Source organism: Kitasatospora sp. NPDC127111, from assembly GCF_042677465.1.
Taxonomy (GTDB): Bacteria; Actinomycetota; Actinomycetes; order Streptomycetales; family Streptomycetaceae; genus Kitasatospora.
On record NZ_JBHXTG010000050.1, the window covers coordinates 1 to 56,303 of the forward strand.

46 protein-coding genes are annotated in these 56,303 nt (G+C 75.0%); 26 read left to right on the forward strand and 20 right to left on the reverse strand.

Going from position 1 to position 56,303, the window contains the following annotated elements; genetic code table 11:
- Positions 1–118: 118 nt before the first annotated feature.
- The 4 genes from ACFVHB_RS26335 to galT all read right to left on the reverse strand — a co-directional run bounded on the left by ACFVHB_RS26335 (position 119) and on the right by galT (position 6,019).
- Complete coding sequence (locus ACFVHB_RS26335) at positions 119–1,927, reverse strand: glycoside hydrolase family 6 protein (protein ID WP_380327125.1); 1,809 nt, start codon at positions 1,925–1,927, stop codon at positions 119–121.
- Between the two features lie 20 nt (positions 1,928–1,947).
- Positions 1,948–3,483, reverse strand: coding sequence for a cellulase family glycosylhydrolase (locus ACFVHB_RS26340; RefSeq protein ID WP_380327128.1), 1,536 nt, complete (start codon positions 3,481–3,483; stop codon positions 1,948–1,950).
- 299 nt (positions 3,484–3,782) lie between these two features.
- Positions 3,783–4,934 (reverse strand): galactokinase, encoded by a 1,152-nt coding sequence (gene galK / locus ACFVHB_RS26345; RefSeq protein ID WP_380327131.1) that lies wholly within the window; start codon positions 4,932–4,934, stop codon positions 3,783–3,785.
- Complete coding sequence (gene galT / locus ACFVHB_RS26350) at positions 4,931–6,019, reverse strand: galactose-1-phosphate uridylyltransferase (protein ID WP_380327134.1); 1,089 nt, start codon at positions 6,017–6,019, stop codon at positions 4,931–4,933. The genes galK and galT overlap by 4 nt, the downstream gene beginning before the upstream one ends.
- Positions 6,020–6,504: 485 nt before the next feature.
- Between galT and ACFVHB_RS26355 the strand changes: the two genes are divergently transcribed.
- From ACFVHB_RS26355 to ACFVHB_RS26370, 4 genes are all read left to right on the forward strand, one after another.
- Complete coding sequence (locus tag ACFVHB_RS26355) at positions 6,505–6,636, forward strand: hypothetical protein (RefSeq protein WP_380327137.1); 132 nt, start codon at positions 6,505–6,507, stop codon at positions 6,634–6,636.
- A gap of 317 nt (positions 6,637–6,953) precedes the next feature.
- The gene (lanKC, locus tag ACFVHB_RS26360; protein ID WP_380327140.1) at positions 6,954–9,569 is read left to right on the forward strand and encodes a class III lanthionine synthetase LanKC; all 2,616 of its coding nucleotides are present in this window, start codon (positions 6,954–6,956) and stop codon (positions 9,567–9,569) included.
- Positions 9,562–10,167, forward strand: a complete 606-nt coding sequence (locus tag ACFVHB_RS26365; protein ID WP_380327143.1) for a flavoprotein — start codon at positions 9,562–9,564, stop codon at positions 10,165–10,167. The genes lanKC and ACFVHB_RS26365 overlap by 8 nt, the downstream gene beginning before the upstream one ends.
- Positions 10,157–11,428, forward strand: a complete 1,272-nt coding sequence (locus tag ACFVHB_RS26370) for an MFS transporter (RefSeq protein WP_380327146.1) — start codon at positions 10,157–10,159, stop codon at positions 11,426–11,428. The genes ACFVHB_RS26365 and ACFVHB_RS26370 overlap by 11 nt, the downstream gene beginning before the upstream one ends.
- A gap of 193 nt (positions 11,429–11,621) precedes the next feature.
- On the opposite strand, the gene ACFVHB_RS26375 is transcribed toward ACFVHB_RS26370, so the two are convergent.
- Positions 11,622–12,056, reverse strand: coding sequence for a hypothetical protein (locus ACFVHB_RS26375; RefSeq protein WP_380327149.1), 435 nt, complete (start codon positions 12,054–12,056; stop codon positions 11,622–11,624).
- On the opposite strand from ACFVHB_RS26375, the gene ACFVHB_RS26380 reads away from it, so the two are divergent.
- Positions 12,034–12,456 carry a VOC family protein gene (locus tag ACFVHB_RS26380; RefSeq protein WP_380327152.1) on the forward strand — a complete coding sequence of 141 codons (423 nt, stop codon included), beginning with the start codon at positions 12,034–12,036 and terminating at the stop codon, positions 12,454–12,456. The two genes, ACFVHB_RS26375 and ACFVHB_RS26380, sit on opposite strands and share 23 nt — an antisense overlap.
- A 467-nt stretch (positions 12,457–12,923) precedes the next feature.
- Here ACFVHB_RS26380 and ACFVHB_RS26385 read toward each other — a convergent pair whose 3' ends face one another.
- Positions 12,924–14,201 carry an MFS transporter gene (locus tag ACFVHB_RS26385; protein ID WP_380327155.1) on the reverse strand — a complete coding sequence of 426 codons (1,278 nt, stop codon included), beginning with the start codon at positions 14,199–14,201 and terminating at the stop codon, positions 12,924–12,926.
- Positions 14,202–14,338: 137 nt separating this feature from the next.
- Between ACFVHB_RS26385 and ACFVHB_RS26390 the strand changes: the two genes are divergently transcribed.
- Positions 14,339–15,322 (forward strand): DUF5937 family protein, encoded by a 984-nt coding sequence (locus ACFVHB_RS26390; RefSeq protein ID WP_380327157.1) that lies wholly within the window; start codon positions 14,339–14,341, stop codon positions 15,320–15,322.
- A 245-nt stretch (positions 15,323–15,567) separates the two neighbouring features.
- Positions 15,568–15,819 (forward strand): hypothetical protein, encoded by a 252-nt coding sequence (locus ACFVHB_RS26395; protein WP_380327160.1) that lies wholly within the window; start codon positions 15,568–15,570, stop codon positions 15,817–15,819.
- A 107-nt stretch (positions 15,820–15,926) separates the two neighbouring features.
- On the opposite strand, the gene ACFVHB_RS26400 is transcribed toward ACFVHB_RS26395, so the two are convergent.
- Positions 15,927–19,688: a hydantoinase B/oxoprolinase family protein gene (locus tag ACFVHB_RS26400; protein ID WP_380327163.1), complete on the reverse strand. Its 3,762-nt coding sequence runs from the start codon at positions 19,686–19,688 to the stop codon at positions 15,927–15,929.
- 163 nt (positions 19,689–19,851) lie between these two features.
- Between ACFVHB_RS26400 and ACFVHB_RS26405 the strand changes: the two genes are divergently transcribed.
- Entirely contained in the window at positions 19,852–21,030 is a 1,179-nt protein-coding gene (locus ACFVHB_RS26405; protein ID WP_380327166.1) for an FAD-binding protein, read from the forward strand.
- Between the two features lie 25 nt (positions 21,031–21,055).
- On the opposite strand, the gene ACFVHB_RS26410 is transcribed toward ACFVHB_RS26405, so the two are convergent.
- The 4 genes from ACFVHB_RS26410 to ACFVHB_RS26425 all read right to left on the reverse strand — a co-directional run bounded on the left by ACFVHB_RS26410 (position 21,056) and on the right by ACFVHB_RS26425 (position 24,549).
- Positions 21,056–21,715, reverse strand: coding sequence for a hypothetical protein (locus ACFVHB_RS26410; protein WP_380327169.1), 660 nt, complete (start codon positions 21,713–21,715; stop codon positions 21,056–21,058).
- A 39-nt stretch (positions 21,716–21,754) separates the two neighbouring features.
- On the reverse strand, positions 21,755–23,053 hold the full coding sequence (locus ACFVHB_RS26415) for an NAD(P)-binding domain-containing protein (RefSeq protein ID WP_380327172.1): 1,299 nt from the start codon (positions 23,051–23,053) through the stop codon (positions 21,755–21,757).
- A gap of 250 nt (positions 23,054–23,303) precedes the next feature.
- A complete protein-coding gene (locus ACFVHB_RS26420) occupies positions 23,304–24,113 on the reverse strand; it encodes an alpha/beta hydrolase (RefSeq protein WP_380327175.1) in 810 nt (269 codons plus the stop codon).
- An 82-nt stretch (positions 24,114–24,195) separates the two neighbouring features.
- Positions 24,196–24,549 carry a DUF6401 family natural product biosynthesis protein gene (locus tag ACFVHB_RS26425; protein WP_380327178.1) on the reverse strand — a complete coding sequence of 118 codons (354 nt, stop codon included), beginning with the start codon at positions 24,547–24,549 and terminating at the stop codon, positions 24,196–24,198.
- 170 nt (positions 24,550–24,719) lie between these two features.
- Here ACFVHB_RS26425 and ACFVHB_RS26430 point away from each other — a divergent pair, with 170 nt between their 5' ends.
- The 5 genes from ACFVHB_RS26430 to ACFVHB_RS26450 all read left to right on the forward strand — a co-directional run bounded on the left by ACFVHB_RS26430 (position 24,720) and on the right by ACFVHB_RS26450 (position 29,552).
- On the forward strand, positions 24,720–25,646 hold the full coding sequence (locus tag ACFVHB_RS26430) for an LLM class F420-dependent oxidoreductase (protein ID WP_380327180.1): 927 nt from the start codon (positions 24,720–24,722) through the stop codon (positions 25,644–25,646).
- A gap of 349 nt (positions 25,647–25,995) precedes the next feature.
- Entirely contained in the window at positions 25,996–26,601 is a 606-nt protein-coding gene (locus ACFVHB_RS26435; RefSeq protein WP_380327183.1) for an AAA family ATPase, read from the forward strand.
- Between the two features lie 301 nt (positions 26,602–26,902).
- Positions 26,903–27,919: a zinc metalloprotease gene (locus ACFVHB_RS26440; RefSeq protein ID WP_380327186.1), complete on the forward strand. Its 1,017-nt coding sequence runs from the start codon at positions 26,903–26,905 to the stop codon at positions 27,917–27,919.
- A 280-nt stretch (positions 27,920–28,199) separates the two neighbouring features.
- Positions 28,200–28,667, forward strand: coding sequence for a universal stress protein (locus tag ACFVHB_RS26445; RefSeq protein ID WP_380327189.1), 468 nt, complete (start codon positions 28,200–28,202; stop codon positions 28,665–28,667).
- A gap of 45 nt (positions 28,668–28,712) precedes the next feature.
- Positions 28,713–29,552 (forward strand): Fpg/Nei family DNA glycosylase, encoded by an 840-nt coding sequence (locus ACFVHB_RS26450; RefSeq protein ID WP_380327192.1) that lies wholly within the window; start codon positions 28,713–28,715, stop codon positions 29,550–29,552.
- Between the two features lie 64 nt (positions 29,553–29,616).
- Here the strand turns inward: ACFVHB_RS26450 and ACFVHB_RS26455 are convergent, their stop codons facing one another.
- Together ACFVHB_RS26455 and ACFVHB_RS26460 are read right to left on the reverse strand one after the other, a co-directional pair.
- Positions 29,617–30,249 (reverse strand): uridine kinase, encoded by a 633-nt coding sequence (locus ACFVHB_RS26455; RefSeq protein WP_380327195.1) that lies wholly within the window; start codon positions 30,247–30,249, stop codon positions 29,617–29,619.
- Positions 30,250–30,378: 129 nt separating this feature from the next.
- Complete coding sequence (locus ACFVHB_RS26460) at positions 30,379–31,680, reverse strand: PQQ-binding-like beta-propeller repeat protein (RefSeq protein ID WP_380327197.1); 1,302 nt, start codon at positions 31,678–31,680, stop codon at positions 30,379–30,381.
- 209 nt (positions 31,681–31,889) lie between these two features.
- Between ACFVHB_RS26460 and ACFVHB_RS26465 the strand changes: the two genes are divergently transcribed.
- From ACFVHB_RS26465 to ACFVHB_RS26480, 4 genes are all read left to right on the forward strand, one after another.
- Entirely contained in the window at positions 31,890–32,351 is a 462-nt protein-coding gene (locus tag ACFVHB_RS26465; protein ID WP_380327200.1) for a hypothetical protein, read from the forward strand.
- 9 nt (positions 32,352–32,360) lie between these two features.
- Positions 32,361–34,886, forward strand: coding sequence for a SpoIIE family protein phosphatase (locus ACFVHB_RS26470; RefSeq protein ID WP_380327203.1), 2,526 nt, complete (start codon positions 32,361–32,363; stop codon positions 34,884–34,886).
- A gap of 184 nt (positions 34,887–35,070) precedes the next feature.
- Positions 35,071–36,729, forward strand: coding sequence for a sensor histidine kinase (locus tag ACFVHB_RS26475; protein ID WP_380327206.1), 1,659 nt, complete (start codon positions 35,071–35,073; stop codon positions 36,727–36,729).
- Positions 36,730–36,988: 259 nt separating this feature from the next.
- A complete protein-coding gene (locus tag ACFVHB_RS26480; RefSeq protein ID WP_380327208.1) occupies positions 36,989–37,660 on the forward strand; it encodes a response regulator in 672 nt (223 codons plus the stop codon).
- A gap of 54 nt (positions 37,661–37,714) precedes the next feature.
- Here ACFVHB_RS26480 and ACFVHB_RS26485 read toward each other — a convergent pair whose 3' ends face one another.
- A complete protein-coding gene (locus ACFVHB_RS26485; RefSeq protein WP_380327210.1) occupies positions 37,715–38,146 on the reverse strand; it encodes an Lrp/AsnC family transcriptional regulator in 432 nt (143 codons plus the stop codon).
- Positions 38,147–38,216: 70 nt separating this feature from the next.
- Here ACFVHB_RS26485 and ACFVHB_RS26490 point away from each other — a divergent pair, with 70 nt between their 5' ends.
- The 5 genes from ACFVHB_RS26490 (at position 38,217) to ACFVHB_RS26510 (ending at position 43,149) form a co-directional block, all read left to right on the forward strand.
- Positions 38,217–38,885 (forward strand): LysE family transporter, encoded by a 669-nt coding sequence (locus ACFVHB_RS26490; protein ID WP_380327212.1) that lies wholly within the window; start codon positions 38,217–38,219, stop codon positions 38,883–38,885.
- Positions 38,886–39,413: 528 nt separating this feature from the next.
- Positions 39,414–40,208 (forward strand): transglycosylase family protein, encoded by a 795-nt coding sequence (locus tag ACFVHB_RS26495; RefSeq protein WP_380327214.1) that lies wholly within the window; start codon positions 39,414–39,416, stop codon positions 40,206–40,208.
- A gap of 395 nt (positions 40,209–40,603) precedes the next feature.
- Positions 40,604–41,368: an SDR family NAD(P)-dependent oxidoreductase gene (locus tag ACFVHB_RS26500; RefSeq protein ID WP_380327215.1), complete on the forward strand. Its 765-nt coding sequence runs from the start codon at positions 40,604–40,606 to the stop codon at positions 41,366–41,368.
- Positions 41,369–41,581: 213 nt separating this feature from the next.
- Positions 41,582–42,178 carry a TIGR03086 family metal-binding protein gene (locus ACFVHB_RS26505; RefSeq protein ID WP_380327217.1) on the forward strand — a complete coding sequence of 199 codons (597 nt, stop codon included), beginning with the start codon at positions 41,582–41,584 and terminating at the stop codon, positions 42,176–42,178.
- 116 nt (positions 42,179–42,294) lie between these two features.
- Complete coding sequence (locus ACFVHB_RS26510) at positions 42,295–43,149, forward strand: hypothetical protein (protein ID WP_380327218.1); 855 nt, start codon at positions 42,295–42,297, stop codon at positions 43,147–43,149.
- A gap of 212 nt (positions 43,150–43,361) precedes the next feature.
- Here ACFVHB_RS26510 and ACFVHB_RS26515 read toward each other — a convergent pair whose 3' ends face one another.
- The 5 genes from ACFVHB_RS26515 to ACFVHB_RS26535 all read right to left on the reverse strand — a co-directional run bounded on the left by ACFVHB_RS26515 (position 43,362) and on the right by ACFVHB_RS26535 (position 49,762).
- A complete protein-coding gene (locus ACFVHB_RS26515; RefSeq protein WP_380327220.1) occupies positions 43,362–44,129 on the reverse strand; it encodes a MerR family transcriptional regulator in 768 nt (255 codons plus the stop codon).
- A gap of 118 nt (positions 44,130–44,247) precedes the next feature.
- Positions 44,248–44,535, reverse strand: a complete 288-nt coding sequence (locus tag ACFVHB_RS26520) for an antibiotic biosynthesis monooxygenase family protein (RefSeq protein ID WP_380327222.1) — start codon at positions 44,533–44,535, stop codon at positions 44,248–44,250.
- 165 nt (positions 44,536–44,700) lie between these two features.
- Complete coding sequence (locus ACFVHB_RS26525) at positions 44,701–45,183, reverse strand: (2Fe-2S)-binding protein (RefSeq protein WP_380327224.1); 483 nt, start codon at positions 45,181–45,183, stop codon at positions 44,701–44,703.
- Positions 45,184–45,209: 26 nt separating this feature from the next.
- Entirely contained in the window at positions 45,210–47,609 is a 2,400-nt protein-coding gene (locus tag ACFVHB_RS26530) for a molybdopterin cofactor-binding domain-containing protein (RefSeq protein ID WP_380327226.1), read from the reverse strand.
- A gap of 260 nt (positions 47,610–47,869) precedes the next feature.
- Positions 47,870–49,762, reverse strand: a complete 1,893-nt coding sequence (locus ACFVHB_RS26535; RefSeq protein WP_380327228.1) for a DNA/RNA non-specific endonuclease — start codon at positions 49,760–49,762, stop codon at positions 47,870–47,872.
- Positions 49,763–49,985: 223 nt separating this feature from the next.
- Between ACFVHB_RS26535 and ACFVHB_RS26540 the strand changes: the two genes are divergently transcribed.
- Positions 49,986–50,648, forward strand: a complete 663-nt coding sequence (locus ACFVHB_RS26540) for a LuxR C-terminal-related transcriptional regulator (RefSeq protein ID WP_380327230.1) — start codon at positions 49,986–49,988, stop codon at positions 50,646–50,648.
- A 178-nt stretch (positions 50,649–50,826) separates the two neighbouring features.
- On the opposite strand, the gene ACFVHB_RS26545 is transcribed toward ACFVHB_RS26540, so the two are convergent.
- Entirely contained in the window at positions 50,827–51,564 is a 738-nt protein-coding gene (locus ACFVHB_RS26545) for a VOC family protein (protein ID WP_380327232.1), read from the reverse strand.
- 185 nt (positions 51,565–51,749) lie between these two features.
- On the opposite strand from ACFVHB_RS26545, the gene ACFVHB_RS26550 reads away from it, so the two are divergent.
- From ACFVHB_RS26550 to ACFVHB_RS26560, 3 genes are all read left to right on the forward strand, one after another.
- Positions 51,750–53,096, forward strand: coding sequence for an MFS transporter (locus ACFVHB_RS26550; protein WP_380327234.1), 1,347 nt, complete (start codon positions 51,750–51,752; stop codon positions 53,094–53,096).
- Between the two features lie 175 nt (positions 53,097–53,271).
- Positions 53,272–54,891: an alpha/beta fold hydrolase gene (locus ACFVHB_RS26555; RefSeq protein WP_380327236.1), complete on the forward strand. Its 1,620-nt coding sequence runs from the start codon at positions 53,272–53,274 to the stop codon at positions 54,889–54,891.
- Between the two features lie 217 nt (positions 54,892–55,108).
- Positions 55,109–56,284 (forward strand): alpha-hydroxy-acid oxidizing protein, encoded by a 1,176-nt coding sequence (locus ACFVHB_RS26560; RefSeq protein WP_380327238.1) that lies wholly within the window; start codon positions 55,109–55,111, stop codon positions 56,282–56,284.
- The last annotated feature ends 19 nt before the right edge of the window (positions 56,285–56,303 follow it).

Genomic DNA, 56,303 nt, shown 5'->3' on the forward strand with positions numbered 1-56,303 from the left:
GGCCGGCTGGGTGCCGGCCGGCCACGGGGCTCAGCCACCGGGGCTCAGCCACCGGGGTTCAGCCACCGGGGTTCAGCCACCGGGGCTTAGGCACCGGGGCTCAGCCACCGGGGCCCGGTCAGAGCGCCGGGTAGGCGTTCTTCAGCAGCTCCTGGAACTGCGCGGAGAACCACTGCCCGGAGAGCGGCGCGTCCGGCAGGGCGCCGGACATGCTGTAGTTGTTCCTCGGGTTGCCGGTGTAGGTCGGGTCGCACATCCGGTCGAAGCCCTTGCCCTCGTCGTTCGGGATCGGCTTGCTGTTCCCGTCCGACTCGCCCGGCGGCTTCATCCAGACGTAGGCGTCGATGCCCGGCGCCGGGGCCGCCTGCGGTCGCTCGCCGAGGCCGGCTCCCGCCTGGTTGCACCAGTTGCCGGTCTGGAACCGCCGGTCGTAACGGCCGCCGTCCACGTAGGCGTCGACGCCGGTCCGCGGCCCGGGGCCGGCGGGTCGGGCGGCGCCGCCCCAGCCGTTGCGGGAGGTGTCGATGAGCATGCCGAGGTTCGGGTCGAAGCCCAGCGAGACCAGCTTGGCCCGCATCGCCTGCGCGTAGGACAGCTCGTCCACGTACCGGTTCCAGTCCACCCACTTGGACTGGCGGACCGAGGTGCCGTTGACGCTGTCGTCGACGGTGAAGTTGTTCTCCTTGAGCACGCTGTAGTTCGCCGTGTTGACGATGAGGCCGTGCACGTTGGCGAGGGTGGAACCCTCGGCGGTGGCCGCCTGCTTGATGATCTCCGCGGTGGCCCCGAAGTTGTCGTCCCAGCCGAGCCAGCCGTGGTGGCCGGCGTCCACGTAGTTGTAGACGTTGGCGACGGCGCCGAGCTTCTTCAGCGCGTAGCCGACGCCCGTGATGTAGTTGCCGTTGGCCTTCATCACGTCGCAGTTGGCGGTCGCGGTGGCGCGCGGGGTGGTGTTGGTGACGAGGTTCGGCAGCGAGTCGAGCTCGATGGCGGTGACGATCCGCAGACCGGCGTACTTCGGGTCGGCGAGGATGGCCGCGATCGGATCGATGTACTGCGTGCGGTACTTGTCGATCTCGGTCGGGCCGAGCTCGCCGTTGGAGGAGAGGGCGGAGCAGTCCCGGCCGGGCAGGTCGTAGATCACCAGCTGGACGACCAGCTCGCCGCCGCCCTTCTGGCGCAGGGCCTCGTCCAGGTGGGCGCGCAGGCCCATGCCGCCGTTGGCACCGGCGATGGTGGCGATCCGGTCCAGCCAGACGCCGGTGGGCTGCTGGGCGACCTTGCTGCCGCCGGGCTCGGCGGCGGCCTTGGCGGACCACTCGGGGTTGACGTAGACCTTCGCGCCCGCGTACGGGTTGTCCGCGCGGGTACCGGCAGGCGGGGTGGTCGGCGGCGTCGTCGGTGGCGTGGTCGGCGGGGTGGTGGGGGGCGTGCTCGGGGGAGTGGTCGGCGTGGTGGTGCCGTTGCAGGCGACGCCGTTGAGCTTGAAGGCGGTGGGGACGGCGTTGGTCCCGCTGTACGAGCCGTTGAAGCCGAAGGAGGTCGAACCGCCGGTCGCCAGGCTGCCGTTGTAGGAGACGTTCCGCGCGGTGACGGCGGCCCCGGACTGGGCGATGGTGGCGTTCCAGCCCTGGGTGACCTGCTGGTTCCCGGCGTAGGACCACTCCACCGTCCAGGAGCTCACCGGGTCGCCGAGGTTGGTGACGGTGACGTCGGCACCGAAGCCGGTGTTCCACTGGTTGCTGATGCGGTAGTCGACCCGGCACCCGGCGGCGGCCGCGCCGGCGGTGCTGGTCAGCACGGTGGCGGTGGCGCCGGTGGCGGTGAGCAGGCCGAGCGCGGCCACTACGGCGGTCCGGCTGGTGAAGCGGCCGGTGCCGCGCGGGGCGTGGTGGGGTGCGGGGGTGTGGGAGGTGGTGCGGCTCATGGTGCTGGTTCCCTTTCGGTTCAGTGGAGGGCGCGCAGGTGGTCGCGCAGCCCGAGGCCGAAGGCGGTGGGGGTGCCGTCGTACCCGCTGATCAGGGCCGGGCCGGAGGAGCAGTCCCAGGTGTTCCAGGTCCAGCCGAGGTAGGAGAGCCCGCGGTCGTCGGACCACTTCATGACGCGGTCGACGAACGCGTGGTCGCAGGTGTTCTCGCCGATCTCCCCCGCCACGAGCGGGACCCGGCCGGCGACGGGGGCCAGGATGCTGTTCCAGCACGCCTCACTGGCACAGGAGTTGAAGTTGTACACGTGCCAGGCGGCGGCCAGGCCGCCGGCCGGGTCGGTGGGCGCGTGGCTGAGCCACCCGCTCAGGTCGTTGGCGTAGGCGAGGCCGGGGACGAGGACGACGTTGCGCGCGCCGGTGGCCCGGACGGCGTCCACCAGGCGTTGCATGCCGGCCACCTCGTAGCCGATGCCCGGGCAGGTGCCGCCGTCGCGCCAACAGGCCCAGGCTTGTTCGGCGTTGTCGGTGGCGCGGTCCGGGTAGGGCTCGTTGAACAGGTCGAAGACCACCCGGCGGTCGTTCTTGAAGGTGTCCGCGACCGAGCTCCAGAAGGCCGGGGTGTAGCGGGCGTCGGGCATCGGCTTCTGGCAGGAGGCATGGACGTCCGTGCAGTTGGCCGAGTTGCCGGTGTACTGGCCGTACGTCCAGTGGAGTTCGACCACCGGGGTCATCCCGTGGTCGAGCACGCGGGCCACCAGGTCCTTGACGGCGTTGACGTAGTTCGCGCCGCGGTACTCGGGCCGGATGTTGTCCAGGCCGAGCCAGCACTCCTCGTTGAGCGGGATCCGGACGGTGTTGGCCTTCCAGTCCGCGATGGCCTGCACGGACGCGTCGTCGACCGGTCCGTCGAAGATGCCGTGGCCCTGGACGCACATGAACTCGCCGCCGGAGCGGTTGACGCCGAGCAGCCGGCGGGTGGTGCCGGCCCGGTCGGTCAACCGGTTGCCGGTGACGCCCAGTTCGGGGGCGCCGGACGCGGGGGCCGTCGGGGTGCCGGTCGGGCTTGTGGTCGGCGTCGGCGTCGGTGTCGTGGTCGGCGTCGGACCGGGTGTTCCCGAACCCCCTTCGCAGGCCTGCCCGTTGAGCGTGAAGGCGGTCGGCGCCGGGTTGCCGCCCGACCAGGAGGCGATGAAGCCGGCCGTGACGCTCGCACCGGTGGCGAGCGAGCCGTTCCAGCTCTCGTTGCCGGCGGTGACGCTCCGCCCGGACTGGGACCAGGTGGCGCCCCAGCCCTGGCTGAGCCGCTGGCCGCCGGGGAAGTCGAAGCCGAGGGTCCAACTACTCAGTGCGGCACCGTTGTTGGTGATGGTGACGGAGCCCTGGAAGCCGCCGGACCACGAGTTGACCGTGCTGTACGCGACGGAACAGCCCGGTGCGGCCGCGGCGCCGGAGCCGGCACCGGCCACGGCGAGCGCGGTACTCGCGAAGGTGAGCAGCGCCCCGGCGGACAGTGCGCCGAGACGTGGGCGTGGGGGATGGCGCGGGGGGTGTCGCATGAGCGACTCCTTACAGCGAGGACGCGCCGTTGGCGGCGCGCCGACTGATGGAACCGCTCCCACTGGTGACCCGAAGGTAGCGTCAACTGACGCCAAGGAAAAGAGGAGTTGCGGACTTCGTCCGGCAGAACCCTTCGACTCTTCAAGCCTCTTGACCGCGTTCGCACGGATACCGCACAGTGGGAGCGCTCCCACTGGCCCTTGCCCGTCGTACCGGCTCCCACTGGTTCAGAGCTTGTTCTTCTCCCCACGCACTGCCCGTGTCGGGGCCCCTCGGGGTAGGGGCCCCGACACGGGTCTCAGCCCAGCCGGCGGGCGCCGGCCGCCGGCGTCGCGGTGAACACCCGGGGCGCACCGTGACCGGCCGCCGCGAACGCGGCGCGCACCTCGGCGGCGACGGTCCCACCGCGCCCGGCGGCGACGAGGGCGATCACCGATCCGCCGAAGCCACCGCCGGTCATCCGGGCGCCCAGCGCCCCGGCCGCGACGGCGGTCTCGACGGCCAGGTCGGTCTCCGGGCAGGAGACGCCGAAGTCGTCCCGCAGCGAGGCGTGGCCCGCGGTGAGGACCGGGCCGACGGCGGCGAGCTCACCCGCGTCGAGCAGCTCGACGGTCTGCCGGACCCGGTCGTTCTCGGTGACCACGTGCCGTACCAGCGGCCGGAGTTCGACGGGCAGCCGGTCGAGCGCGGCGGTCAGGCCGTCCGCCGGCAGATCGCGCAGGGCGGGCAGGCCGAGGAGGGCGGCGGCGCGCTCGCAACCGGCCCGCAGCCCGGCGTACGCGCCGTCCGCGAGGTCGTGTTTGACCCGGGTGTCGATCACCAATAGCTCCAGCCCCGCGGCCGCGAGATCGAAGGGCACCTGGCGCCGTGAGAGGTCCCGGGTGTCCAGCAGCAGGGCGCTGCCCTCCTCGCAGCCGAGCGACGCCATCTGGTCCATGATGCCGCACGGCACGCCGACGAAGTCGTTCTCGGCCTGCTGGGCGAGCAGGGCCGACTCCGCCACGCCCAGCCCGAGTCCGTGCAGGTCCCGGTAGGCGAGGGCGACCGCGCACTCCAGCGCGGCGGAGGAGGAGAGGCCCGCGCCGGTGGGCACGTCGCTCTCGAAGGACAGGTCGGCGCCGCCCACCCGGTGACCGGCCCGGCGCAGCGTCCAGACGACCGCGGCCGGGTACTTGGCCCAGCCCGGCACGCCGCCCGGCGTCAGTCCGTCGACCGGCAGCTCGACCACGCCGCCCTCCGCCTGGGCGCTGTGCAGGCGCAGCAGGCCGTCGTCCCGGCGGCGGGCCGCCACGCGGGTGCGGTGGGGCAGGGCGATCGGCAGGACGAAGCCGTCGTTGTAGTCGGTGTGCTCGCCGATCAGGTTCACCCGGCCGGGGGCGGCCCACTCGCCCTCGGGGGCGTGGCCGAAGAGCCGGGTGAAGGCGGCCGCGGTGCTGGTCGTCGTGCTCACCGGGCCACCTCGCGCAGCCGGCGGGCGGCGTCCTCGGGGGCGATGTCGTTCATGAAGGCCTCCATGCCGGACTCGGTGCCGGCCAGGTACTTGAGCTTGTCGGTGGTGCGGCGGACGGTGAACAGTTCGAGGTGGAGCGCGAGTTCGGCGCCACCGGTGGCGGGCGCCTGGTGCCAGGCGGAGATGTACGGGGTCCGGACCGGCGCCTGGGGGGTGCCGAACAGGCGGTCGAAGCGGCGGAGCAGGTCGAGGTAGAGGCCGGGGAGTTCGGCGCGTTCGTCCTCGGACAGACGGGTGAGGTCGGGGACGCGGCGGTGCGGGTGGAGGTGGACCTCGTACGGCCAGCGGGCGGCGAACGGGACGAAGGCGGTCCAGTGCGTGCCGGCCAGCACGACGCGGGCCGGGTCGGCGCGTTCGGCGGCGAGCAGGTCCTCGAAGAGGTTGCGGCCGGTGGCGGCGCGGTGGCGCTCGGCCTGCTCGGCCATCCGGGCGGTGCGGGGCGTGGTGAAGGGGAGGGCGTAGATCTGGCCGTGCGGGTGGGCGAGGGTGACGCCGATCTCGGTGCCGCGGTTCTCGAAGCAGTAGACCTGCTGGACGCCGGGCAGGGCGGAGAGTTCGGCGGTGCGGTCGGTCCAGGCGTCCAGGACCAGCCGGGCGCGGTCCTCGTCCAGGTCGGCGAAGGAGGCGTCGTGGTCGGCGGTGAAGCAGACCACCTCGCAGCGGCCGTTGCCGGCCCGGGCGTCGTGCGGCGGGTGGGGTGCGGCCGGTTCCGGGCTGCCGAGGGCCAGGGAGGGGAACCGGTTCTCGAACACGGCCACCTGGTAGTCGGCGTCCGGGATCTCGCTCAGCCGGCCGTGCCGGGAGGGGCAGAGCGGGCACTCGTCGGCGGGCGGGTGGTAGATCCGGCCCTGGCGGTGGGCGGCGATCGTCACCCAGGCGCCGGTCGCCGGGTCGCGGCGGATCTCGGACCGGCTGGCCACCGGCTCCAACGGGCGCAGGTCGCGGGAGCCCCGGTCGGCGACGGCGTCGCTGTCGAAGTAGATCAACTCGCGCCCGTCGGCGAGCTTGGCGGTGGTTCGGATCACGGCGACCTCGTTGCAACATAAGCCAACAGAAAGAATCAGAAAACAACATACGTGCTGGGCGGGGGAACAGGCCAGAGCGGGCGGGGTGCCGGTGTGCGGCGTGGCGTGGAGGGAAGGCGGGCCGTGCTCGGGGGGACAGGCCGGCGTGGGCGGGGTGCCGGTGTGCGGCGTGGCGCTGGGCGTGGGGTGGAGGGGGAGGGCTGGTCGTGCTGGGTGGGGGACAGGCCGGCGTGGGCGGGGTGCCGGTGTGCGGCGTGGCGCCGGGCGCCGGTGTCCCGGGCGGCGCCGGGGCGGGGGACGGGCGGGCGCGGGCCGGTCTGCCGGGCGGGGGTGGAGGGGGAGGGCGGGGCCCGCCCGGTGACGGCCCGTGTCCCGGGCGCGGCCCGGGACCGGAGCGGGGCCGGTGCCTCAACCGGTCGGGACGGCGGGCGGGCCACAGTGAGGCAGGGCCAGGTCACCCGGCCCGTCATCGCGTTACGAAGGAGGTGAACTCCCAGATGCAGAACGTGCTCTCCCTGATCAGCCTCGCGCTCGACGAGAACGACGAGGAGCGGGGCCTGTTCGGACCCGTCGCCCAGTCGTGCTCGGTCTCCAGCGGCGTCAGCAACGCCTGCTGACCGTCCTGCGCGTCCGGGCCGGTCCGCCGCGGGCCGGCCCGGGCCCGGGAGCGGCCGCCGAGGGGCCCGCAGCGGCCCCGGGACCAGGGGAGGAGGTGAACTCCCGGATGCAGAACGTGCTCTCCCTGATCAGCCTCGCGCTCGACGAGGACGAGACCGAGCGGGGCCTGTTCGGACCAGCCGCCTACGTGTGCTCGGTCTCCAGCGGCGTCAGCAACGCCTGCTGACCGCCACCCGGCCCCGGGCCGGACCGGTGCGGTCCGGCCGGGGGCCTCTCTCCCCCCGCTTCCTGTTCTGCCGTCAGCGAGGAGTACGTCATGCGCAGACTGGACGAGTACCAGGCCTTCTCGGTCGCCGATCCCCTGTTCTTCGAGACCCTGGGGCGGGCCCCGTTCACCGCCGACCTCCAGCAGGAGCTGTCCGAACTCGTCGGCGACGACGGGGAGGTGACCGCCTCGGGGGTGTGGGCCGGCTGCCGGGCGGCGGCCGCGCCCCCGCTGCCCGCGCACGGCTGGAAGATCCACGTCTCGGCGGTGCCCGAGGACGCGTCGGCGGCGCTGCGCGCGGTGGCCGCGGAGTTCCACCGGACCCCGTTCCACTTCAAGTGCCTCCGCTCCACCCGGCTGGTCCGCCTGGGGGCGACCAGGTGGTGGCCGCCCGGCCAGATCGGCAAGGTCGTCGTCATCTACACGCAGTCCGCCGAGCAGTGCCGCGAGCTGCTGGCCCGCCTGGCCGGTCCGCTCGCGGACGTCCGGGGGCCGTACGTGCTGACCGACCGCCGCTACGGCGAATCGGGCTGCCTGTACTACCGGTACGGGGAGTTCACCCCGTCCGGCGCGGTCGGCGCCGACGGCACGCCGCTGCCCGTGCTGCACGGGCCGGACGGGCGGCAGTGGCTCGACGACCGCGCGCCGGTCTACCGGCGGCCGTCGTGGGTCCCGGAGCTGTTCGAGGAGGAGGAGCAGCCGGCCGCCGCCGGCTCGCCCGTCCTGCACGGGTACCGGGTCGAACGCGCGCTGCACTACGGCGGGGCGGGCGGGGTCTACCAAGCCCGGCGCCTCTCGGACGACCGCCGGGTCGTGCTGAAGGAGGCCCGCCCGCACACGGCGTACGCCGAGGACGGCTCCGACGCCCAGGCCCGGCTGCGCCGCGAGTTCGAGGCCCTGAAACTGCTGCAGGGCACCGGGGTGGCGCCCGAGCCGCTGGAGCTGTTCGAGGAGTGGGAGCACCTCTTCCTCGCCGAGGAGTACGTGGAGGGGCTGGCCCTCGTCAGCTTCATCGGGATGAAGAACCCGGTGGCCGCCAACGCCCTGACCGCGCGGGCGGCCGCCGACTACGCGAAGGTCGCCGACACCGTGCTGGACGGCCTGCGCGCCGCCCTCGCCGCCTGCCACGAGCGCGACCTCGTCCACGGCGACGTGTCGCTGACCAACGTCCTCGTCGACCCGGAGACGCTGCGGGTCCGGCTGATCGACTTCGAGTCGGTGCGGCCGCTGAACGCCCGTCAGGACCAGCACCCGCGCACGCCCGGCTTCGCGCCCGCCGAGCCGGCCGGTGCCGTCGACGGCCGGGCGTTCGACGCCTACGCCCTGGCCGCGGTCGAACTGGCGATGCTGCTGCCGCGCAACACCCTGCTCGCGCTCGACCCGCCGGCGCTGGCCCGGTCCACGCGGCACGTCGCCGGTCTGCTGCGACGGCCGGTGGACGGGCTGTTCCGCACCCTCGGACTGCCCCTCGACGAGACCCCCGACGACCGGCTCGACCTGCCCGCCGCCGTGGCCGACGCCCTCGCCTTCATCGAGAAGGTGATGACGCCCGAGCGCGACGACCGGCCGTTCCCGGCCGACCCCGCCGTGTTCCGCACCAACCCGTGGTCGGTGGCCCACGGCGCGGCCGGCGTCCTGCGGGCCCTGCACGGCATCACCGGGCGCTTCCCGGAGCCGGTCCGCGCCTGGATGACCCGCTCCGAACCCGCCCTCGACCGCCTCCCGCCCGGGCTCTGCTTCGGCCTGGCCGGCGTCGCCTGGACGCTCTGCGACGCGGGCGAACGCGACTGGGGCGCCGCCGTCCTCGACCGGGCCCTGCGCACGGCCCCGGCCGGCGCGCCGACGGCCGACCTCGCCACCGGCGCCGCCGGGCTCGGCCTGGCCTGCCTCGCCGTCTGGCGCCGCACCCGCGAGGGCCGCCACCTCCACGAGGCCACCCGGATCGGCGACCAGCTGATCGCCGCCGCCCAGGACGCCGGTCAGGGCCTCTACTGGGCCGACGGCAGCGGACGGGCGCCGCAGGTCGGCTACGCCCACGGCTCCTCGGGCATCGCCGCGTTCCTGCTGTACCTGCACTGCGCCACCGGCGACGACGCCTACCTGCGCATCGGCCGGCGGGCGCTCGAACACGACCTCGCCCAGGGCGTGGTCCAGGACGACGGGATGCTCTCCATGCCCGGTCGCGTGGGCAGTGCGGTCTACTCCCCGTACTGGCTGCGCGGCTCGGCGGGCGTCGGCACCGCCCTGGCCCGCTACTGCCGTCTGCTGCCCGACGAGGCGCCGCTTCACCGGGCCCTGGACGGGATCCTGCGCCGCGGGGTCGGCGGGGTCACCATCACCACCGGCCTGTACCGCGGCATGGCCGGCCCGACGAACCTCGCGCTCGACTGCGCCCAGCTGCTCGGCCGGCCCGAACTCCGGGAGCCGGCCGAGCGCAGCGCCCGGGCGATCCTCTCGCTGGCCGGCCGCCGCCCGGAGGGCCTGGCCTTCCCGGGCGAGAGCCTGCTGCGCTACAGCACCGACTTCGCGACCGGCAGCGCGGGCATCGCGCTCGTGCTCGACCGGCTGCACCGGGGTTCGGCGGACTTCAACTACACCCTGGACGACCTCCTCCCGGAGGCCGCTCCGGCACCCGCGCGGGCGTCCGCCGGCGGCCGCCATGCGTGACGACGCGCTGTCCGTCATCGTCTGCGGGGCGAGCGCCGCGCTCGACCTGCCCGGCTACCTGGTCCGCCTGCGGCAGAGCGTGGCGGCGCCGCTGCGGCTGCTGCTCACCCACGGCGCCGAACGGTTCCTGCGGGCGGAGGCGCTCGCCTGGCACGCCGACGAGGCCTATGGACCGGGCGACCTCGTCAACCCCACGGAGCTCGCGCTGCGCTCGCGGGGCCTCGCCGTGCTGCCGGCGACGGCGAACATGCTGGCCGGCGCGGCCCTCGGGCTGGCGGGCTCGCCCGCGCAGACCGCTCTGCTGGCCCACCCCCGTCCGGCGCTGTTCTTCCCGAGCATGAACGCCGTCATGTGGGACAAGCCCGCCGTCCGGCGCCACGTCACCACCCTGCGGGCGGAGGGGCACGTCGTCGTCGATCCGCAGCCGGGCGAGGTGTACGAGCTGTGGAGCGGGCGGGTGGTCGAAGGCCGCGGACTGGTGCCGCCGGACCGGGCGGCGCAGGTGCTCGCCTCCTGGTGGGAGACGCTCCCCGCGCCCGGGACTCCGGTGGCGGAGCGCTCCGGCGAGCCGTTCGGGGAGCGGTCCGATGTCGGTTGACCTCACCAAAGGGGACTCGCGGGGTCCGGCCCGGGCGGGCGATCCGGCCCGCCGCCGGGCGGGCCGGGCCGGGCCGCTGCGGTACCGGGACTTCCGGCGGCTGTGGCTCGGCGCGGGCCTCTCCGGCATCGGCTCGCAACTCACCATGCTGGCCCTGCCGTTGTGGATCCTCGACCGCAGCGGGTCGCCGGCCCTGGCCGGCCTGGTCGGTACCGTGCGGCTCCTCGCGGTGTTCGCGAGCCAGCTGCCGGCCGGCGTCCTCGCGGACCGCCGGCACCGCCGGACCATCCTGATCGCCGCCGACGCCGGCCGGGCGGCCGCCGTCGGGGCGCTGGGCCTGCTGGTCCTCGACGGCGGCGGCCCGGTCCTGCTCGCCGGCGCACTCGCCACGGTGGAGGGCCTGCTGACCGCGGTCGCGCTGCCGGCCGGCTCGGCCGCCCTCCCACGGCTGGTGCCCCGCCGGGAGCTGAACGCCGCCGTCGCCTTCGGCCAGGGCCAGTCCTACGTCGTGCAGTTCGTCGGACCGCTGCTCGGCGCGGCCCTGTACCGGCTGCAGCCCGCCTCGCCGTTCCTGCTCGACGCGCTGTCCTACCTGGTGTCGCTGGGGCTGCTGCTGATGGTGCGTCGCCCGCTGGGCGGCGGCGACGGAAAGGCCGGGCCGCGGTTGCGGACCGCCGTCGCCGAGGGCTTCCGGTACGTGGCCGGCTCCCGGTACCTGAGGGCGCTGCTGGCCTGGTCGGCCCTGGTGAACTTCGCCACCGCCGGAATCGCCTTCGTCCTTGTCCTCGCCGCCGGCCGCGACCGCCCGCAGTCGCTCGGCCTGGCGCTGGCCGTCACGGCGCTGGCCGGCGTGGTCGGCGCCCTGCTCGCCCCCCGCTTCCCGAGGGTGCCGGACGCCCGGCTGCTACGCCTCGTCACGGCGTTGATCGCCGCCGCCGCGGGTGGCGCCGCCCTGCACCCCTCGCCCGTCGTGATGACCGGCTGCACCGCGGCGATCGCGCTGGTCAGCCCCGCCGTGGTGGTCCGCACCAACGCCCGCGTCCTGGGCATGGTCCCGGACGCGCTGATGGGCCGGGTGCAGAGCTCCATGTTCGTCGTCGGCGGCTCGCTCTACCCGTTCGCCGCCGCGGCCACCGGCTGGCTCGGCGAACGCGTCTCGCTCCGCGGCGCCATGGCGGTCCACACCCTCGTCCTCGCCGTCGTCCTCGCCCTGGCCTTCCTCCCCGGCCTCCGTCACCCCCCACCACCGGCCGGCGGGTAGGGCCGGGCTCGTCCGGCGGATCTCGCGGGGCCCGCGACGCTCCCCCAGCCGCCGGCTCGCGACGCACGCACCCGGACGCCGCGGTCTGATCCGACGAGATCCGCCGGACAGGCCTCGGCGATGCGGCTCGGCCGGCCGCCGCCCGTTGGCGTGCGGGCCTGCCCGGGCGTCGGGCGCTGGCTCCGCGGCGGGGTCAGGCGGTCGCGGCGGCGTGGAGGAGGGCGAAGACGTGGTCCGCCTCCGCGGTGAGCGTGGCCTCGATCTCGTCGTCGGTGCGGCCGGCCAGGGTGAGTTCCTGGATGCGGCGGAAGAGCAGGCGGTCGCCCGCGGCGATCAGGGCGGCCGCGGCTCGCGGCGCGATCGCCGGGGCGGTCCCTGGGGCCGGGTCGGCCAGCGCCGCGGCCAGCGCCTCCTCGCGCAGGTCGTGCAGCTCGCGCAGCCGGGCGGTGAGCGTGGGACTGTCGGCGACCATGCGGGCGAACTGCGCGCCGGTGAAGCCGACCACCGGGCTGTGCTCCGCCAGTGTGGCGCGGAACGCCGCCTCCAGCGCGGTGAGCGGGGTCTCGTCGGGGGGGCGTTCGGCGACGGTGCGGGCCAGGCCCCGGGTGAACACCTCGTTCTTCCGCACGCACCTCGGCTACCAGCTGGCGATGGCCGCCGACGGCTTCGCCTCTCTCACCCGCTCCGACGCCGCCGCCGACATCGTGCTCCTCCGCCGCGGCAACGACGTCCTGCCACCCGAGCAGCGTGACCAGCGGGTCGCGGGCCTGATCCTCGCGCTCACCGTCACCGGCATCGAGGCGGAGGAGCGGCGCCTGCGCGAGGCCGGGGCCCCGATCACCATGCCGCTGCGCGAGGAGCCCTGGGGCGAGCGGCTGTTCCAGCTGACCGACCCCCACGGCGTCGTCGTCCAGTTCGTCGAATGGGCCACCCCCGACGAGACCGGGCAGGACGAGGCGGCCCCGACCGAGAAGGCCGTGACCGAGACGACCGGGACCACTCGGACCGAGGAGCCGCCGCGATCATGATCACCCCCGCCGCCGGGACGTCACCGAGTCGCCGAACGCCCGCATGACGGGTCTGGCCGCGCCCAGCCTGGGCAGCACGGAACTCAGCACCGGAACCGTCGAGATGGCGGCCGGCCAGACCGGCTCCGAGCACGTCATCAGCCGCGAGCAGGTCTGGACGGCGACCGCCGGCGCGCCGGGGTCACCTGCGACGGCCGCACCGAGAAGGCCGCCGCCGGCAGACCTCACCATCCCGCCGGGCGTGGTCCGCCGGGTCCACGCCCCGCGGGCGGCCGAGGCGCCGGTCGTCATGCGCTCGGACGGCGTGGCTCCGTCCCCGGCACCGGGAGCACCCGGGTCCTCCCGTGGGCCCGATGACCGCCGGCGCCCGGGGCGGGCCCACGGGCCGGACGCCGGTACCGCGGCACCCGGCAGACCCGCGGCACCGGCGGCCCGACCGTCCCGCACCGCCCGGGGCCGGTGGTCGGTCAGGTGCCGGGCAGGGCGCGGGCCGTGCGGAGGGGGGAGCGGTAGATCGGCAGCCAGACCAGGGCCAGGCCGGCCGCGCCCACCCAGAGGGCGGCCCGCTCCGAGAGCAGGGAGCCCAACAGGCCGGCCAGCACGCCGCCGACGGTGAGCGCGCCGGTGAGGAGGACGCGCAGGGTGGCGTTCATCCGGCCGAGCAGGTGATCGGGGGTGACGTGCTGGCGGAAGCTGACCTTGATCACGTTGTCGATGCCCACCTTCAGCGTGGTCACCAGCCACCCGCCGGCCGCCCACCAGAGTGCCGGTCCCCGGTCGACCAAGGCGACCAGGACCCCGGTCGGGGCCACCGCCAGGCCCATCAGCCAGAGCAGCCGGCCCGCGCCCAGCCGGCGTGCGAGCGGGCGGGCGAGCAGGGAGCCGAGGAAGACGCCGACGCCGCCGACGGCGAGGAAGAGCCCGGTCACCACGTCCGGCAGCGCCAGCGTGCGGGCGAACAGCACCGGCAGCATGGTCTGGCACAGCTGGATGGAGAGGTTGGTGCAGGCGCCGGCGAGTGCGATCGGGCGCAGCACCGGGTGGCCGAGGACGAAGCGCAGCCCGTCCCGGATCTCGCTCGCCAGCCGCCGGCCGCCGGGCGGCGCGGGCGCGGGTGCCGGCTCCGGGCGGCGGATGCACCGCAGCAACCAGGCCGAGCCGAGGTAGCTCATCGCGTCCACCAGGACCGCCGCCGGGGCGGTGAGCAGGGACATCAGGAGGCCGCCGGCGCTGCGTCCGCCGGTCTGGGCCACGGCGTCCACGGTGACCAGGTGGGCGTTGGCCCGGGTGAGGCCCGGGCGCCCGACCAGGGCCGGCAGGTGGCTCAGCGCCGCGAGGTCGAAGAACACGGTGGCGGCTCCGGTCAGCAGCGTCACCGCGCAGAGCTGGGCGAAGGTCAGGCATTGGAGTGCCCAGGCGACCGGGACGGAGCCGAGCAGCGCCGCCCGGGCCAGGTCGGCCGCGATCATGACGGGCCGCTTGCGGAGCCGGTCCACCCAGGCTCCGGCCGGCAGGCCGATCAGCAGGAAGGCGGCGGTGCTCAGCGCGGCCAGCAGCCCGATCTGCCACGCGGGGCTGTGCAGGGCGAGGACGGCGGTCAGCGGCAGGGCGAGGGTGCCGACGGCGGTGCCGGCCTTGCTGACGGCGGTCGATGCGAGCAGCAGCCGGTAGGCGGGGTCGGGGCTGCGGTCGGAGTCGCGGTCGGGGGCGGGCGCGGCGTTCGCGGGAACGGCGGTGGTCGTCATGGGGGTAGACCCTGGCCCGCCCGCCCGGCGGCGGCCACGGATTCAGCGTGGGCTAAATTCACGGCAGCGCCGAGCGCGGCAACGCCGAGCACGGCGACGCCGAGTCCCACCCGTCGATCCCGGAGCGTGAGATCCCGATGCTGGACCTGGAGTTCACCACCCGGGACCTGGCCCGCACCCGGTTCGCGATCTCCCCGCTCTGGGAGGCGGTCGCCGCCGTCCGCGTCCTCACACGGCCCGCCGAGCACCCGCTGCACCTGCCCTGGAGCGGGCCCGTGCGGGAGCGGCTGGCCGCCGCCAAGCTCGACTGGGCTCTGCTCGCCGACCTCGTACCGGCGCCGCCCCGGACCATCCCGGTCTTCATCGCGCCGCCGCCGACCACCTCGGTGCCCGACCTCGCGCTGGAGCTCGACGGGCTCCGCGCCACCGCGCCGGAACTGGTCCGTGCCGGGCTGAGCGGCCCCCGCGCGCCGTCGTCCGCCCTGATCGCCGCCCTGCGGGCGGATCCGGTCCGCGGGCTGGCCGAACTCGCCGACACCCTCGCGGCGTTCTGGGAGCTCGCGCTCGCGCCGTACTGGCCCCGGCTGCGGGCGCTGCTGGAGGGCGACGTGCTGCACCGGGCCCGGCTGCTGGCCCGAGGGGGCGCTCAGGAACTCCTCAACGACCTATCTTCACAGGTCAGTTGGGAGGAGGAGAAGCTCCGCATCGGGCACTGGTACGCCCGCGGCGGGCGGCGCCTGGGCGGGCGGGGGCTGCTGCTGGTGCCCTCGGTGTTCGTCTGGCCCCGGGTGTTCTCGGTGACCGGCCCCGGCTGGCAGCCGACCCTGCGGTACCCGCCGCGCGGGATCGCCACGCTGTGGGAGCGCCGCGAACGCGAACCGTCCCGCGCGCTGGCGGCGGTCCTCGGCCGGACCCGCGCGCTGCTGCTGACCGAGCTGGACACCCCGGCGTCCACCGGCGAGCTCGCCCGGCGCACCGGCATCACGGCCGGCGGCGTCTCCCAGCACCTCGGCGCGCTGCGCGCGGCGGGCCTGCTCGACGCGCACCGCGCCGGCCGGTACGTCCTCTACGCCCGCACCGAGGCCGCCGAGGTGCTGCTCGACGCGGCGGCCGTGAGCTAAGGGCAGTCCGGCGACTGCTCGGGCACGCCGCATCGCCGTGTGCCGACGGAAGGGCCTCCACCCACGGTCATCGTCGCCGGCCGGTCGGTGGCGGGGCCGCGGCAGCCGTCGGACAATGGAGTTGCGCTCCTACGGCTGGGCCGGTTCGCCCACCGCGCGGGTCCGTGGTTCACCCGCGACGGCGGGCGCAGTCCGCATCTTCCGTTCGGCCCGGTACCCGGGGGTGGCGTGGAGGTGTTTCCGTGATGACGAAACCCAGCGACCAACCAGGCCTTGCGGGGTCGTTCGAACTCATCTGGGACGTGTGGTGCCCGCAGGACGAGTCCGTCCTCATCTCGGGGTTCGACAACAAACCCGACGCCAAGCGGGCAGCTGAGGAACACAACGCCCAGTTCACTCCGCCGCACAAGGCTCGGGCGGTGGTGGGGCACCATGAGTTCGACGATCCGCCGCACCACCCGCCGCACCACCCCCATGCGGCTCAGCCCGAAGCGTAGCCGGCTCGGGCAACGCTCCGGGGGTGCAGCGAGGGCAGTGAGGGACGTCGCGGAGAAGGTGGCCGTCCGGACCGCCACCGGATCGTGTTCCTCGGGGATCCGGAGTGCTACGGGTGTTCACCGGCCGGGTCGGAACGCTGTTGCGGGTTGCCGTACCCGCCGCCGCCGGGCGTGCGGATCTCCAGGGCGTCGCCGGCCCCGACCTCGGCGTTGGCGCAGCCGGGCAGCGGTTCGACGGTGCCGTCGCGGCGGACGATCCGGTTGCTGCCGAGCCCGCCGGGTGAGCCGCCGGCCAGGCCGTACGGCGGCACCCGGCGGTGGGCGGTGAGCAGGCTGAGCGTCATCGGCTCGCGGAAGCGGAGCCGCCGCACTGCGCCGTCGCCGCCGTGCCAGCGGCCCGCGCCGCCGCTGCCGGGGCGGACGGCGAACTCCTCGACCAGGACGGGCAGGCGCCATTCGAGGACTTCCGGGTCGGTGAGCCGGGAGTTGGTCATGTGGGTCTGGACCACGTCGGCGCCGTGGAAGCCCGGGCCCGCGCCCGAGCCGGAGGCGATGGTCTCGTAGTACTGGTGCTGCTCGTTGCCGAAGCTGAGGTTGTTCATCGTGCCGGAGCCCTCGGCCTGGACGCCCAGGGCGGCGTAGAGGGCGCCGGTGATGGCCTGTGAGGTCTCGACGTTGCCGGCGGCCACGGCGGCGGGGTACCGGGGGGCCAGCATCGACCCGGGCGGGACGACGATCTCCAGCGGGCGCAGGCAGCCGTCGTTGAGCGGGATGTCGTCGGCCACCAGGGTGCGGAAGACGTACAGCACCGCGGCGGTGACGACGGCGGAGGGTGCGTTGAGGTTGCTGTCGAGCTGGGGCGAGGTGCCGGTGAAGTCGATGGTGGCGGTGCGGTGTTCGCGGTCGACGCGGACCTCGACGGCGATCACGGCCCCGGAGTCGGTCTCGTAGCGGTACGCGCCGTCGGACAGTCCGTCGATCGCCCGGCGCACCGCCTGCTCGGCGTTGTCCTGGACGTGGCGCATGTACGCCTGGACGACGTCGAGGCCGAAGTGGTCGATCATCGCGTTGACCTCGGCCACGCCCTTGCGGTTGGCGGCGATCTGGGCGCGCAGGTCGGCGAGGTTGGTGGCCGGGTCGCGGGACGGGTGGGGGGCCTCGGCGAGCAGCCGCAGCGTTTCGGCCTCGCGGAGCCTGCCGTCCGTGACCAGCGGCCAGGCGTCGAAGAGCACGCCCTCCTCGTGGATCTCGCGGCTGGCGGCCGGCATGGAGCCGGGTGTGATGCCGCCGATCTCGGCGTGGTGGCCGCGGGAGGCGACGTAGAACAGGACGCTCCGGCCCTCCGGGTCGAAGACCGGGGTCACCACGGTGAGGTCGGGCAGGTGGGTGCCGCCGTGGAACGGGTCGTTGACGGCGTAGGTGTCCCCGGGGCGCATGGCGGGGCCGCGGCGGCGGATCACCTCCTTGACGGTGGTGCCCATCGAGCCGAGGTGGACCGGGATGTGCGGGGCGTTGGCGACCAGGTTGCCGTCCGGGTCGAAGAGCGCGCAGGAGAAGTCCAGCCGCTCCTTGATGTTGACCGACTGGGCGGTGGACTCCAGCCGGGCGCCCATCTGTTGGGCGATCGCCATGAAGAGGTTGTTGAAGACCTCCAGCAGGACGGGGTCGGCCCGGGTCGGGACGGCGGCCTCGGCGCGGGTCCTGACCTGCTCGACCAGCAGGTGGCCGGCCGGCGTCAGGGTGGCCCGCCACCCGTCGTCCACCACCGTGGTGGCGTTGGCCTCGGCGATGACGGCCGGCCCGGGCACGGTGTCGTCCGGTCGCATCGACTCCCGCTCCAGCAAGGGCACTTGGTGCCAGGAACCGCCCGTGTACAGCGGCACGGTGGGTGGGGTGGCCGGACCGGCTTCCGCCTCGGCCCGCCCGCCCGCCCAGGACCGCGCTTCCGCCCCGGCCCGCCCGTCCGCCCCGACCGCCCCGCCGGTGCCGGTGCCGGACGGCGGGAGGGTGCCGAGCTCGGGCTGCTCGGTGAGGCCGGTGGCCTCCACGACGAGGGCCTCGACCACGACCGGGCGGTCCAGCAGGAAGGAGTAGGTGGTCCGGTGCTGCTCCTCGAACGCGGCGGCCATGTCGGCCGGTTCGCCGAGCGCGACCTCAAGCGTGGTGTCGGTGCCCTCGTACCGCAGCCGGGCCCGGTGCGCCACCCGGATCCGGTCGGACGGGGTGCCCTGGTCGAGCAGTTCGTCGGTGGCCTCCGCGGCCAGCCGGTCGGCGAGCGCGTGCACGTCCGCCATGGATCCGGTCGCCAGGGGGAGTTCGGCGGCGTGCTCGCGCAGCACGGTGGTGTCGGCCAGGCCGATGCCGAGGGCGGACAGCACCCCGGCCATCGGCGGGACGAGCACGGTGCGGATGCCCAGGGCCTCGGCCACCGCGCAGGCGTGCTGGCCGCCCGCGCCGCCGAAGGTGGTGAGCGCGTACCGGGTGACGTCGTGGCCCCTCTGGACCGAGATCCGCTTGACGGCGTTGGCGATGTTGCCCACCGCGACCTTCAGGAAGCCCTCGGCGGCCTCCTCCGGCGAACACGGCGAACCGGTGGCGGTGGAGATCTCATCGGCCAGCAGGGCGAATTGACGGTGAGTCGATTCCTCGTCGAGCGGCTGGTCGCCGTCCGGGCCGAAGACGTGCGGGAAGTGCCGGGCCTGGATCCGGCCGAGCAGCAGGTTGGCGTCGGTCACCGTCAACGGGCCGCCGCCCCGGTAGCAGGCGGGGCCGGGGGTGGCGCCCGCGGAGTCCGGCCCCACCCGGAACCGGGCACCGTCGAAGCGCAGCACCGAGCCGCCGCCGGCCGCGACCGTGTGGATCGCCAGCATCGGCGCCCGCAGCCGCACCCCGGCGACCTGGGTGGTCACCACCCGCTCGAACTCGCCGGCGTAGTGCGACACATCGGTGGACGTACCGCCCATGTCGAAACCGATCACCCGGTCGAAGCCCGCCAGCCGGGACATCCGGACCATGCCGACGATGCCGCCCGCCGGGCCGGACAGCACGGCGTCCTTGCCGCGGAAGTGCCCGGCCTCGGCCAGACCGCCGTTGGACTGCATGAACATCAGCCGGACCCCGGCCAACTCCGCGGCCACCTGCCGCACGTAGCGCCGGAGGCCGGGGGAGAGGTAGGCGTCCGCCACGGCCGTGTCGCCGCGCGGCACCAGCTTCATCAGCGGGCTCACCTCGCTGGACAGCGACACCTGGGCGAACCCGAGCTCCTCGGCCAGCCGTCCGATCGCCTGCTCGTGCGCCGGGTGCAGGTAGCTGTGCAGGCAGAGCACCGCGACGGACCGGATGCCGTCCGCGAGGCAGCGCCGCAACTCCCCGGCGAGCCGGTCGAGATCGGGCGGGCGCAGCTCGGTGCCGTCGGCGGTGATCCGCTCGTCCACCTCGATCACCCTGGCGCAGAGCGGCTCGGGCAGCACGATCTGGCGGGCGAAGATCTGCGGGCGGTTCTGATAGCCGATCCGCAGCGCGTCGGCGAATCCGCGGGTGACGACCAGCGCGGTGGGCTCGCCGGTGCGCTCCAGCAGCGCGTTGGTGGCCACCGTGGTGCCCATCCGGACGGACTCGACCGGCTCCCCGGGCGGCAGCAGGGCCCGGACCCCGGCGACGGCCGGGTCGCGGTAGCGGGCCGGGTCGTGCGAGAGCAGCTTGTGCGTCAGCAGCCGCCCGTCCGGGGCCAGCGCGACCACGTCGGTGAAGGTCCCGCCCCGGTCCACCCAGAACTGCCAGCCCCTGGGCCCGCCCGTGGGCCCGCCTCTGCGCCCGCCCGTGGGCTCGCCCCTGGGCCCGCCCGTGGGCTCGCCGGTGGGTCCCGTCATGCCCGGCTCCCTCCGCCGTGCCGCGCGGCGGGCAGGCCGCCCGCGCCCCGTGCACGAGTATCCGGCCGGGCGAGCGAGCCGTGCAAACGCGACATAATGGGCGGACCGGCCACCCGCGAGCGGGCCGAAGGGGCGCGCCGGTGCCGGGAAGGCGGGTGACGCGGTGACGGCGGCCAGGACGGTGGGGGTGCTCCGGGAGACCGTGCCGGGCGAACGCCGGGTCGCCCTGGTACCCGCCCTGGTGCCTCCGGTCACCCGGCTCGGGCCCGCGGTCGTGGTCGAGGCGGGCGCCGGCGCCCTGGCCGGGCACCACGACGCGGACTACCGCGCGGCCGGTGCCGCCGTGGCCGGGCGGGCCGACCTGCTCCGCCGCGCGGACGTGCTGCTCGGCGTCCACCCGCCGGCCGTCGACCCGGCGCACGGTCTGCGCACCGGGCAGGTGCTGATCGCGATGCTGCGCCCGTGCCGCATCCCCTACCGGGTGCGCCAGTGGGCCGACCGCGGGGTCACCGCGATCGGTCTCGACCTGGTGCCGCCCGGCCTCACGGCAGGTGGCCCGCTGGACGCCGAGGCCTCCCAGGCCCGGATCGCCGGCTACCGCGCGGTGCTGCTCGCGGCCGTCCGGCTGGACCGCTGCCTGCCGCCCTGGGGCGCTGCCGACATGCTCTTCGAGCCCGTCCGGGTGCTGGTGGTCGGCGCCGGCCACGCGGGCCTCCAGGCCGCCGACACGGCCCGCCGGCTGGGGGCGGAGGTACGGGCGGTCGAGTTGCGCCGCCCCCGGCGGGCGGCGCTGGCCGCCCTCGGCGTCGGCCTGCTGGACCTTCCGGGGCTGCGCCCGGTGGCGGGCGACCGAGAGCTGTGGGACACCCTGGACCGGGAGCGCGCCGTCTGGTCGGCCGGGATCGCCGCGGCCGTCGCCCGGCACGACGTGGTCGTGACCGCACCGGGGCCGTCCGGTCCGTCCGGCCGGCGGCCGCCCGTACTGCTGAGCACGGCCGCGGTGGCGGCGATGCGGCCCGGCTCGGTGCTGGTGGACCTGGCCGTCGGCCCGGACGGCGGCACCATCGAGGGCGCGCTGCCGGACACCACGACGCTGGTCGGCGACGGGGTGACGGTGCTCGGCGCCGGGGACCTCGCGGCGCAGGTGCCCGGCACCGCGTCCCGGGCCTACGCCCACAACGTGCTGGCACTGCTCGCCCGCCTGCTGCGCGACGGCTCGCCGGTCGTCGATCCGGCCGACCCGGTGCTGCAACCGATGGTGGTGACCCACCGGGGGACGGTGCGGCACGAACCCACCCGCCTGCTGCTGCGGGCGGCCACCGCGGCGGCGGGCCTGCCGTAGGGCCCGTCCGGCGGATCCTGTCGGATCAGACCGCGGCGCCCGCCCGGGAGAACAGCCCGGCGTGCCGGACGATGGACCCCGCGTGCGCGGCGCACCGCTGGTAGCAGCAGGCCAGCATCACCAGGTCGGCGGTGTCGACGGGATCGGCCGGCTCCGGTGGGCGGATCAGCAGCTCGTACAGCAGCCGTTGGCGCCGGCCGACCTCGTGCAGCCGCGTCAGGACGTCCGCGACGCCCTCGGGCGCGCCCGACTCCAGCACCTCGGCCGCCGCCGCGACCAGCTCCAGGGCCGCGCCGGCGATCCCGCACAGCGGGGTCCGCAGCCGTTCGACGACCGGTTCCCGCTCCTGTCGCGACCAGGCCGCCTCCAGCAACCGCTCGGCGAGCTCACCCAGAGCCTCCACCTCGCTGCCGACGTGCACGGCCGCGACGACCCCGGCGCGCCCGGCGCGGGTGCCGGCCGCGTCCTCCTCGATCCGGGCCCGCAGCTCGGCCAGCGCCTCCTCGGCGGTCCGCACCCCCGCGGCCGCCTCCTCGGCGGGATGCGTCAGCGTGACCGTCGCACCCCGCAGGGCCGTGTGCGCGAGCCGGACCAGACCGGCCAGTTCGGCGATCAGCGCGCGATGGGCGCGGTCCGCGCCCGCGTTCGCGCCCGCGTCTGCGTCTGCGTCTGTGGCACCGGGCATGCGTCGGCTCCCGTCCTCGTCGGCCGCCCCCGACCAGTGTCACCCCGGTCCCCGGACCCGGCCGCCCCGGGCGGCGGCGGCGATCCGCTCCGCGAGCACCGCCGCGTCCTCGGCCACGCCCAGGAACGTCGCCGACTTCCTGGTCCGCTGCCAGTGCACGCCCATGAAGTGCAGCCCCGGCACCACGATGCTGGACCCGTCCTGCTGGAGCGGGAAGCCCAGCTCGTCGAACGCCCCGGGGAAGTCCGTCCAACTCGCGAAGTCCGGCCGGTACCCGGAAGTGAACACCACCGTCCCGACGGCGGCGAGGTCGAGTTCGGTGACCGGGCGGGCCGTGAACGGGGCGGGTTCCGGCAGCTCCGGGACGGGCCGCCCCTCGCGGGCCCGGGAGCCGGTGATCAGCGCGCGGATCTCGCCGTACCGGGCGTCACCGAAGGCCACCGAGGCGGCGAGGTCGTCGGCGAAGTGCGCGACGCCGTCCTGCGCGCCGAGGAAGTGCCCGGTCAGGCCGACGCCCATGGCCTGCAGCGTCCGGACGTTGAGGTCGTGGCCGCCGTCGCGGCCGCTGCACTGCGGGTTGGCCAGCAGCCGCATCCGCGGGTCGGGCAGGTCGGCGAGCCTGGTGGCGAAGAACGGCGTCTCCACCAGCCAGGCGACGATGTCCCGGCCCTCGACCCGGCGGGGCATCCAGGGGGCGCGCCCGCAGGCCAGGTGCACGGGCCGGCCGGCCCGCGCCAGTTCCTCGGCGATCTGGCAGCCGCTCTGCCCGCTGCCGACCACGAGCACCCCGCCCGGCGCCAGCCGCCCCGGGTTGGCGTACTGCTCCGCGTCGATGATCCGGACGGACGGCGGCAGCGTCGTCCACGCGGGCGGGCGGTGCGGCCGCTGGTAGGCGCCCGAGGCGAACACGAGCTGCGGCGACCGGAACGCACCGCCCGGGGTGGCGAGCCGGAAGCCGCCGCCGGCGCCGCCCTCCACGGGGACGGCCTCGGCGCGGGTGACCTCGACCCCCTCGCGCACGGGTGCCCCGAAGCCCGTCGCGTACGCCGCGAGGTGCCGGACCACCGCGTCCCGGGGCATGAAGCCGTCGGGGGCGTCGCCGTCGTAGGGCGCGCCGGGCAGCCGGACCGTCCAATTCGGGATGACCAGGCAGAAGCTGTCCCACCGGCTCCGCCAGCCCTGGCCGACCCGGCCGCGCTCCAGGACGACGTGCTCGACGTCCGCCCGGGTGAGCTCGTGGCTGAGCGCGAGACCGGCCTGACCGGCACCCACGATGACCACGTCGTGCCACTCGGGCCGGCCGCCGTGGTCGTGGTGCCGCGTGTTTCGGTCGTCCATGGCGAGCCCGGTGATCCGGTCCGCGACAGAACGCGAGCCTGCCGCGTCCATCGATTCTTCCCGGCCCGCTCCCCGGCCGCCACCGGGCGGCGGGACCGGCCATCGGGCTCGGGCAGGGAGGAACGACGGCCAGCACGGACGACGGCCGCCACGGACGACGGCCACAACCGCGGGACGGTACGCGCGCAGCCAGCCCGCGTCAGGCCACCGGCAGCGTCATGCCACCGCCCGCCTCACGCTTCCACCCGGCTCACGCGTCCGTCGGCAAGGCCTGGGCGGGGCGGCGGGGCGCGGCGGCCCGGGGGTGGACGGGCAGGGGGAGGGTGAGGGCGTCGGGGGAGTCGGCGGGCAGGGCCAGGGCGGCGGCGACCTCGGCGGGCAGCTCGCGCAGGCCCAGCAGGCCGGCGCCCAGGCGGGCGGTGGCGCGGTGCCAGTCGCCGATCCGCTGGAGCAGCGCGTGCCCGCTGCCGGTCACGGTGTAGCCGCAGACCCGGGCGCCGGCCTCCCGGCCACGGCCGGCGAAGCGGACGGTGTCGGCGGGCGGGGTCACCTTGTCCCGGTCGCCGTGCAGCATCAGCACGCTGCGCCCGGCCAGCTGCTCGCAGGGGTCCTCCGGCGGGCACCACGGGGCGAGGGCGATCACACCGGTGACGTTGGGGTGGCCGGCCGAGCGCAGCGCCGCCCGCCCGCCCATCGAGTGGCCGACCAGCAGGGTCGGCACGTGCCCCAGCTCCTCGGCGAGGTCGCCGAGCGCGGCACCGGTGTCCCGGGCGGCGTCGGCGCGCTCGCCGTTCCAGCCGCGGTGGCGGTAGCGGACGGTGCCGATCGCCACGCCCGCGCCCGCGGTCTCGCGGCGCAGCGCGCGGACGAATCCGGTCATCCGCAGGGCGGGCAGGTTGATCGGGCCGGGCCGGGTGAGGCTGTGCTCCTCGCCGCCGTGCAGGACCAGCACCGCGGCGGCCGGCCGCTCCGGCAGCTCGCGCCAGACCAGCGCGCGGTGCCCGCCCGTGCTGCTCTCACGGCCCGTTCTGACCGTGCCCGACGCGTTGTTCCCGCTCACCGTGTACCGTCCCGCCCCGCCGTCCGTCTCGTGGACCGCCACTGTACGCGCACCGCGCCGGGCGCCGGGTGCCCGCGCGTTCTCAGGGGGCGAGCAGGCCCTGCTCGCGGGCGAGCCAGCAGACGGCGGTCAGCCGCTGCACGGCGTAGTCGTGGCCCACCGGCTCCAGTCGGCCGGTCTCGGCGAGCGCGTCCAGCAGGCCGAGCGCGTAGGCCGACAGCTCCGCGCGGTCCAGCGGCCGGGGCGCCAGCTCCGGCCCCTGCGCGTGCAGCAGCTCGCGGATCTGCGCGGCGTGCTGGTCGACCGCCGCGACGAAGCCGGGCGCGGCGGCGAACTCGGCGAGCCGCGGGGTGAAGGCGGCGACGATCCCGGGCAGCGGGCAGCCGGCCGGCTGGTCGGGGAGGAGCCGGTGCGACTCGTCGGGCGTGGCGGACATCCGTCCACGGTAGGCGAGCCGACCCCCGGTCCGGGCCGCCCGGCCTGAGACCTTGGCCACCCGTGGCGCCCGGGGCCGCCCCCGGACGGTGGCCCGAACCCGCCGGTCGCCCCCGGCCCGGCCCGCCGACGTGCCGGGAGACCGGGGTCCTCCGTACCAGAATGGCCCTCATGGATCTTCGAGTGTTCACCGAACCCCAGCAGGGCGCGAGCTACGAGACCCTGCTGAGGGTCGCCCGGACCGCCGAGCAGCTCGGCACCTTCAGCGCCTTCTTCCGCTCCGACCACTACCTCAAGATGGGCGGGGTGAGCGGCCTGCCGGGCCCGACCGACGCCTGGATCACCCTGGCCGGCCTCGCCCGGGACACCAGCACCATCCGGCTCGGCACCCTGATGACCGCCGCGACCTTCCGGCTGCCCGGCGTCCTCGCCATCCAGGTCGCCCAGGTCGACGCGATGAGCGGCGGCCGGGTCGAGCTGGGTCTCGGCGCCGGCTGGTACGAGGCGGAGCACACCGCCTACGGCATCCCGTTCCCGAAGGAGAAGTTCGGCCGGCTGGAGGAGCAGCTGGCGATCGTCACCGGGCTCTGGAGCACCAAGCTCGGCGACACCTTCGACTTCGCCGGGGAGTACTACACGCTGACCGACTCGCCGGCGCTGCCCAAGCCCGTCCAGGAGCGGATCCCGATCCTGATCGGCGGCAAGGGCCCGACCCGCACCCCGGCGCTGGCGGCCCGCTTCGCCGACGAGTTCAACCTGCCGTTCACCTCGGTGGAGGAGAGCGCCGCCCAGTTCGCCAGGGTCCGCGCCGCCGTCGAGCGGGCCGGCCGGGCGGCCGGGGCCTTGGTGTACTCCAACGCCCTGGTCGCCTGCGTCGGCCGGGACGACGCCGAGGTGGCCCGCCGGGCCGCCGCGATCGGCCGCGACGTGGACGAGCTGAGGGCCAACGGCCTGGCCGGCACCCCCGACGAGGTGGTGGCGAAGCTCGGCCGCTACGCCGAGGTCGGCACCGAGCGGGTCTACCTGCAGATCCTCGACCTGGACGACCTCGACCACCTGGAGCTGATCGCCGCCCGGGTCGCCCCGCAGCTGGGCTGACGGCGCCCGGGGCCCGTGCGGTCCATGCCCGCACCGCCACCACCCCCCGACCGAGGACCCGGCGGGTCCGGCCGAGGACCGGGGTGGCGGCGGTGCGGTGCTGTGAGCGGACGGTGAAGGGGCTCGGCCGACCCGGCGCTGACCACTAGTCTTTACTCTCTCTTGGAGGAGGGAAGGCTCCCTCCGACAGGCGCAGGTCGGGGGAGCGGGCCCGGGGGAGTCAGGGGGAGTACCGGTGGTCGAGGCGAGGGTGTCCGGGACGGGCCCGTCCGGAACGGGGCTGTCCGGGGCTCAGCTGCCCGTGCGGAGACAGGGGTGCGGCGCGTCGCCGGCGGTCGGCGCGGGGCCGGTGCTGCGCCCGCGCGGGCTGCACGACCTGCGGCGCGCCGGCCGGCCGGGCGGACCGGGGCAGCCGCCGGCCGCCCTGCACTACCGGGCCGACGACGTCCTGGTCGTCTCCGGCATGCCGGGCAGCGGCAAGAGCACCCTGATGCGCCGGTGCATCACGGCCCGGCTGGTCGACTCCCAGCAGGTGCGCGAGGAGTTCGCGGCCCGGCTGCCGGCCTGGCTGCCGTACTTCGTCTACCGTCCGCTGGTCCGAGCCGCGCACTACCGGCGGCTGCGCCGTGCGGTGCTCGGCGGCGGGCCGCTCGCGGTGCACGACTGCGGGGCACTGCCCTGGGTGCGCCGCTGGGTGACCAGGGCGGCGGCCCGGCAGGGGCGGCGGGTGCACCTGATCCTGCTGGACGCCAGCGCGGGCGAGGCCAGGGAGGGCCAGTGCGCCCGCGGGCAGCGGGTCTCCGCGTACGCCTTCGCGCGGCACCGCGAGTCCGCCCGGCGGCTGCGCCGCAGGCTGGCGGGGACGGGGGAGCCGCCGGCGGGCTGTGCGTCGGCCGTGGTACTCGACCGGGCCGGCGCGCGCGCCCTGCGGGAGATCGTCTTCGTGGCGTCGTAGTCTCGGCGAGGCGGTGCGGGGCCGCCCGCCGACCCGTCCGGGCGGCCCTCCGGGGTGCCTGCGGGGCGGACGGAGTGTCAATTTTCGGACAGATCCAGGACGTTGCCGCGATCGGATGGCACAGGAAATGCGCCACCTGTGGCCGGTACCGGCCGATCAGGCTTCCGGGTTATGTCCGATTTGTCGTCAGAACTTTCAGGCCGGAAGAGAACTGACGCGTACACGTGGCCCTGCGTAGCCTTAGGCTCCGGCGGCTCCCCCAACGGCCGCCACCCCCCACAACTCCCCCTCAGGAGCGCAGATGCGTCGTTCTGCCCGCGTCCCCTCGCGTGTCCCCCGCAGATTCCTCAGCGCCGCCGCCCTCGTCGCCGCCCTCGGGCTCAGCCAGTTCGCCGCACCCGCCTCGTTCTCCACCGCCGCCGCCCAGGCACCGGCCCAGTGCGTCGGCGGGGAGAGCGCGGACGACGCGGCGGGAACGGACGCGGCCGCCCGCAAGCCCGCGGGAAGCACCGCCGGTCACGAGCCCAACGCCATCACCGACGCCCAGGCCAAGGTCATGGACGCCGACCTGCAGGCCCGCGTCGCCCAGCTGGCCCACTCCTCCCAGGGCAGCGCGCTGCTCGCCCCCGGCACGCTGGCCGCCGCCACCACCATCCCGGTGTACGTGCACGTCATCCACTCCGGGACGACCGGCAAGCTCAGCGCGACCACCATCGCCAAGCAGATCGCCGTCCTCAACGCCGCCTACGGGGGCCAGGGCACGGGCAACACCGCGAGCCAGTTCCAGTTCCAGTTGGCCGGAACCGACTACACCGACAACGCGACCTGGTACAACGGCATCACCCCGGGCTCCTCGGCCGAGAGCGCGATGAAGAGCTCGCTGCGCAAGGGCGGCGCCGGCACCCTCAACCTCTACACCGCCAAGCTCGGCCAGTCGCTGCTCGGCTGGGCGACCTTCCCGAGCTCCTACCGGTCGAACCCGAGCGACGACGGCGTGGTCATCCTCGACTCCTCGTTCCCGGGCGGCTCGGCGGCCAACTACAACGAGGGCGACACCGCCACCCACGAGGTCGGTCACTGGCTCGGGCTGTACCACACCTTCCAGGGCGGCTGCGGCGGCCAGGGCGACTACGTCTCCGACACCCCGGCCGAGAAGAGCGCCGCCTACCAGTGCCCGGCGGGCCGCGACACCTGCACCGCCACCGGCCTCGACCCGATCCACAACTTCATGGACTACACCTACGACTCGTGCATGACGCAGTTCACCCCCGGCCAGGTCGCCAGGATGTCCAACTCCTGGGCCGCCTACCGGGCCTGACGGCCTCGGGCCGTCCGAAACCCTGGCGGGTGCGTGGGGCAACGGGGCCCGCGCACCCGCCAGTACCAGTTCCGCGGCGCGCCCGGCCGGCCTCCCGCTGCCCGCGAGTCGGATCCGCGGGTCGGATCCGTGGGTCGGCCCCGCGAGTTCGGCCCCGCGAGTTCGGCCCCGCGGGCGCGGCTCCGGCGTGGCCAGCGGTGGCGGAATGTCCCAGTTGATCTATGTTCGGGGAGTCAGCGGCAGGCGAAGCCGAAGTAGCAGTCGAGCAAGGAGCAGCGGCATGGCCAACAACGCGAACCCCCGGATCGTCGTCGGCGTGGACGGCTCGCCCGCCTCCGAGCAGGCGCTGCGCTGGGCCGTCGACTACGCCCGGATGGCCGGCGGCAGCGTCACCGCGATCGCCGCCTGGGAGTACCCCGCGTTCTACGGCTGGGCCGGGCTGAGCGTGCCCCCGGCGGAGGGCTTCAACCCCGAGGAGCTGGCCGGCCGGACCCTCTCCGCGACCGTCGCCAAGGTGGTCGGGGACGGCCCCGAGGTCCGGATCACCGAGGCCGTCCTGCCCGGCAACGCCGCCCAGGCCCTGCTGGAGGCGGCCGCCGGCGCGGCGCTGGTCGTGGTCGGCAGCCGCGGCCTCGGCGGGTTCTCCGGCGCGCTGCTCGGCTCGGTCAGCCGGCACCTCACCGAGCACGCGCCCTGCCCGGTGGTCGTGGTCCGCGACGGCCAGGTGCCCGGCCGGGCCGCCGGATGACGGCGCCCTCCGCACCGGACCGCCGCACGGAGGCAGGATGGAACCATGCCAGAAGGTGACTCCGTCTACCGCGCGGCCGCCCGGCTGCACGACGCGCTGGCCGGGCAGGTGCTGACCACCGCCGACCTGCGGGTGCCCGCGCACGCCACCGCCGGCCTCGCCGGACGGCGGGTGCTCGAGGTCGCCCCGCGCGGCAAGCACCTGCTCACCCGCCTGGAGGGCGGCCTCACCCTGCACACCCACCTGCGGATGGACGGCCGCTGGGAGGTCTACCGCCCCGGCGAGCGCTGGGCCGGCGGTCCCGCCTGGCAGATCCGCGCCGTCCTCGGCACCGAACGGGGCACCGCGGTCGGCTACCGGCTGCCGGTCGTCGAACTGCTCCGCACCGCCGACGAACAGCGCGCCGTCGGCCACCTCGGCCCCGACCTGCTCGGCCCCGACTGGGACCCGGCCGAAGCCGTCCGCCGGCTCCTCGCCCACCCCGGCCGGCCCGTCGCCGAGGCCCTGCTCGACCAGCGCAACCTGGCCGGGATCGGCAACGTCTACGCCAACGAACTCTGCTACCTCGCCGGCGTCACCCCGTGGACCCCGGTCGGCGAACTGCCGCGCCCCGACCGGCTGGTGGAACGGGCCCGGCAGATCCTCGACGCCAACCGGCTGCGCCCCGGCCACGTCACCACCGGCGACACCCGGCGCGGCCACCAGCACTGGGTCTACGGGCGTGCCGGGCGGCCCTGCCCGCGCTGCGGGACGCAGGTGCTGACGGCGGGCCAGGGCACCCCGCCGCAGGAGCGGGTGGCGTTCTGGTGCCCGTACTGCCAGCACGGACCGGCCCCGGAATCCGGGACCGCCGGACCCGCCGGGGGCCGGCCACGGCCGGTCTGACCAGGTGCGTCCGCGGGATGCCCTCGTGCCCGGCGGCCGGGCGCAGCGCGTCCCGCGGGAGTCGTCAGGCCCGCGCGATCGCCGGGTGGCGCGGGTCGTCGACCCGGACGGTGACGTCGGCGGCCTCGGCCGGGGCGGTCTCCGCCTCGTAGCGGGCGAACGCCGGCAGCGTCCACTGCTCCTCCGGCGGCGTCCGGCGGGCCAGCGCGGCCGGGGACAGCGCCAGATGGACGGTCAGCTCCAGCGGCAGCCAGCGGCCGAGCAGCAGCGCGCCGTCCAGCAGCAGCACCCCGCCGGGCGGCAGCTCGGTGTACGGCGCGCGGGTCGAACGGTCGGTCACCGGGTCGCGCAGCGAGGGCAGGACGCGGCCGCTGCCGCCGGACTCCAGCGGGTCCAGCACCTCGCGCAGCAGGGCGCCGTCGTCCAGCCAGAGGTCGTGGAAGGCGTCCGCGTCCCGCTTGCCGTACTCCAGCCGCACCGACGCCGGGCGGAGGAAGTCCGCGGCCGAGACGCGCAGCGTCGGGCGGCCGCGCAGCCGCAGCGGCTCGACCAGGGCGTCCGCCAGCTCCCCCGGCCGGGCCGCGGCGGCGCCGTCCACCGCCACCCGCAGCCACCGCTCGCCGGCCCCGGGGAGCTCGGCGATGCGGTCGGCGAGGAGTTCGGTGAGCCGGTCGGGCGAGATCGGGTGTACCTGCATCCGCCCATCCTGCCCGCTGGGGGCGGTCACGCGTGCGGCGTTTTCCGCGGCGCCGGACACACCCGCGTGCACGGGCTGCGGACACGCCCGCGTGCACGGCCCCGGTGCGCCTCCGTCGGCCCCCGGGCCTCAGCCCAGCGGCAGGGCGTGCAGTATGTCGTCGTGGCCCGCGTACAGGTGGGTGGCGTCGCAGGACAGCGACCAGACGTCGACGCCCGGGCCCGAGTCGCGGAACGTCCACCGCTCCTCCCCGGTGGCGGCGTCGAGCGCGCGGACGCCCGCGGCCGCCGGCCCCGGTACGTACAGGTTCGGCCCGGCCGGCAGCGGGCGGCTGCGGCGGTCCAGCCGGAACGGCAGCCGGTGCGACCAGAGCCTGGCGCCGGTCTCCACGGCGTGCGCGACGACCACGCCGTCGTCCCGGGGGAGGAACACCCGGGTGCCGTCGGCGACCGGCGGGAGGAAGCGCCACTCCTCGGACGGACCGGGCGCCGCCGACCAGTGCGGAGTGCCGTCCTCCAGCCGCAGCGCCCGCAGCCCGGCCGGTCCCGCGTTGGTGTAGACGTGCTGCCCGCTCGCGACGGCCCAGCTCGTGCTCTCCTCGGCGGGCACCGCCCAGACCGGCTTGCCGGTGGCCGTCTCCAGCAGCACCAGCCGGGCGTCGGTGCCGTAGGACTCGAGCAGCGGGACGTGACCGCCGGCCGAGGTGACCGGGGAGAGCGGCCGTTCATTGATGGAGGGGCGGCTCCACAGCACGGCCTGGTCCGGGTGGCGCACCGCGAACAGGTGCTGGGTGCCGTCGGCCGTGAACGGCCGCGATTCCGCCCGGCCGAAGACGACGTCCCCGTCGCAGCCGAACAGCGTGATGGTGCTGCCCAGCTGCTCCGGCAGCGGCACGCTCCACCGCGCCGCCGGGTCGCCGAGCCGCCGGCCGTCGACGTGGCCGTGCGAGCTGGTGAACACCCGGTCGCCGCCGATCACCACCCGGCTGTCCGGAAGCCCGACGTCGCTCGGCCAGTCACTCTTGGGCACCGGGAACTCCAGCGTCCGCTGCACCGCGCCGGTGGCGGGGTCGAGCACCTGGAGCCCGGACCGGGAGAAGAAGACCGGCTGGCCGGGCCGTTCGCTCAACCGCTCCGGCGTCATCGCCTCCGGGCCCCGGTACGTCCAGACGGGCTCCGGGCCGGTGAGCCGGGTCGGCCGCGGCTTCGGCGGCGCGGGGTCCGCCCCGCCGCCGGACCGGGTGAGCGCCCACAGCGCCCCGCCCGCCGCCAGCACCCCGGCCCCGGCCAGCAGCCGCCGCCGGCTCAGCCAGGGCCCGCCGTCCTCCCCGGCGCCCCCGCTCAGCACCTCCGCCGGCGGCTCCGCGGTGCCGTCCGCGTCGCCGTCCCACTGCCACGAAGCGCCACCGTCCTGCCCCTCCCGCCCGGGCACACGCGCTGCGGAACGGTCGGACGTCGCCGGCTGCATCTTCGCTACTCACTTCCCCCGGGGCGGCCGCTTCGCCGCACCTCGCGGCCGAGAATACCGAAGCGCCCCCTTTGGTTCGCGGGCGCCCGTGCGTGGTTGCCGCTCCGTCAGCGGGGGCCGTGGGCTGTGCCGCGCAGTCCGAATCCGCCGAGCGGGCGCCGGGGAGGCGGCCGGTGAACGCCCCGGTCACCCGCGCGGCCGGGCGCCGCCACCGGCTCGCCCGGCCCCTGGCGAACGCGCTGGACCCGGCCGGGGGCGCGCAGTGCAACGCCGACACGGACTTCGACGTCCGCCGGCGGGACGTGCCGCTCAACGACGGACGGCCCGACGTGGTCGTCCACCGGGCCGACAGCAGCGACATCGCGCCGACCGGGCCGGAGCACGTGGTGCTGGTGGTGGAGGTCGTCCCGCCCGGCTCGGAGACCACCGCCCTGAGGTTGACCACGGTGGTCGGCCCGGGCGCCGAGCCGGTGTCGCGGCCGGCGGCGTGGCGTCGGGTGGGCGGCATGCCGACCATGCTCGCGCAACCGGTGCCCGTGGGCACGCCGGCCCTCGTGAGCACGCCGGCGCTCGTGGGCACCCGGCACCCGTGGGCACGCCGGGCTCGCCTTGACAGTCTCTTGACCCGGGCGTAGCAAGAGAGCATGCGCCAGGGTGTGCCGGCGGGCCGGGCCGGTCCGCACGTGAACGATGGTGCCCGGACGGCGCGATCAGCTCCGAACCGCCCCGGGGAGGTCGATGCCGCCGCCAGGGCGGCGCACGAGCGGGACGCGCTGCTCGCCACCGCCGTCCGCGACGCGCTCGGCGGCACCGACGCCTACGGCGGGATGGTCTACCTGCGCTCGCGCGACCGGCGCTCGCTGGTGCTCTGCACCATCGCGGGCGTGCCGCTGTCGATCGTCAGCGCCTTCCGCCGGGTCGCCGCGGCCGGGCCGCTGCCGGTGGCGGTCAGTTACCGCACCGGGCGGACGGTCACGCTCGCCGACTCCGAGGACACCATGCGACGGTTTCCGCAGCTGGCCGTCGGCATGCCCTACGACTTCGCCTCCGCCTGCGTCCCGGTGACGGCCGGCGAGGAGCGGTACGGGGTGCTCAGCGTGCTCTGGCCGGCCTCCGTCGACGAGGTCTCCGAGGACGCCCGGCGGCAGCTGCGGGCGGTGGCCGACCGGCTCGCGGCCGGGCTGGCCGGCCTGGAGGAGGGCGGGCACCCGGTCGAGCCGAACGGCGACACCGCCGTGGTGGAGCTGGTCCCGGCCACCCCGCCGACCACCCGGGTCGGCCTGTTCGACTGGAACGTGGCCACCGGGGCGCTCTCCGCCGACGACCAGTTCTGCGAGATCTTCGGCCTCGACCCGGCCGCGTTCGACGGCCGCGCGGCCACCCTGACCACCCGGATCGCCCCCGGTGACCTGCCGGACTTCCGGGCCGCCGCCCGCGCCGCGCTCGACGACGGCCGGATGCTGGCCGCGCGCGTCCGGGTGCTGGACCGGGACGGCCACCCGTACCCGGTCGAACTCTGGGCCCGCGTCCCCGAGGGCGGCCCGGACGGCCGCACCCACCTGGTCGGCGCCGTCCTGGACACCCGGACCGGCACGGCCGCCGCGGCCGCCGTCGAGCGGCTGCGCGAGGGCGTCTTCTCGCTCGACCCGGACGGCCGGATCACCTACGCCAACCGCAGCGTCGAGCTGCTGCTGCACGCCCGCCGCGAGGACCTGGTCGGCCACCACCCGTGGGAGGTGCTGTCCTGGCTCTCCGACCCGGTGTACGAGAACCGCTACCGGGCCGCCATGCTCTCCCAGCAGCCCACCGCCTTCCTGGCCGCCCGCCCGCCGGACGACTGGTTCGCGTTCTCGCTCTACCCCGACGCGCACGGCGTCACCGGCCGGGTGGTCGCCGCCGAGCCGCCGCCCGGCACGGCCGAGCGGCCGCCCGAGCCCCCGCTGGGCGCCCCGACCGGCGTCGGCGGCATGTACCACCTGCTCCAGCTGGCCAGCGCGCTCAGCGAGGCCGTGTCCGTCCGCGAGGTCTGCCGGGCCGTCGCCGACGAGATCCTGCCGGCCTTCGGCGGCCAGGAGCTGGCCATCTACGCCGTCCGGGACAAGCGGCTCCACCTGATCTCGCAGTCCGGTTACCCCGACGGCTTCCTCGACAGTTTCGAGGGCACCCCGATCGGCGCCCGCATCCCCGGTGCCGAGGCGCTCAGCACGGGCACGCCGATCTTCTTCGAGTCCGTCCACCAGCTCGCCGCCGCCTACCCCGGCATCGCCCTGGACGAGATGCGGGCCTGGGCCTTCCTGCCGCTGATCGCCTCCGGCCACCCGGTGGGCAGCTGCATCCTCGGCTTCGACGAGCCCCGCGCCTTCACCGTCGAGGACCGCGGCCTGATGACCGCGCTCGGCGGCTTCATCGCCCAGGCCCTGGAGCGCGCCCGGCTGTACGACGCCGAGTTCGCCCTCGCCCGCGGCCTCCAGCAGGCCCTGCTGCCGCACCGGCTGCCGAACCTGAAGGACATCCGGATCGCCGCCCGCTACCTGCCCGGCACCCAGGGCATGGAGATCGGCGGCGACTGGTACGACGCGATCGTCACCGGCCGCGACCTCTGCCTGGTCATCGGCGACGTCGAGGGGCACAGCGTCGGCGCCGCCGCCACCATGGGACAGCTGCGCAGCGCGGTGCGGGCCTTCGCCACCGGCGGCCACCCGCCGGAGGAGGTGCTCGTCCGCACCAACCAGCTGCTGCTCGACCTCGACCCCGGGCTGCTCGCCAGCTGCTGCCTGATCCGGCTCACGCCCGCCGAGGGCACCGCGCTGATCGCCCGCGCCGGCCACCTCCCGCCCGTGCTCTGCCACCCCGACGGGCACGCCGAGGCGCTGTACGTCCCGGGCGGCCCGCTGCTCGGCGTCGACCAGTGGGCCGAGTACCCGGTCAGCGAGTTGCGGCTGGAGCGGGGTTCGCTGCTGGCCCTCTACACGGACGGGCTGGTGGAGGACCCGGCGGTGGCGATCGACGAGGGCGTGGACCGGTTGCGCGCCGCCCTCGCGCGCGCCGCCGCCGGGACGGTGGAACGGGCCGGGGAGGGGCTGGACCGGATGGCCGAGTGGCTGGTGCACGAGGTCGGGTCCACGCACCGGGTGGACGACGTGGCGCTGCTGCTCACCGCGTACGGCTGATCGCCGCGTGCGGCTGTTCACCGCGTACGGCTGAGGGGTCGGCAACCCCGTCTTCCGTCAGGGGTGCGGGTGCGACTTTCGTCGGGGTCGGGAAGCGACGAAGGGTGAAGGTGGCGGGGCGGCCGGCTTCGCTAGCCTCGGTCGGGTGGATGCGCTGGCGAGGGCCTGGTCGAAGGCGGTACGAGTGGCGTTTCCCGGGCCCTGGCGGCCCGGGCTGGTGGTGCGTGAGCTGGGCGGCGCGCTGCTGCTGGGCGTGCTCGCCACGCTGATGGAGGTCGCCGGCGACTCCGGCCTCTGGCTGGTCTCCGGGCCGGTCGTCGCCCTGCTCTTCCTGCTCCGGCGCGGCCTGCCCGCGACCGTCCTGGTGCTGACCGCCACCCTGAGCGGCTGGGCCGCCGGGCCGCTGCCGCTGCTGGCCTGCGCGGGCTGGTCGGCCGGTGCCCGGGTGAAGCGGGTCGCGCTGCTGGCCGGTTCGTTCACCGGCGGGTTCCTGCTGATGACGGCGACGGGCGTGGTGAAGGACGTCGGCACGGCCCCGCTCAAGCTGATGTTCGGGGTGTCGCTGGGCGGCTTCCTGCTGCTCGCGGTGCTGCCCGCGCTCTGGGGCCGCTACCGGGCGCAGCGCCGTGCGCTGCTGGACGCGCTGCGCGAGCGCAACGACCAGCTGCTGCGCGAGCGCGTCATGGTCGCGCACCAGGCGCGGCTGCGCGAACGGCACCGGATCGCCCAGGACATGCACGACAGCCTGGGCCACCAGCTGGCCCTGATCTCCGTCCACTCCGGTGCCCTGGAGGTCGACCGCACCCTCACCGACCGGCAGCGGGAGGCGGTCGGCGTGCTGCGGCTGGCCGCCGTCTCGGCGATGCGCGAGCTGCGCGAGGTGGTCGGGGTGCTGCACGACGAGTCGACCGCCCGGCCGTCCGCGCCGGTGGCCGGTGCGGTGGCCGGCGCCGGCCGGACCGGCGGCCTGGACGGGATCGGCAAGCTGGTCGAGTCCTCCCGGGCGGCCGGGACGGTGGTCTCCTTCGGCGAGGACGGCGAGCGCCGTCCGCTCGCCGCCAACGTCGGCCACGCCGCGTACCGGATAGTCCAGGAGGCGCTGACCAACGCGCACAAGCACGCGCCCGGCGCGCCGATCGCCGTCGCGCTGCGGTACGAGCCGGACGCGCTGGTCGTGGAGGTCGCCAATCCGCGGGCGCCCGAACCGGCCGGAGTCCCGGCGGGCGGCGGCACGGTGGTGGTCAGCGGCGGCCAGGGGCTGACCGGCCTGCGCGAGCGGGCCCGGCTGGTCGGCGGGATGGTGCACGCCGGGCCGACGCCCGAGGCGGGCTTCCGGCTCGCCGCCGTGCTGCCGTACGAGGGTGCCGGGGCCGCGGCGGACGGGGCGGCGGCCGTGTCCGCGGACCTCGCGGGCGGCGCGGAGGCGTGGCTGCTGGACGGGCTGCCGGGGGCGGACGGCGAGCCGGGTGCCCGGCGCCGCCGCAGCCCCGCGATCGGGTGCGCGCTCGGCGGGGGCCTCGTGCTGCTCACCGTCCTCGGCCTGCTGGTGTGGGGCGTGCTGTCCTTCGTCCAGGCCTCCAAGGAGGCGACGGTCCCGCGGTCGCTGTACGACTCGATCGAGGTCGGCACCGCACAGACCGAGGTGGAGCGCAGACTCCCGCCCGGCAACGGGTTCTTCACCCAGGACTACGTGGGCAGCGGACCGGACCGGCCCGAGGGCTCGACCTGCCGCTATTTCCTCTCCGGCGAGGCGAGTGACCACTGGGGCGAGGACAACCTCGTCCGGTTCTGCTTCAAGGACGGCGTGCTGGTGGAGAAGCTGCACTTCGTGGCGAAGTCCTGAGTCCGGTGGAGCCCTGAGCCCGGCTCTCGACGGATCCGTTCTTCGCGCGTTCGCCGCCCGCGCTCGCCCGGCTCGGGTGCGGGCGAGGGCGGTGCGGGTGCGGCGGCGGGGGAGGGCGCGGGCGGCAGCCCGGTGCGCCCGGTGCGCCGATCGCCCCGACCCGGCTGTCCGACCGGGCCCGGGCGGGAGGGGCGGGGGCAGGAGGTGTGAGGATGGTGCGCAGCAGTGCCACCCGCACCGATCGAGGGGACGACCAGCAGTGATCCGAGTCCTCGTCGCCGACGACGAGCCGCTCATCCGGGCCGGGATCAGGATGATCCTGTCCTCCGCCGACGACATCGACGTGGTCGCCGAGGCCGCCGACGGCCGGCAGGCCGTGGACCTCGCCCTCGCCCACAGGGTCGACGTCGTGCTGCTGGACATTCAGATGCCGGTGATGGACGGGCTCACGGCGCTCGGGGAGCTGCGCCGGGTGGTGCCCGCCGCGCGGGCGCTGGTCCTCACCACCTTCGGCGAGCGCGACAACGTGCTGCGCGCCGTCACCGAGGGCGGCGCCGGGTTCCTCCTCAAGGACACCGCGCCGGCCGAGCTGATCCAGGCCGTCCGGGCCGCCGCCACCGGGAACGCCTTCCTCTCGCCCGCCGCCACCCGGCACATCGTGGACTCGCTGGCGGGTGGCGGCGGCGCCGGCCCGGCCGCGGCGCGGGGTGCGGCCGCCCGGCGTCGGCTGGAGGTGCTGACCGGGCGTGAGCTGGAGGTGTTGGCCCTGTTGGGTGAGGGGCTCTCCAACGCGGACGCGGGCGCCCGGATCCACATGAGCGAGGCGACGGTGAAGACGTACGTCAGCCGGATCCTGGCCAAGCTGGGCTGCGAGAACCGGGTGCAGGCGGCGTTGCTGGCACGGGACGCGGGGCTGGACGGCGGGAGCTGACCTCTCCTTCCGCCTGCGCCCCCTACTCGGCCCCGCTTCCCACGGGTGGCGCGTTCAGCGGTCGGCGATCCGCAGGGCGAGGCGGGTGTTGGAGTGGGCGACGCCCGCCTCGTGCTTGAGCCGGCGCAGCAGCTGGTCGAGCCCGGCGGCGTCGGGGACGCGGGCCCGCAGCAGGTAGTCGTACTCGCCGGTGACGTGGGCGGTCTCGGTGACGCCGGGCAGCCGCAGGGCCAGCGTCTCGAAGGTGTCGCTGTCCGTCTCCGGGCGCAGCCGGACGTCGATGAAGACGGTCAGGCCCGGGCGGGTGGTGTCCGCGGCCGGGTCGACCAGCGCGGTGAAGCCGCGGATGACGCCGGTGCGGACCAACCGGCGGACCCGGTCGGCCGTCGCGTTGGCGCTCAGGCCCACCCGGGCGCCGAGGTCGCGGTAGGAGATCCGCGCATCCGCGCGCAGTTCACCGAGGATTTCTCTGTCCAGATCGTCCATGCCGCGATTGTCGCGGCCGGGGCCGGAAATCGGCCGCTGATTTCCGTCCGGGTGCGGGACGGTGGCGCGCATGACGGGTGTGACGGGCGTGGCGGGTGCGTGGGTGGCGGGAGCCGGAGCGGGGCTCGGGGTGGCGGTGCCGCTGGGCGCGGTCGGGGTGCTGCTGCTGGAGGAGGGGCGACGCGGGCGCGCGGCGGCGGTGAGCGCGGCGTGTGCGGTGGCCTGCGTGGACATGGCGTACGCGGCGCTCGCCACGGCGCTCGGTGCGCGGCTCGCACCAGCTCTGGCGGGCTGGGAGGGGTGGGCGCGGGCCGGTTCGGCGGTCGTGCTGGTGGTGGTGGCGCTCCGGGGGCTGCTGGGGTTGCGGCGGACGCCGGTGACGGCGGGTGGCGGAGAGGCCGGTGGGCGGGACGCGGGGGAGGCCGCGGCGCCGCCCGGCGGGCCCGGGCGGACCTTCCTGCGGTTCGCCGGGCTGACGGCGGTGAACCCGACCACGGCGCTGTACTTCGCCGCCTTCGTCACGGGCGGCGGCGGCCCCGGCGGCGATCTGACCAGGGGTTTCGGCGGGGTGGCCTTCGTGGCCGGCGTGCTGCTGGCCTCGCTGACGTGGCAGCAACTGCTGGCGGCGGTCGGCGTTTCGGTCGGTGCTCGGCTCTCCCCGCGGGCCCGCAGGCTCACCTACTGCGCCGGATACGGACTGGTCGGGTACTACGCACTGTGCATGGCATGGCCACGGTGAGTAGCAAATGTGGCCGACGCCACGGCCGGCTCGCGCGGAACCGGGAACTCCGGCGGCGGTGATGACGGTCCGTCGGTGATCCGTCACGCTGCGTGGATGGTGTGCGATCTCTGACACGTGGACAGATGTGAGCTGGAGCGCGGCAATTGAACATTCGATCTTGAAAATGCGGTCAAACCTGGTCATTTCGGGTGGGCCTTCATGATCGATACCGCCGGTAACAGTCAACTGACCTGCAACGTCCAGGAATTGCTTGAAGCGGGCCGGGGAGGGCCCGTAGCTTCTTGGGCGGTGCAACGAGCACCACCCGGGTTCACCCCCGATGCACAGCCCGCCGACTGACCTCCGGCGCGAGGGCGGTGCCCGCCGACGCGGCCGGCTCGAACAGGCCGTCGGCGAGCGGGGGTGGCCGGGGCGGCACGGCACGTCGGACGCGTGCGCGGCCGCCCATCGAGTGAGGAGAGCGACGACGGCCCTGCCAAGGGCCTGGTTCCGCCTGCCTGCCCGGGGCTTGCCGAGAGGACATTCATGACAAACCGTCACGAGATCGCCGCTGCCACCACCACCAACACCACCACCGGGAAGCGCCGCAACCGCGCCCGTCTCGTGCTGGCCGGCGGGGTCGTCGCGGCCCTGCCGGTGGCCGGCCTCGTCACGGCCACCTCGGCCTCCGCCGCGCCCACCTCGTCCTGGGACGCCGTCGCCCAGTGCGAGAGCGGCGGCAACTGGAGCATCAGCACCGGCAACGGTTTTTACGGCGGGCTGCAGTTCACCCCGTCCACCTGGGCCGCGTACGGCGGGACCGCGTACGCGCCGCAGGCCAACAGGGCGACCAGGGAGCAGCAGATCTCGGTCGCCGAGAAGGTCCTCGCCTCGCAGGGCCCCGGCGCCTGGCCGGTCTGCTCGGCGAAGGCGGGCCTGTCCAAGGGCGGCGCCCCGGCGGCCGTCGACGCCCCGGCCCCGGCCCCGGCGGCCAGGGCCGCGAACCCCAAGCCCGCGAACCCCAAGCCCGCCGCGCCCAAGAACCAGCAGCAGGCCAAGCCCGCGCAGGCCCAGCCCGCGCAGAAGTCCGCGAAGTCGTCCCCGAAGCCGTCCACGCCGAAGTCGCCGTCCGGGAAGTCCCAGGACGCGGCCAGGCCGTCCACGCCGACCGCCCCGGCCACCAACGCCTCGGGCGGCAGCTACACCGTCAAGAGCGGTGACACCCTGAGCGACATCGCGGCCAAGTTCGGCACCGACACCGCGAGCCTGTACGCCAAGAACGTCAGGACGATCGGCGCCGACCCGGACCTCATCTTCCCGGGCCAGACGCTCGGCCTCTGACGGCCCGTTCCACCCGATCCGAGCGGCCACCCCTGCCGGGGGTGGCCGCTCGGCCGCGTCCGCGCGGCGGACGGGGTAGGCGGCACGCCTCGGCCGATGGGTGACGGTGAGCGGCGCGTCGGCCCCACCGGACGGCCGTGGGCGGCTCGTACTTCCGGGAGGTCTACTGCCTTCCGGGAGGCTCCTCCTGCCTGACGGGGGCTCCGGCGTGCGCCGGGGGGCGGCGCGGCGGCCGGGCGCTCACGGGGGCTGACGGGGGTTTGCGGGGGCGTCCGGGAGCGTCCGGGAGCGGGTTGTTGAACGTTGAACGCGATGTCCGAATACCGCCGGACTCGCCCGCCCCGTTGGCCGAGGATCGAGTCATGTCCGAGAACGAGACAGGGAGTTCAACCGATATGACGACTGTGACCACGACCGTGACCGCGAAGCTCGACGGCAAGGTGGCCCTGGTGACCGGCGGCAGCCGGGGGATCGGGGAGGCGGTCGCGCTGCGGCTGGCCGAGGACGGCGCCGACGTCGTGCTGACCTACCAGGGCAGCGCCGAGCGGGCCGAGGCGGTCGCGGCCAAGATCACGGGAATGGGGCGGCGTGGCTGGGCCGTCCGGGCGGACAGCGCCGACCCGCAGGCGGTCCGGGCCGTGGTGGCGGCGGTGGCGGAGCGCTTCGGCCGGCTCGACATCCTGGTCAACAACGCGGGCGTCGGCGTGCTCGGCCCGATCGAGGAGATCGCGCTGGACGACGTCGACCGGGTGCTGGAGGTCAACGTCAGGGCGCCGTTCCTGTACGCCCAGGCGGCCTCGGCCCACCTGGCCGAGGGCGGCCGGATCATCACGATCGGCAGCTGCATCGCCAAGCGCGTCGCCTTCCCCGGCGGTTCGCTCTACTCGGCCAGCAAGGCCGCGATGATCGGGCTCACCAAGGCGCTCGCCCGCGAGCTGGGGCCGCGCGGGATCACCGTCAACGTGATCCACCCGGGGCCGATCGACACCGAGATGAACCCGGCGGACGGCCCGTCGGCCGAGTTCCAGGCCTCGCTCACGGCCCTCGGCACCTTCGGCCGGGTGGGTGACATCGCCGCCACCACCGCCCACCTCGCCGGTGAGGACGGCCGCTACATCACGGCCGCCGAGATCGCCGTGGACGGCGGCTTCGCGGCATAGGGCGCGGCCCGCCGGCCCTGACCCGCCAGGCGGCAGGCGGCCAGGCCGGCCGGCCGGAAGGCAGTCAGGTAGGTGGGCCGGCCGGTAGGAAGGTGGTCGGCTAGGCAGACACGGCAATCGGCCCGGCGCGTGTTGCGCCGGGCCGGTCGTCGGTGGTCCCGTTTACGATCGGCCGGTCCGAGCACCTGTCCCGCATCCGAAGAGGTGTCTGCCATGACCGCAGCGGAAGACCCGATCGACCTGCTCGCCCGGGCCCTCGCGCAGACCGCCGGCCTGATCGACGGCGTCGGCACCGAGCTGGCCGGCCACCCGACCCCCTGCCGCTCCTGGGACGTCGGCACGCTGATCAGCCACCTCCTCTTCGACCTGAGCCAGTTCACCGTCCGGGCGAACGGCGGCAACCCGGACTGGTCGCAGTCCTTCGAGCGGGTCGAGGACGACTGGCTGCACCGCTTCGAGGCCGGCGCCGAGGAGCTGGTGGCCGCCTGGCGCAACGCCGGGGACCTCACCGGCGTCATCGAGATCCCGAACGTCGGCAAGCTGCCCGCCCGCTTCCCGGTCGACCAGCAGATCGCCGAGTTCGCCGTCCACGGCTGGGACCTCGCCCGCGCCACCGGCCAGTCCACGGACGGCCTCGACCACGAGGTGGCCCGCGCCTCGCTGGCCTGGGCCCGCGGCGCGCTGCGCCCCGAGTACCGCGGCAGCGAGGAGGACGGCCTCACCTTCGGCCCCGAGGTCACCGTTCCCGACGACGCCCCGCTCTACGACCGGCTCGCCGCCTTCTTCGGCCGGGACCCGGGAGCGTGGTGACCGGGCCCTGCCACTCCGCTCCCGAAGGATCCTGACGTACCATCAACTTATCTCTGAATAGCGGAGATTGGCTGATCAGGCCGGTTCTCCTGTGCCAGCATGTCTGCCGGCCGCGGATGGCGACCACCGCCTGGTCCGGCGGTGGCGGCAGCGCCGCGACCTGGACGGAGAGAACGTTGATGCACGGCAAGTACGCTCGACCGGCCCTCGGTCTGTCCGCCGCTCTGCTGCTCGCGGCCTGCGGCAGCGGTGGCTCGGGCGGTGGCGCGGGGGCGGCAGTCGGCTCCTCGGCCCCGGCCGCGGCGGCGGGTTCGGGTGCGACGGCGGCGGCCGGTGACCCGACGGGGGCGCCGGCGGGTGCCCCGCCCACGAGTGCGAAGCCGCCGGCCGCGCCCGCGCGGCTGCTCGGCAAGGCCGAGGTGCGGGCCGCGCTGCTCGGCAGCGGCGACCTGAGCGGGTACACGGTGATGGAGATCCCCTTCGAGGTGGGCAAGAGCGATCCCCTCCCCACGCGTCCGGCGGACTGCCAGCCGATCGAGAACATCCGCACCGGGAAGGTCCGGCCGGCCCCGGCGGCGTACGGCGGCGTCAACCTCATGCCCGCCAAGGAGGCGGACCCGGCCGTCGGCGCCGGCGTCTTCCTCGGCAGCTTCGAGGGTGAGGGTGCCCACCAGGTGCTGTCCGCGCTGAAGACCGCCCTGACGACCTGCACCCACTACGAGGGCGGCATCCCCAGGCCGGGAACCGTCGCGGCGCTGCCCGCCCCCGCCCTCGGTGACGAGGCGGTCTCCTACACCCTCACCAGCGGCGGCAAGGCCGAGGAGCTCGTCGTCGTCCGGCAGGGCGGTGTCGTGGCGGTCTTCGCCCCCAGCCCCCTGACCCCGGCCGCCGCGGCGGGCGGCGCGCCGGCGAAGACGCCGCCGGACGTGCTCACCCGGCAGCTGGAGAAGCTGCGCAAGGCGGCCGGCTGAGCGCCGTGCCCGGCCGACGCCGATGCCGAGGCCCTGGGGGGCGTGGGTCGACCGGGGCGGGGTGCGTGCGGCCTCCACCTCGTGCCGGGCCCAGCAGCACGCTGCCGGAGCGCCGCTGGAGCGCGGGAGCCCCGGAGCAGAGGTCGACGCCTCGGCGGCACCGCCCCGACGAAGGCCCCGACAGGTGGTGGCAACTGCCGGGGCCGTCCGGGTCAGGCGAGCCGGGTGTCCGCGTACGCAACGATGGCGTCGCGCTGGTACTCGGCGAGACCGGCCGCGATCTGCTCGTACGCCGCGCGCCACCGCTCGTCGGCGACGCACGCCTCGCCGATCGCCGCGAACTCCTCCGCGCCCATCACGTGGACCTGCGCCATCGCCCGGTACTGGGCGGCCACCTCGACCAGGACGGCGGGGTCGTCGGCCGGCGTCCCGGCGACCATCAGCTCGGCCAACCGGATCATCTGCGCGGTCCGCTCCCGCTGGCCCTGCTCGATCTCCTCGGGGGTCATCGAGGCGGCCAGCCGCTGCGAAGCCTCCGTCAGCTCGGGCCAGGTCTCCCGCACCTCGTCGCCGAAGGAGTCCTCGCTCGGGTTGAAGCCCTCGAACAGGTTCTCCGGACGGTTGATGTTCGGCATCGTGTTGTCCTCCTTCGCTCTCTGCAGTTCGGCGATGGTGCGGGCCACCGTCCTGGTCAGGATGTCGAGGCGCTTGCGCTCCTCCACCAGCCGCTGGTGGTGTGCGCGCAGTGACTCCAGCTGGTCCGCCTGCTTGCTGAGGATCCCGCCGATCTCGCGCAGCCCGAGCCCCAACTCCCGCAGCACGAGGATCTGCTGCAGTCGCAGCAGCTCGCCCTCCTCGTAGTAGCGGTGCCCGTTGAGGCCGATCCACGCGGGTCGTAGCAGCCCGATCTCGCTGTAGTGCCGCAACGTCCGGGCGGTCACGCCCGACATCCGGGCGACCTCCGCGATCCGCCAGGCCATCGCCCACTCCTTCTCGCCGTGGGCCGGTTCGTTCCGTCCCTGGTTCGACCGTAGGCGTTGACGCTGCGGCAACTTCAACCCCGGAGCGACACCGGTCGCGGGCGTCACGGCATCACCGTCACCGTGACACCAGGAAGTGGACCAGGCGGGGCTTGACCTCCAGATCGCTCAGACCGTCGGGCGTCGCGCCCAGCTCGCGGGCGGTGTCGGCCGTCGCCCGGAACGCCTCCTCGGACTCGAACGCGCCGGTGGTGACGACCGCGTCGCCGTCGGGCGTGGCCCAGACTCCGACGGACAGGAAGCCCGGCTGCTTCCGCATGACGTCGGCGACCTGGTGGCAGCGGCCGACGAACTCCTCGAAGTGCTCGGGGGCCGGGTAGTGGTAGGCGACGAATCCGTATGCCATGACGCTGTCTCCTCTGCCTCATCCGCTGTGTACGGTGGCGTACAAGGCCGACGCTAACACCCTGTTATACGGTGGCGCACAGGTCGTGGGGATGAGACGCCTGGCTCTCGCGAGGGAGAGGATCCACCCCGGCGGGAGCACCCGTGGACGGCCGGACCCCGTCGGCTACGAGGCCGGGGGCGTCGGCTGCCGGGCGCTGGTGGCGGCGGCCTGCTTGATGGCCTCGCGGATGCGGGGGTAGGTGCCGCAGCGGCAGATGTTCTGGATCTGGTCGATGTCCGCGTCGGTGGGGGAGGGGGTGCGGCGGAGCAGGGCGGCGGCGGTCATGATCTGGCCGGGCTGGCAGAAGCCGCACTGGGCGACGTCGCAGGCGAGCCAGGCCTCCTGGACGGGGTGCAGGGTGTCACCGTCGGCGAGGCCCTCGATGGTGGTGACCTGCCGGCCGGCGCAGTCCTTGACCGCGACGGTGCACGGCTGGAACTCCTCGCCGTCCAGGTGGCTGGTGCAGGCGCGGCAGACGCCGACGCCGCAGCCGTACTTGGGGCCGGTGACGCCGAGCTTGTCGCGCAGCACCCAGAGCAGGGGCATGTCGTCCGGGGCGTCGACGCTGACCGGCTGCCCGTTGAGGACGAAGGTGTGGGTGGGCATGGCGGGGGCGAAGTCCTTCGGAGGGCTCAGAAGTTGACGGGGAAGGAGCGCGGGCTGGTGCCGGTCGCCCGGGCGTAGGCGTTCGCGACCGCCGCCGAGGCGGCCGGGACGCCCAACTCGCCCGCGCCGCCGGGCGGTCCGCTCGGCGGGAGCAGGTGGATCTCGACCGACGGCGGGGTGTGCCGCTGGCGGGCGTAGTGGAAGTCGGCGAAGCTGCCCTCGCGGACGGCGCCGTGGTCGATGTGGTTGCCGGCCTGCAGGATGACCGAGATGCCGTCGATCAGCGCGCCGGTCAACTGGGCCTCCAGACCGCGGGGGTTGATCACCAGGCCCAGATCGGCGGCGATCACCGCCTTGGTGACGCGCGGCTGCTTCGGGTCGGTGGCGTCGAGCTCGACCAGGTAGGCGACGCGCCCGCCGTTCTCGTCGTGGTACCCGATGCCCTGGGCCTGGCCGGCGGGCATCGCGCGGCCCCAGCGGCCGGCCTGGGCGACCTGGTCGAGCACGGCGCGCCCGGCGGCGTCGCGCACCCGGGCCCGGCGGAAGGCGAGCGGGTCCTGGCCGAGGCGGTGGGCCAGTTCGTCCATCATGATCTCGTCGGCGACCCGCACGGTGCCGGAGTAGACCGAGCGCCAGCTGCCGGTGTGCACGTCCAGCGGGACTTCGGCGAGCAGCTGGGTGGGGATGCCGACGTCGTACGGGTTCTTCTCGCTGAGCAGGAAGAAGGCCTGGGCGAGGCTGAGGCCGGCGAGCGAGAGGTCGAAGCCGGCGGCGGTGAGCGCCTCGCCGAGGCCGTGCCGGAAGTCGGTCCGCACGGTGGCGGCCCGGTGCTCGTAGCTGATCACCTGGCCGAGGCCGTAGGTGGCGCGGATCCGGTGGTGGCTGGCGGGGCGCATCCGGCCGTGCCGCATGTCGTCGTTGCGGGTCCACATCAGCTTGACCGGCCGGCCGGCCGCCCGGGAGACCTGTGCGGCCTCCAGTGCGGCGTCGAAGAACAGCCGGCGGCCGAACGAGCCGCCGCCGCGCACCACGTGGACGGTGACGGCGTCCTGCGGCAGGCCGAGTTCGGCGGCGATGGTCTGCTGGGCGACGATCGGGGTCTGGGCGGCGAACCAGACCTCGGCGCGGCCCGGGCGCACGTCGGCGACGGCCGTCAGCACCTCCATCGGCGCGTGGTTGACGAAGGCGAAGTCGAACTCGCCGTCCACGTACGGGGTGAGCAGCGGGGGGACGAGGAACGGCGCGTGGGCGGCGCGCAGCCTGGCCCGGATGTCGGCGTCGGACAGCGTGGCGACCGGCCCCGGGTTCCAGCTGGTCCGCAGGGCGTCGCGGGCCTTGAGCGCCTGGTCGAAGGTCTCGGCGAGCACCGCGACGCCGGTCGGGATGGTGACCACGCCGAGGACGCCGGGCATCGCCCGGGCGGCGGAGGCGTCCAGCGACCGGAGGGTGCCGTTGATGGTGGTGGGGCGGGCGACCACGCAGGGGACGGCGCCCGGCACGGCGAGGTCCCCGGCGTACCGGGCGCGGCCGGTGACGATGTCGCGGGCGTCGATCCGGCCGGTCGGCCGGCCGACGAGGCGTCGCTGCTCGGGTTGCTTGGGCGTGGCGGGCACGGACGGGACGGCGATCCCGGCGGCCGCGGCGGCGAGTTCGCCGTAGCCGGCCCGGCGGCCGTCGGGGGCCAGGACGGCGGAGTCGGCGGTGCGCAGGGTGTCGGCCGGCAGCGACCAGCGGTGGGCGGCGGCGGTGACCAGTCGGGCCCGGGCGGCCGCGGCGGCGGCGCGGACCGGGTCGTACAGCGAGCGCACCGAGTTGGAGGCGCCGGTGAGCTGGTTGAACAGCAGGTCGGGGCGGCCGTCCGAGAGCGGTACGTCGACGTCGGTGAGCCGGGCGTCGAGCTCGTCGGCGACCAGCATGGCGATCGCGGTGGTCAGCCCCTGGCCGACCTCCAGCCGGGGCAGGTGCAGTGCGGCGCGTCCGTCGGCGGTGACCTCCAGCACCAGCAGGTGGGAGGTGGGAAGGCCGGCCAGGATCAGCGCGTCACCGAGGTCGAGGACGTCCGGGATGCCGGGCAGGCCGAGCAACCGGGGCGCGGCGGTGGGCTGTTCGGCCGGTGCCGCGGCGGTCCGGACGGCGGCCCGGGCGGCGGAGGGTGCGGCGGCGTCGAGGCCGAGGCGGGCGGCGACGGTGAGGGTGGGGGCGGCGAGCAGGTAGGTGAGGAAGCGCCGCCGGTCGGTCGCGGCCCGATCGTCGCCGGCGTCGCCGGTGTCGGCGGGGGCGGGGGTGGCGGTGTCGGCGGGGGTGGCGGTGCCGCCGTCCGAGGGTGCGATGGAGGTGCTGATGGGAGGAGCCCTTCGAGCCGGTGACGGCTCCGGCCGGGCGGGTCTGGGCGGCCCCGGTGCCGGATCGCGAACGCGGACGAGCATAGGAGGGGGCTATGGGCCGGTCAACACGGGCAGTTCGGGCCGGAACGGGCATCTGAGCGCATGTCGGATGGGTGGGCACGGACGGCGGCGGTGCGGGGGCGGCGGTTCGGGTACCGCCGCCCCGGGTGGCGGGGAGTGGGTGCTCGTCCTGGTGTGCCGCCTTCGTCCGTCGGTTCAACTCCCCTTTTCGGCAGGGCCGGTTCAGTCCGTCGGTGCGGCTCCCGGTCGATCGTGCCCGTTCAGGTCGTCGGTCCGGTCGGTCAGCTCCAGTCGATGTCGGCGAGCGAGGCCAGCGGCTGCCGGTCCGTCAGGACCTCCGGCACGACCAGGGTGTCGGCCCGGTGCAGCTCGGGGTCGAAACGCAGCTTGGTGCGGTCCTCCAGTTCGGTGAGGTTGACCTGGAACACCCGGAACTCGTCGAGGTCGAGGGCCTCCAGCTGTTCGAGGTTCTGGGTGAGCAGGAAGGCCTTGGCACGGAGGTTGCCGCCTTCCGAGAAGGCGATCACCTTGTAGAACTCCCTGGGGATCCGGACGCCGCGGAACAGCCGGTCGTCGTCCTGGAAGACCGGTCCGCCGAAGACGCTGATCCGCAGGTGGTCGACGTCGACCTCCTCGTAGACGGCGTCCTCCAGCCGGCCCCAGAGCCCGTTCCTCTTGCTCTGGTTGAAGTCGTCCATCTGCGGGGTGATGTTGGTGTAGAAGAACGAGTCCCGGTTCGCCTTCTCCGCCTCGACGTCGCTGCCCCAGGTCAGGTCGGCCCGACGGGCGATGTGCCCGCGGTCCAGCCGGTTGTCGCGGTACAGCTCGTTGCCGACCTGGTCGTCGGGCGGGACCACGGGGTCCTTGACGAACTGCTTGCCCTTGCGGTTGAGCTTCTTGATCGTCGTGCCGTCGACGTTCCAGGCGACCCAGAAGGCGAACCGCCGGGACACGCTGTGCGCGAGGGAGAAGTGGGTGTGGCGGATGACCTCGGAGCCGTTGACCCGCACCGCGTCGTGCTCGATCTTCGGGTGGAGTTCGGGTGTCTGGATCGGCTTCACCAGGAAGCCGGGGTCGTAGCCGTCCAGCGTCGCCAGTGCCTCGGGCGTCGGCGGCTCCAGACCGATCTCCAGCTTGTCGAACACCGAGCTCGGCAGGCAGGCCAGGGCGTGCTCGTCCGGGCTGTCCTTGGTCTCGCCGCCGAAGTGCAGGCCCGCGATCACGTCGGTCGCGGCGTCGCTCCGGTCGGTGAACATCCAGACCGCGCCGGAGTCGCCGGGCATGCTGACCTCGCCGTTGGCCGGCGGGAGGTCGGGGTCGACGCCGATCTCGAAGCAGCCGATCTCCCGCTCGCCGACCGTACCGCCGTAATCGATCTTGGCGGTGACCTCGATGCGCCGCACCAGGCCGTGGGTCACCCCGGTGGTCCGGCCGCTCTTGACCACCTTGTCCCCGAGGGCGGCGTGGCCGAGCTCGTGGGGCACGACGTCCAGGTCGAGGATGGTGCGGTCGAAGCGGCGCTGGGTGAGGGAGGCCACCGCGCAGTCGCCGGCGGTGCCCAGGTGGGAGCGGACCAGCTTGCCGACGTGGTTCAGCGCGACCCGGTTGTCGTCACGCGCGCCGGGCTGGACGACGTCGTCGCCGATCACGCCGTCCGGCGTGTTCAGCACGTGCCAGTTGCTGAGCACGTAGGCGGTGCCGTCCCTGCGGTCGAAGACGATGCAGCCGGCCGTTCCGGCCATGCCCGTCGTGCCGGGCGGAATGCGGATGTTCCCGATGCTGATGCCGGGAACGATCGGGTCGAGGCGCTTCCGGCGGTCCTGGGGGTCGCCCTCGGGCTCGTCGATGATCTCGTAGTGCGGGTGGTACCTGCGTTCGAGGACCTCGGTGGGCACCTGGACGCCGTCCACCGTGACGGACGCGGGCAGCTCCTCGGTGCCCAGCGCCTCCAGTTCCTCGGGGGCGGAGACCTTGCGGTCCACCGTGAACTGGAGTGCCACCTCGCCCTTGCGCAAGCCCTTCGTCCGGTAGCCGATGCCGATGGAGGTGACGTTCGGATCCTGGAGGTAGGCCGCTCCCTCGGAGCGGATGTACTGCCTGAGTGACGAGATGAGGCTGTCCTCCTCTACGGTGCGTGCGGGCCTGGGTAGCCGGGAGCCGTTGTTCCTGGACATGGCGATCTCCCTTCGCGGGGTCACTCCCGGTCCCAGTCTCGACCGGCGGGCCGGAGCCACGACAGGGTGGAACTACCCACCGTCACCGGGGTGGTCCCGCCCCGGCACGGGGCCGCGCGGCCGCCCGGCGGTGGCCGCTCCGTGTGCGGTCGTTCCGGGTGCGGGGTGGGCAGGGACGGCGAAGACTGGAACCGAGCGGGGCCGTGAACGTCCGGGGTCATGCATGAACGCCGATGCCGTGAACGCCGATGCCGTGGGCGCCGACGCCAAACGCGTCGCCGTCGTCGGCGACTGTCCCCTGTTACGCCGCGGCCTGGTCGGGGTGATCGAATCCGCGCCGGACCTCGTCCTCACCGTCAGCGCGCAGTCCGTCGCCGAGGCCGAGGGGGCGCTGGAACCCGGCGACGTCGTCCTGCTCGACCTCCAGCTCCAGCCCTCGCTGCTCTCGGCCGCGATCGGCCGGCTCGCCGGGCGGGGCACGGAGGTCCTGGTGCTCCGCAGTGGCCCGCGGGACGACGTCGCCCAGGCGATGCGCGCCGGCGCCCGCGGCTGCCTGAGCCGGCAGGCCGGTGAAGCCGAACTACTGGTGGCGATCAGCCTCGCCGCGGCCGGCTGCGCCTACGTGTCCGCGGTGCTCGCGCTGCCCCCGGACGACGAGGTGGCCGGGCGGCTGACCGACCGCGAGCGGCAGATCCTGGAGCTGGTCGCCGGGGGCGAGACCGACCACGGCATCGCCGAACGGCTGGGGATCAGCGAGCACACCGTCCACTCCCACCTGGACCGGCTGCGCGACAAGGTCGGCTCGCGACGGCGGGTCGACCTGACGAGGTTCGCGATCATGCACGCCATCGTCCCGAAGGAGCGGCACGACGGGCCGGACGCGTAGCCGCGGGTGTGCCGCAGGTGTGCCGGGAGCGGGGCGGGAGCGTGCCGGGAGTCGACGGATGGCCGCGGAGCGGGCCGTCCCCGTCTCTTCGGGGGATGCGCCGACGCCCTGCGCTCCCCGCCGCCGGCCTCGGGCCCACGGCCGGAGCCGCCGGCCGAGGTCGGCGAGGTCAGCGAGCTCAGCGAGGGGAGAGGAGGCAGAACTCGTTGCCCTCCGGGTCGGTCAGGATCCGCCACGAGATGGCGGACTGGTCGATGCCCGGGTCGGAGGCGCCCAGAGCGCGCAGCCTGGCCTCCTCGGCTGCCGGGTCGTCACCGGGGTAGGGGCGGATGTCCAGGTGCACGCGGTTCCACCCGCTCTTGGTGTCGGGCGTGCGGACGAACTCCAGGTAGGGGCCGACGCCCTGGGCGGAACGCATGGTCGCGTGGTCGTCGGCGACCTCGTGCACCGTCCAGTCCATCGCCTCGCCCCAGAACCGGGCCATCGCCCGTGGGTCGGCGCAGTCGACCACGACCGCGGCGATCGGCCCGGTGTCCCGGTAGATCTCCCGGGGCTCCAGGACGCAGAACTCGTTGCCCTCCGGGTCGGCCATGACCGTCCAGGGGACGTCGCCCTGCCCCACGTCGGCGAGCGTCGCGCCGAGGTCCTTCAGGCGCGCGACCAGCTCCGCCTGATGGGCCGTCGAGGTGGTGGCCAGGTCGAGGTGCACCCGGTTCTTCGCCGTCTTGGGCTCCGGGCGGGCGATGAGGTCGATGCAGACGGCCGTGGGGTCGGGGTAGGCGAAGCCGACCGGTTCGAGGTTGGTCACGCCCGGCCCCTCGCTGTCGACACCCCACCCGAGTGCCTCCGCCCAGAACCGGCCGAGCGCCGAGTCGTCCCGGGCCTTCATGTTGATCTGCACGAGTCTTGTCGCCATGCCGCCGATCCTAGGAGCTGCCGCCGCGGACCGACAACCAAGATCGGCATCCGTGGCCGGGTCGAAGTGGACCACTGTTCCGTGCGGTGGATGGACCTGTCCGGTGGTCCACCTGGTCCTTAGGATGAACATCATCAGCCAGGAACAGGGCGGCCCGAGGGCGGCCGCGACCTCGGGGGGATCAGTTGTCCACACGTCTCGTACCACCGCCCGGCGCGCAACGGACCGTCGCGGCCGCCCAGTTGGCGAGTGCCATCGGTGACGGCGCGTACTACACCTGCTCGGCGCTGTACTTCACCCACGTCATCGGCATGTCGGCCACCCGGCTCGGTGCCGCCCTGGCGGTGGCCTGGGCGATCGGCTCGGTGGCGGGCGTGCCGCTCGGCCACCTCGCCGACCGGCGCGGGCCGCGCGGCACGGCGGTGCTGCTGGCGTTCGCCACCGGCGCGGTGGTCGCGTCCTTCCTGGTGGTCCGCTCCTTCCCGGCCTTCCTGATCGCGGTCTGCCTCTACGCCACCACCCAGTCCGGGCTGTCGGCCGCCCGGCAGGCGCTGGTCGGCGGCCTGGTCGCCCGGGCGGAGCGGACCGCGCTGCTGGCCCACCTGCAGTCGACCCTCAACGCCGGCCTGGCCCTCGGCGCCGCGCTCGGCGGCATCGTGCTGAGCGTCGGCAGCCGCACGGCCTTCCTCGCCGCGTTCGCGGCCACCGCCGCCGGCTTCCTGGTCAGCGGGCTGATCCTGCTGCGGCTGCCCGCCGTACCCGCCGTGCCCGCGTCGGCCGCCGTAAGCGGGCGCTCGGACGCCGGGCCGCGGCTGGCCGTGCTCTCGGACCGGCCGTACGCCGTCGTCACCCTCGTCAACACCGTGCTGCTGCTGCGGATGCCGCTGCTCAGCCTGGTCATCCCGCTCTGGATCGCCGCCCGGGCGGAGCACCTCGGCTGGCTCGGTCCGGCGCTCTTCGTCCTCAACACCGCGGTGGTGATGGGCTTCCAGGTCCGCGCGGCGCGCGGCGTCACCGGACTGCGCACCGCCTCGCGCGCCGTCCGCGACGCCGGGGTCCTGCTGCTCGCCTCGTGCGTGGTGTTCGCCCTGTCGGCCGGGGACGTGCCGCTCTGGGCGATGGCCGCCCTGCTGGTGGTCGCCGCGACGCTCCAGGTGGTCGGCGAGATGAAGCAGTCCGCGGGTTCCTGGCAGATCAGTTTCGACCTCGCCCCCGCCCACCAGACCGGCCAGTACCAGGGCTTCTTCGGCTCCGGCGTGGCGGTCGCGCGCACCCTCGGGCCGCTGCTGCTCACCACCCTGCTGCTGGACTGGGGCGCGCCCGGGTGGCTGCTGCTGGGCGGGCTCTTCCTGGCGGCCGGCTGCGCGATGGGTCCGGCGGTCCGGTGGGCGGAGCGCCGCCGGCCGGTCGCGGCGTCGGAGCCGGCCGCGGTGGCCGAACCGTCCGCGGTGCCGGAACCGTCCGCGGTGCCGGATTCGGTGGTGGTGTCCGAACCGTCCGCGGTGGCGGAGTTGGCGCGGGCGCGCTCCTGAGGCGAGGCCGGGTGCCCGGTCACGCCGCAGTGGAATCCGTACCAAAGCATCCGTCAGGCCCACGAATCGCCGGGCTGATGACGACTGACCAGAAGAATCTACGGTGGTTCATGGTCTTCCCCTTCCGGGCACCGCCTGCCAGGCTGGCCGGGTTTGCTGAACCGGAGGAGGTTACGTGTCCCGCATTCCCAGTCTGGCGTTGGCCGTTGCCAGCGCGTTCGCCCTCGTCGCCGGCACCGCCGTCGCGGCGTCGGCCGCGCCCGAACCCCCCTCGGCCGCGCCGGCCGCCGAGGCCCGGGTCGAGCCGGTCGCCTGGACGCCCTGCAATCCCGACCCGACCAAGCCCGACCCGGGGATCTACGACTGCGCCGTCTACCCGGTGCCGCTGGACTACGACAACCCCTCCGGCGAGAAGATCGGCATCGCGATGATGCGCCGCCGCGCCGCCGACCCGGCCAAGCGGATCGGCTCGCTGTTCCTCAACCCCGGCGGCCCCGGCGGCAGCGGCTACCTCTGGGCCACCACCACCCGGTTCGGCAAGGACGTCCAGGACCGCTTCGACCTGGTCGGCTTCGACCCGCGCGGCGTCGCCCGGAGCAACCCGCTGAAGTGCTTCACCACCGACGAGGAGGCCGCCGCCGTCTTCGACCGGCAGGTCGGCGTCCCGGTCACCAAGGCCGAGGTCGACGCCACGCTCGACGCCACCGAGGACTACACCGACGCCTGCTCCCGCAACGCCGGCCCGCTGATCGAGCACATGTCGACCGAGAACGTCGTCCGCGACCTCGACCGGATGCGCCGGGCCGTCGGTGACAAGCAGCTCACCTACGCCGGCTTCTCGTACGGCACGCTGATCGGCGCGACCTACGCCGGCATGTACCCGGACAAGGTCCGCGCGGTGATCATCGACGGCAACGTCGACCCCAACCTGCGGCTGCACAACGGCGTCGAGTACGACCGGCAGCGCGCCGCCGGCTTCGAACTCGCCCTGGACGAGTTCCTCAAGCGCTGCAAGGCGGCCGGCGCCCCGCGCTGCGCCTTCGGCGAGGGGGACACCCGGGCCAAGTTCGACGCCATCCGCGACCACCTGCGCACCAGCCCGGTCACCCTGCCGAACGGCACCCAGGTGACCCTGTCCAGCTTCACCAGCCAGGTGGCCAACGCCCTCTACGCGCAGAGCCGGCAGGCCCCGCTCGCCAAGTCGCTGCAGGCCCTGCACGAGGTGCTCCAGTCGAAGGGCGCGCCCGCTCTGGCGGCGGCCCCGCAGGCCTCCACCGAGGACGCGAACACGCTGGCCGTGACCGTCCCCTCCGCGCTGCGCGAGGCCCTTCCGGAGACCCCGTACAGCGCCGACGACTCGTACTACGGCGTCAACTGCCAGGACAAGCCGTACCCGTCGAACCCGAAGGTGTTCGCCAACCTGGCCCGCGCCTGGGAGAAGGAGTCGCCGACCTTCGGCCGCTACCAGGCCTTCGACGCGCCCGCCTGCGCCAGCTGGCCGGCCCCGGCGCGCGACGCCGAGCGCTACTCCGGCCCGTGGAACCGCGGCACCGCCAACCCGGTCATGGTGATCGGCAACCTCTACGACCCGGCCACCCAGTACAAGTTCTCCCAGAACATGCAGCGCCAGCTCGGCAACGCCGTCCTGGTCAGCGTCGACGTGGTCGAGCACTGCGCGGTCGGCCGCAGCGCCGAGCTGGGCAAGCTGGTCACCGATTACCTGGTGAACCAGCACGCGCCCGCGCCCGGCCAGCTGCTCAAGCCCGACGTGGAGGCCTTCCCGCCGGTCGCCTGACGGCCGGTCGTCGGAGGCGGCGCCACCGGTTCCGGAGTCCGGGTGCCCACGGCGGGTGGGTACCCGGGCTCCGGCCTTTCTTTCTTCACGTCCGATCCACGGGGCTGACACCCGCCCCCGGGGGTTCGGCAGGCCGGGGCGGCCGCCGCCGGGACCGGCCCCGGGACGGCGCAGGCGCGGGTGCGGGTGCGGGTGCGGGAGAGGACGGCGACGGGTCATGACGGGGCAGCAGTTCGGCGATTACCAGAACGAGATCTACCTCGACGGGTTGTTCGGCCGGCAACCCGGCCTGCCGATGACGTTCGCCGACCTGGCGGCCCGCGCCGAGGCCGCGCTGTCGCCCTCGCTCCGGTCGTACGTGGCCGGCGGCGCGGGCGGCGAGCACACCCAGCGGGCCAACACGGCCGCCTTCGAGCGCTGGGGCCTGGTGCCCCGGATGATGGTGGGCGCCGCGCGGCGGGACCTCACGGTGGACCTTTTCGGCCTGCGGCTGCCCTCGCCGCTGTTCCTGGCGCCGGTCGGGGTGATCGGGCTCTGCGCCCAGGACGGGCACGGGGACCTCGCCGCCGCCCGGGCCGCCGCCCGCACCGGCGTGCCGATGGTGGCGTCCACGCTGAGCGTCGACCCGCTGGAGCAGGTCGCCGCCGAGTTCGGCGACACGCCCGGCTTCTTCCAGCTCTACACCCCGGCCGACCGTGCCCTCGCCGAGAGCCTGGTCCACCGCGCGGAGGCGGCGGGCTTCCGGGGCATCGTGATCACCCTGGACACCTGGGTCACCGGCTGGCGCCCGCGCGACCTCGCCACCGGCAACTTCCCCCAGCTGCGCGGGCACTGCCTGGCCAACTACACCTCCGACCCGGTCTTCCGGGCCCGGCTGGCCAAGGCCCCCGAGGAGGATCCGGCGGCCGTGGTCCGCGAGTGGGTCGGCGTCTTCGGCAACCCGCTGACCTGGGACGACCTGCCCTGGCTGCGCTCACTCACCGATCTGCCGATCCTGCTGAAGGGCATCTGCCACCCCGAGGACGTCCGGCGTGCCCGCGACGGCGGGGTGGACGGGATCTACTGCTCCAACCACGGGGGCCGGCAGGCCGACGGCGGCCTGCCGGCCCTCGACGCCCTGCCCGGCGTGGTGGAGGCCGCCGACGGCCTGCCCGTCCTCTTCGACTCCGGCGTCCGCGGCGGCGCGGACGTCGTCAAGGCGCTCGCCCTCGGTGCGACGGCGGTGGGCGTCGGCCGCCCGTACGCCTACGGCCTCGCCCTCGGCGGGACGGACGGCGTCGTCCACGTCCTGCGCTCACTGCTCGCCGAGGCCGACCTCCTGATGGCCGTGGACGGCTACCCGACCCTGGCCGACCTCCGCACCCCCGGCGCCCTGCGCCGGGTCGGGGGCTGATCGCCGCCGAACCGGCAGT

What these genes read in the sequence shown, in the direction of transcription:
- ACFVHB_RS26335 (WP_380327125.1), bottom strand. Translation starts at nt 1,927, where the DNA reads ATGAGCCGCACCACCTCCCACACCCCCGCACCCCACCACGCCCCGCGC.
- ACFVHB_RS26340 (WP_380327128.1), bottom strand. Translation starts at nt 3,483, where the DNA reads ATGCGACACCCCCCGCGCCATCCCCCACGCCCACGTCTCGGCGCACTG.
- lanKC (WP_380327140.1), top strand. Translation starts at nt 6,954, where the DNA reads ATGCGCAGACTGGACGAGTACCAGGCCTTCTCGGTCGCCGATCCCCTG.
- ACFVHB_RS26365 (WP_380327143.1), top strand. Translation starts at nt 9,562, where the DNA reads ATGCGTGACGACGCGCTGTCCGTCATCGTCTGCGGGGCGAGCGCCGCG.
- ACFVHB_RS26370 (WP_380327146.1), top strand. Translation starts at nt 10,157, where the DNA reads ATGTCGGTTGACCTCACCAAAGGGGACTCGCGGGGTCCGGCCCGGGCG.
- ACFVHB_RS26385 (WP_380327155.1), bottom strand. Translation starts at nt 14,201, where the DNA reads ATGACGACCACCGCCGTTCCCGCGAACGCCGCGCCCGCCCCCGACCGC.
- ACFVHB_RS26390 (WP_380327157.1), top strand. Translation starts at nt 14,339, where the DNA reads ATGCTGGACCTGGAGTTCACCACCCGGGACCTGGCCCGCACCCGGTTC.
- ACFVHB_RS26395 (WP_380327160.1), top strand. Translation starts at nt 15,568, where the DNA reads ATGACGAAACCCAGCGACCAACCAGGCCTTGCGGGGTCGTTCGAACTC.
- ACFVHB_RS26400 (WP_380327163.1), bottom strand. Translation starts at nt 19,688, where the DNA reads ATGACGGGACCCACCGGCGAGCCCACGGGCGGGCCCAGGGGCGAGCCC.
- ACFVHB_RS26410 (WP_380327169.1), bottom strand. Translation starts at nt 21,715, where the DNA reads ATGCCCGGTGCCACAGACGCAGACGCAGACGCGGGCGCGAACGCGGGC.
- ACFVHB_RS26415 (WP_380327172.1), bottom strand. Translation starts at nt 23,053, where the DNA reads ATGGACGACCGAAACACGCGGCACCACGACCACGGCGGCCGGCCCGAG.
- ACFVHB_RS26425 (WP_380327178.1), bottom strand. Translation starts at nt 24,549, where the DNA reads ATGTCCGCCACGCCCGACGAGTCGCACCGGCTCCTCCCCGACCAGCCG.
- ACFVHB_RS26430 (WP_380327180.1), top strand. Translation starts at nt 24,720, where the DNA reads ATGGATCTTCGAGTGTTCACCGAACCCCAGCAGGGCGCGAGCTACGAG.
- ACFVHB_RS26440 (WP_380327186.1), top strand. Translation starts at nt 26,903, where the DNA reads ATGCGTCGTTCTGCCCGCGTCCCCTCGCGTGTCCCCCGCAGATTCCTC.
- ACFVHB_RS26445 (WP_380327189.1), top strand. Translation starts at nt 28,200, where the DNA reads ATGGCCAACAACGCGAACCCCCGGATCGTCGTCGGCGTGGACGGCTCG.
- ACFVHB_RS26450 (WP_380327192.1), top strand. Translation starts at nt 28,713, where the DNA reads ATGCCAGAAGGTGACTCCGTCTACCGCGCGGCCGCCCGGCTGCACGAC.
- ACFVHB_RS26455 (WP_380327195.1), bottom strand. Translation starts at nt 30,249, where the DNA reads ATGCAGGTACACCCGATCTCGCCCGACCGGCTCACCGAACTCCTCGCC.
- ACFVHB_RS26470 (WP_380327203.1), top strand. Translation starts at nt 32,361, where the DNA reads ATGCGCCAGGGTGTGCCGGCGGGCCGGGCCGGTCCGCACGTGAACGAT.
- ACFVHB_RS26485 (WP_380327210.1), bottom strand. Translation starts at nt 38,146, where the DNA reads ATGGACGATCTGGACAGAGAAATCCTCGGTGAACTGCGCGCGGATGCG.
- ACFVHB_RS26490 (WP_380327212.1), top strand. Translation starts at nt 38,217, where the DNA reads ATGACGGGTGTGACGGGCGTGGCGGGTGCGTGGGTGGCGGGAGCCGGA.
- ACFVHB_RS26495 (WP_380327214.1), top strand. Translation starts at nt 39,414, where the DNA reads ATGACAAACCGTCACGAGATCGCCGCTGCCACCACCACCAACACCACC.
- ACFVHB_RS26500 (WP_380327215.1), top strand. Translation starts at nt 40,604, where the DNA reads ATGACGACTGTGACCACGACCGTGACCGCGAAGCTCGACGGCAAGGTG.
- ACFVHB_RS26505 (WP_380327217.1), top strand. Translation starts at nt 41,582, where the DNA reads ATGACCGCAGCGGAAGACCCGATCGACCTGCTCGCCCGGGCCCTCGCG.
- ACFVHB_RS26510 (WP_380327218.1), top strand. Translation starts at nt 42,295, where the DNA reads ATGGCGACCACCGCCTGGTCCGGCGGTGGCGGCAGCGCCGCGACCTGG.
- ACFVHB_RS26515 (WP_380327220.1), bottom strand. Translation starts at nt 44,129, where the DNA reads ATGGCCTGGCGGATCGCGGAGGTCGCCCGGATGTCGGGCGTGACCGCC.
- ACFVHB_RS26520 (WP_380327222.1), bottom strand. Translation starts at nt 44,535, where the DNA reads ATGGCATACGGATTCGTCGCCTACCACTACCCGGCCCCCGAGCACTTC.
- ACFVHB_RS26525 (WP_380327224.1), bottom strand. Translation starts at nt 45,183, where the DNA reads ATGCCCACCCACACCTTCGTCCTCAACGGGCAGCCGGTCAGCGTCGAC.
- ACFVHB_RS26530 (WP_380327226.1), bottom strand. Translation starts at nt 47,609, where the DNA reads ATGCTCGTCCGCGTTCGCGATCCGGCACCGGGGCCGCCCAGACCCGCC.
- ACFVHB_RS26535 (WP_380327228.1), bottom strand. Translation starts at nt 49,762, where the DNA reads ATGTCCAGGAACAACGGCTCCCGGCTACCCAGGCCCGCACGCACCGTA.
- ACFVHB_RS26540 (WP_380327230.1), top strand. Translation starts at nt 49,986, where the DNA reads ATGAACGCCGATGCCGTGAACGCCGATGCCGTGGGCGCCGACGCCAAA.
- ACFVHB_RS26545 (WP_380327232.1), bottom strand. Translation starts at nt 51,564, where the DNA reads ATGGCGACAAGACTCGTGCAGATCAACATGAAGGCCCGGGACGACTCG.
- ACFVHB_RS26560 (WP_380327238.1), top strand. Translation starts at nt 55,109, where the DNA reads ATGACGGGGCAGCAGTTCGGCGATTACCAGAACGAGATCTACCTCGAC.